The sequence below is a fragment of the Corynebacterium sp. MSK004 genome, assembly GCF_030232515.1.
Taxonomy (GTDB): Bacteria; Actinomycetota; Actinomycetes; order Mycobacteriales; family Mycobacteriaceae; genus Corynebacterium; species Corynebacterium hesseae.
Genome location: NZ_JASPKB010000003.1, coordinates 224,673 through 280,887, shown reverse-complemented (window position 1 = coordinate 280,887; position 56,215 = coordinate 224,673). Strand labels below are relative to the sequence as shown.

55 protein-coding genes, 4 tRNA genes and 2 pseudogenes (2 of these 61 only partly in view) are annotated in these 56,215 nt (G+C 60.4%); 28 read left to right on the top strand and 33 right to left on the bottom strand.

Features of this window, described 5'->3' with window-relative positions; genetic code table 11:
- The 3 genes from QP999_RS05520 to QP999_RS05510 form a co-directional block, all read right to left on the bottom strand.
- A protein-coding gene (locus QP999_RS05520; protein WP_070683141.1) for a tubulin-like doman-containing protein crosses the window boundary here: on the bottom strand, positions 1-3,389 show its 5' portion. It extends 277 nt beyond the left edge of the window; the window shows 3,389 of its 3,666 coding nt (coding positions 1-3,389); the start codon lies at positions 3,387-3,389; the stop codon falls past the left edge of the window.
- A gap of 70 nt (positions 3,390-3,459) precedes the next feature.
- Entirely contained in the window at positions 3,460-6,336 is a 2,877-nt protein-coding gene (locus tag QP999_RS05515; protein WP_284847838.1) for a VWA domain-containing protein, read from the bottom strand.
- On the bottom strand, positions 6,336-6,971 hold the full coding sequence (locus tag QP999_RS05510; protein WP_246816451.1) for a hypothetical protein: 636 nt from the start codon (positions 6,969-6,971) through the stop codon (positions 6,336-6,338). The genes QP999_RS05515 and QP999_RS05510 overlap by 1 nt, the downstream gene beginning before the upstream one ends.
- Positions 6,972-7,410: 439 nt before the next feature.
- Here QP999_RS05510 and QP999_RS05505 point away from each other — a divergent pair, with 439 nt between their 5' ends.
- The 3 genes from QP999_RS05505 (at position 7,411) to QP999_RS05495 (ending at position 9,146) form a co-directional block, all read left to right on the top strand.
- Positions 7,411-8,145 (top strand): queuosine precursor transporter, encoded by a 735-nt coding sequence (locus QP999_RS05505; RefSeq protein ID WP_070564234.1) that lies wholly within the window; start codon positions 7,411-7,413, stop codon positions 8,143-8,145.
- 115 nt (positions 8,146-8,260) lie between these two features.
- Complete coding sequence (locus tag QP999_RS05500) at positions 8,261-8,425, top strand: DUF6290 family protein (RefSeq protein ID WP_154762325.1); 165 nt, start codon at positions 8,261-8,263, stop codon at positions 8,423-8,425.
- The gene (locus QP999_RS05495; RefSeq protein ID WP_284847837.1) at positions 8,418-9,146 is read left to right on the top strand and encodes a sortase family protein; all 729 of its coding nucleotides are present in this window, start codon (positions 8,418-8,420) and stop codon (positions 9,144-9,146) included. Before QP999_RS05500 ends, QP999_RS05495 begins: the two co-directional genes overlap by 8 nt.
- Here QP999_RS05495 and tgt read toward each other — a convergent pair.
- The gene (gene tgt, locus QP999_RS05490; protein WP_070533844.1) at positions 9,134-10,417 is read right to left on the bottom strand and encodes a tRNA guanosine(34) transglycosylase Tgt; all 1,284 of its coding nucleotides are present in this window, start codon (positions 10,415-10,417) and stop codon (positions 9,134-9,136) included. The two genes, QP999_RS05495 and tgt, sit on opposite strands and share 13 nt — an antisense overlap.
- Positions 10,418-10,423: 6 nt before the next feature.
- Positions 10,424-12,856, bottom strand: coding sequence for an MMPL family transporter (locus QP999_RS05485; RefSeq protein ID WP_070683144.1), 2,433 nt, complete (start codon positions 12,854-12,856; stop codon positions 10,424-10,426).
- Between the two features lie 455 nt (positions 12,857-13,311).
- Between QP999_RS05485 and QP999_RS05480 the strand changes: the two genes are divergently transcribed.
- Complete coding sequence (locus QP999_RS05480; protein WP_070564224.1) at positions 13,312-13,647, top strand: hypothetical protein; 336 nt, start codon at positions 13,312-13,314, stop codon at positions 13,645-13,647.
- A gap of 45 nt (positions 13,648-13,692) precedes the next feature.
- On the opposite strand, the gene QP999_RS05475 is transcribed toward QP999_RS05480, so the two are convergent.
- Positions 13,693-14,943, bottom strand: coding sequence for an MFS transporter (locus QP999_RS05475; protein WP_070564221.1), 1,251 nt, complete (start codon positions 14,941-14,943; stop codon positions 13,693-13,695).
- A gap of 110 nt (positions 14,944-15,053) precedes the next feature.
- On the opposite strand from QP999_RS05475, the gene QP999_RS05470 reads away from it, so the two are divergent.
- Entirely contained in the window at positions 15,054-15,221 is a 168-nt protein-coding gene (locus QP999_RS05470; RefSeq protein ID WP_010188407.1) for a hypothetical protein, read from the top strand.
- Between the two features lie 47 nt (positions 15,222-15,268).
- Here the strand turns inward: QP999_RS05470 and QP999_RS05465 are convergent.
- From QP999_RS05465 to QP999_RS05450, 4 genes are all read right to left on the bottom strand, one after another.
- Positions 15,269-15,359: transfer RNA gene (locus tag QP999_RS05465), tRNA-Ser, on the bottom strand.
- Positions 15,360-15,451: 92 nt separating this feature from the next.
- Positions 15,452-15,649: a CsbD family protein gene (locus tag QP999_RS05460; RefSeq protein WP_070533853.1), complete on the bottom strand. Its 198-nt coding sequence runs from the start codon at positions 15,647-15,649 to the stop codon at positions 15,452-15,454.
- Between the two features lie 116 nt (positions 15,650-15,765).
- Complete coding sequence (locus QP999_RS05455) at positions 15,766-16,209, bottom strand: nucleoside deaminase (protein WP_070564338.1); 444 nt, start codon at positions 16,207-16,209, stop codon at positions 15,766-15,768.
- 34 nt (positions 16,210-16,243) lie between these two features.
- The gene (locus QP999_RS05450; protein WP_070524567.1) at positions 16,244-16,747 is read right to left on the bottom strand and encodes a tRNA adenosine deaminase-associated protein; all 504 of its coding nucleotides are present in this window, start codon (positions 16,745-16,747) and stop codon (positions 16,244-16,246) included.
- Positions 16,748-16,786: 39 nt separating this feature from the next.
- Here QP999_RS05450 and QP999_RS05445 point away from each other — a divergent pair, with 39 nt between their 5' ends.
- On the top strand, positions 16,787-17,815 hold the full coding sequence (locus tag QP999_RS05445) for a prephenate dehydrogenase (protein ID WP_284847836.1): 1,029 nt from the start codon (positions 16,787-16,789) through the stop codon (positions 17,813-17,815).
- Positions 17,816-18,323: 508 nt separating this feature from the next.
- Here the strand turns inward: QP999_RS05445 and QP999_RS05440 are convergent.
- The 5 genes from QP999_RS05440 to QP999_RS05420 all read right to left on the bottom strand — a co-directional run bounded on the left by QP999_RS05440 (position 18,324) and on the right by QP999_RS05420 (position 21,712).
- Positions 18,324-18,512 (bottom strand): hypothetical protein, encoded by a 189-nt coding sequence (locus tag QP999_RS05440; RefSeq protein WP_070533857.1) that lies wholly within the window; start codon positions 18,510-18,512, stop codon positions 18,324-18,326.
- Positions 18,513-18,523: 11 nt separating this feature from the next.
- Positions 18,524-19,642: a trypsin-like serine protease gene (locus QP999_RS05435; RefSeq protein WP_284847835.1), complete on the bottom strand. Its 1,119-nt coding sequence runs from the start codon at positions 19,640-19,642 to the stop codon at positions 18,524-18,526.
- Entirely contained in the window at positions 19,642-20,547 is a 906-nt protein-coding gene (locus QP999_RS05430; RefSeq protein WP_284847834.1) for a DUF418 domain-containing protein, read from the bottom strand. The genes QP999_RS05435 and QP999_RS05430 overlap by 1 nt, the downstream gene beginning before the upstream one ends.
- A 116-nt stretch (positions 20,548-20,663) precedes the next feature.
- Positions 20,664-21,143, bottom strand: coding sequence for a hypothetical protein (locus QP999_RS05425; RefSeq protein ID WP_284847833.1), 480 nt, complete (start codon positions 21,141-21,143; stop codon positions 20,664-20,666).
- Positions 21,144-21,247: 104 nt separating this feature from the next.
- Positions 21,248-21,712, bottom strand: a complete 465-nt coding sequence (locus tag QP999_RS05420) for a hypothetical protein (protein ID WP_284847832.1) — start codon at positions 21,710-21,712, stop codon at positions 21,248-21,250.
- Positions 21,713-21,956: 244 nt separating this feature from the next.
- On the opposite strand from QP999_RS05420, the pseudogene QP999_RS05415 reads away from it, so the two are divergent.
- Positions 21,957-22,142: pseudogene (locus QP999_RS05415) on the top strand (IS256-like element ISCau1 family transposase); the annotation flags it as partial.
- A gap of 110 nt (positions 22,143-22,252) precedes the next feature.
- On the opposite strand, the gene QP999_RS05410 reads toward QP999_RS05415, so the two are convergent.
- From QP999_RS05410 to QP999_RS05380, 7 genes and pseudogenes are all read right to left on the bottom strand, one after another.
- Positions 22,253-22,328: transfer RNA gene (locus tag QP999_RS05410), tRNA-Arg, on the bottom strand.
- A 166-nt stretch (positions 22,329-22,494) separates the two neighbouring features.
- A pseudogene (locus QP999_RS05405) lies at positions 22,495-23,562 on the bottom strand (GTP-binding protein).
- Positions 23,563-23,595: 33 nt separating this feature from the next.
- Positions 23,596-25,170, bottom strand: a complete 1,575-nt coding sequence (locus QP999_RS05400; RefSeq protein ID WP_070533391.1) for an SLC13 family permease — start codon at positions 25,168-25,170, stop codon at positions 23,596-23,598.
- A 318-nt stretch (positions 25,171-25,488) separates the two neighbouring features.
- Positions 25,489-25,788, bottom strand: coding sequence for a DUF202 domain-containing protein (locus QP999_RS05395; RefSeq protein ID WP_070533392.1), 300 nt, complete (start codon positions 25,786-25,788; stop codon positions 25,489-25,491).
- Positions 25,785-26,147: a YidH family protein gene (locus QP999_RS05390; RefSeq protein WP_070533393.1), complete on the bottom strand. Its 363-nt coding sequence runs from the start codon at positions 26,145-26,147 to the stop codon at positions 25,785-25,787. The genes QP999_RS05395 and QP999_RS05390 overlap by 4 nt, the downstream gene beginning before the upstream one ends.
- Positions 26,148-26,207: 60 nt before the next feature.
- The gene (locus tag QP999_RS05385; RefSeq protein ID WP_049157754.1) at positions 26,208-26,891 is read right to left on the bottom strand and encodes a potassium channel family protein; all 684 of its coding nucleotides are present in this window, start codon (positions 26,889-26,891) and stop codon (positions 26,208-26,210) included.
- A gap of 1 nt (position 26,892) precedes the next feature.
- Positions 26,893-28,257 carry a TrkH family potassium uptake protein gene (locus QP999_RS05380; protein WP_284847831.1) on the bottom strand — a complete coding sequence of 455 codons (1,365 nt, stop codon included), beginning with the start codon at positions 28,255-28,257 and terminating at the stop codon, positions 26,893-26,895.
- A gap of 180 nt (positions 28,258-28,437) precedes the next feature.
- Between QP999_RS05380 and QP999_RS05375 the strand changes: the two genes are divergently transcribed.
- Complete coding sequence (locus QP999_RS05375; protein WP_070524598.1) at positions 28,438-29,781, top strand: MFS transporter; 1,344 nt, start codon at positions 28,438-28,440, stop codon at positions 29,779-29,781.
- A gap of 3 nt (positions 29,782-29,784) precedes the next feature.
- On the opposite strand, the gene QP999_RS05370 is transcribed toward QP999_RS05375, so the two are convergent.
- Both QP999_RS05370 and QP999_RS05365 read right to left on the bottom strand, forming a co-directional pair.
- A complete protein-coding gene (locus QP999_RS05370; RefSeq protein ID WP_284847830.1) occupies positions 29,785-31,833 on the bottom strand; it encodes a YhgE/Pip domain-containing protein in 2,049 nt (682 codons plus the stop codon).
- A complete protein-coding gene (locus QP999_RS05365) occupies positions 31,833-34,373 on the bottom strand; it encodes a YhgE/Pip domain-containing protein (protein ID WP_284847829.1) in 2,541 nt (846 codons plus the stop codon). The genes QP999_RS05370 and QP999_RS05365 overlap by 1 nt, the downstream gene beginning before the upstream one ends.
- A 174-nt stretch (positions 34,374-34,547) precedes the next feature.
- On the opposite strand from QP999_RS05365, the gene QP999_RS05360 reads away from it, so the two are divergent.
- The 5 genes from QP999_RS05360 (at position 34,548) to QP999_RS05340 (ending at position 37,600) form a co-directional block, all read left to right on the top strand.
- Positions 34,548-35,732, top strand: coding sequence for an Nramp family divalent metal transporter (locus QP999_RS05360; protein ID WP_011272788.1), 1,185 nt, complete (start codon positions 34,548-34,550; stop codon positions 35,730-35,732).
- 20 nt (positions 35,733-35,752) lie between these two features.
- A complete protein-coding gene (locus QP999_RS05355) occupies positions 35,753-36,142 on the top strand; it encodes an NUDIX hydrolase (RefSeq protein ID WP_070516271.1) in 390 nt (129 codons plus the stop codon).
- 62 nt (positions 36,143-36,204) lie between these two features.
- Complete coding sequence (locus QP999_RS05350; RefSeq protein ID WP_005292598.1) at positions 36,205-36,780, top strand: TetR/AcrR family transcriptional regulator; 576 nt, start codon at positions 36,205-36,207, stop codon at positions 36,778-36,780.
- On the top strand, positions 36,777-37,139 hold the full coding sequence (locus QP999_RS05345) for a DoxX family protein (RefSeq protein WP_049157746.1): 363 nt from the start codon (positions 36,777-36,779) through the stop codon (positions 37,137-37,139). Before QP999_RS05350 ends, QP999_RS05345 begins: the two co-directional genes overlap by 4 nt.
- A gap of 179 nt (positions 37,140-37,318) precedes the next feature.
- Entirely contained in the window at positions 37,319-37,600 is a 282-nt protein-coding gene (locus tag QP999_RS05340; protein WP_070510735.1) for a PIN domain-containing protein, read from the top strand.
- Positions 37,601-38,096: 496 nt separating this feature from the next.
- Here QP999_RS05340 and QP999_RS05335 read toward each other — a convergent pair whose 3' ends face one another.
- The 4 genes from QP999_RS05335 to QP999_RS05320 form a co-directional block, all read right to left on the bottom strand.
- Positions 38,097-38,792, bottom strand: coding sequence for a chymotrypsin family serine protease (locus QP999_RS05335; protein WP_141745871.1), 696 nt, complete (start codon positions 38,790-38,792; stop codon positions 38,097-38,099).
- Between the two features lie 344 nt (positions 38,793-39,136).
- Positions 39,137-39,796 (bottom strand): hypothetical protein, encoded by a 660-nt coding sequence (locus QP999_RS05330; RefSeq protein WP_070510733.1) that lies wholly within the window; start codon positions 39,794-39,796, stop codon positions 39,137-39,139.
- An 817-nt stretch (positions 39,797-40,613) separates the two neighbouring features.
- Positions 40,614-40,702 (bottom strand) — tRNA-Ser (locus QP999_RS05325).
- A 78-nt stretch (positions 40,703-40,780) separates the two neighbouring features.
- A complete protein-coding gene (locus QP999_RS05320; protein WP_284847828.1) occupies positions 40,781-41,902 on the bottom strand; it encodes a PucR family transcriptional regulator in 1,122 nt (373 codons plus the stop codon).
- A 113-nt stretch (positions 41,903-42,015) separates the two neighbouring features.
- On the opposite strand from QP999_RS05320, the gene QP999_RS05315 reads away from it, so the two are divergent.
- The 4 genes from QP999_RS05315 to QP999_RS05300 are packed head-to-tail and all read left to right on the top strand — an operon-like array spanning position 42,016 to position 46,562.
- Positions 42,016-43,413, top strand: a complete 1,398-nt coding sequence (locus tag QP999_RS05315) for an amino acid permease (RefSeq protein WP_230310821.1) — start codon at positions 42,016-42,018, stop codon at positions 43,411-43,413.
- A 13-nt stretch (positions 43,414-43,426) separates the two neighbouring features.
- Positions 43,427-45,100, top strand: coding sequence for an alpha-keto acid decarboxylase family protein (locus QP999_RS05310; protein WP_144676372.1), 1,674 nt, complete (start codon positions 43,427-43,429; stop codon positions 45,098-45,100).
- Positions 45,101-45,110: 10 nt separating this feature from the next.
- Positions 45,111-46,169, top strand: coding sequence for a histidinol-phosphate transaminase (hisC, locus tag QP999_RS05305; RefSeq protein ID WP_144676370.1), 1,059 nt, complete (start codon positions 45,111-45,113; stop codon positions 46,167-46,169).
- Positions 46,170-46,190: 21 nt separating this feature from the next.
- The gene (locus QP999_RS05300) at positions 46,191-46,562 is read left to right on the top strand and encodes a phage holin family protein (protein WP_070524615.1); all 372 of its coding nucleotides are present in this window, start codon (positions 46,191-46,193) and stop codon (positions 46,560-46,562) included.
- On the opposite strand, the gene QP999_RS05295 is transcribed toward QP999_RS05300, so the two are convergent.
- Positions 46,559-46,813, bottom strand: a complete 255-nt coding sequence (locus tag QP999_RS05295) for a MoaD/ThiS family protein (protein ID WP_070524618.1) — start codon at positions 46,811-46,813, stop codon at positions 46,559-46,561. The genes QP999_RS05300 and QP999_RS05295 overlap by 4 nt on opposite strands.
- Positions 46,814-46,853: 40 nt before the next feature.
- Between QP999_RS05295 and QP999_RS05290 the strand changes: the two genes are divergently transcribed.
- From QP999_RS05290 to QP999_RS05275, 4 genes are read left to right on the top strand one after another with little or no spacing between them, the layout of a single operon-like run.
- Positions 46,854-48,005: a molybdopterin molybdotransferase MoeA gene (locus QP999_RS05290; protein ID WP_070596309.1), complete on the top strand. Its 1,152-nt coding sequence runs from the start codon at positions 46,854-46,856 to the stop codon at positions 48,003-48,005.
- On the top strand, positions 48,002-48,472 hold the full coding sequence (locus QP999_RS05285) for a MogA/MoaB family molybdenum cofactor biosynthesis protein (protein ID WP_284847827.1): 471 nt from the start codon (positions 48,002-48,004) through the stop codon (positions 48,470-48,472). The genes QP999_RS05290 and QP999_RS05285 overlap by 4 nt, the downstream gene beginning before the upstream one ends.
- Positions 48,462-48,881, top strand: coding sequence for a molybdenum cofactor biosynthesis protein MoaE (locus QP999_RS05280; RefSeq protein ID WP_284847826.1), 420 nt, complete (start codon positions 48,462-48,464; stop codon positions 48,879-48,881). The genes QP999_RS05285 and QP999_RS05280 overlap by 11 nt, the downstream gene beginning before the upstream one ends.
- On the top strand, positions 48,878-49,960 hold the full coding sequence (locus QP999_RS05275; protein ID WP_230310820.1) for a ThiF family adenylyltransferase: 1,083 nt from the start codon (positions 48,878-48,880) through the stop codon (positions 49,958-49,960). Before QP999_RS05280 ends, QP999_RS05275 begins: the two co-directional genes overlap by 4 nt.
- An 87-nt stretch (positions 49,961-50,047) precedes the next feature.
- Here the strand turns inward: QP999_RS05275 and QP999_RS05270 are convergent, their stop codons facing one another.
- On the bottom strand, positions 50,048-50,362 hold the full coding sequence (locus QP999_RS05270) for a DUF4288 domain-containing protein (protein WP_070596302.1): 315 nt from the start codon (positions 50,360-50,362) through the stop codon (positions 50,048-50,050).
- 397 nt (positions 50,363-50,759) lie between these two features.
- On the opposite strand from QP999_RS05270, the gene QP999_RS05265 reads away from it, so the two are divergent.
- The 4 genes from QP999_RS05265 to QP999_RS05250 all read left to right on the top strand — a co-directional run bounded on the left by QP999_RS05265 (position 50,760) and on the right by QP999_RS05250 (position 52,833).
- Complete coding sequence (locus tag QP999_RS05265; protein ID WP_284847825.1) at positions 50,760-51,461, top strand: DUF1648 domain-containing protein; 702 nt, start codon at positions 50,760-50,762, stop codon at positions 51,459-51,461.
- Positions 51,462-51,494: 33 nt separating this feature from the next.
- On the top strand, positions 51,495-52,238 hold the full coding sequence (locus QP999_RS05260) for an NAD-dependent deacylase (protein ID WP_154736216.1): 744 nt from the start codon (positions 51,495-51,497) through the stop codon (positions 52,236-52,238).
- A 70-nt stretch (positions 52,239-52,308) separates the two neighbouring features.
- A complete protein-coding gene (locus QP999_RS05255) occupies positions 52,309-52,554 on the top strand; it encodes a prevent-host-death family protein (RefSeq protein WP_284847824.1) in 246 nt (81 codons plus the stop codon).
- A gap of 9 nt (positions 52,555-52,563) precedes the next feature.
- On the top strand, positions 52,564-52,833 hold the full coding sequence (locus QP999_RS05250; RefSeq protein WP_154736215.1) for a type II toxin-antitoxin system RelE family toxin: 270 nt from the start codon (positions 52,564-52,566) through the stop codon (positions 52,831-52,833).
- A 79-nt stretch (positions 52,834-52,912) separates the two neighbouring features.
- Here the strand turns inward: QP999_RS05250 and QP999_RS05245 are convergent, their stop codons facing one another.
- On the bottom strand, positions 52,913-53,053 hold the full coding sequence (locus tag QP999_RS05245) for a type II toxin-antitoxin system Phd/YefM family antitoxin (protein ID WP_010188335.1): 141 nt from the start codon (positions 53,051-53,053) through the stop codon (positions 52,913-52,915).
- A gap of 54 nt (positions 53,054-53,107) precedes the next feature.
- Between QP999_RS05245 and QP999_RS05240 the strand changes: the two genes are divergently transcribed.
- Positions 53,108-53,392, top strand: a complete 285-nt coding sequence (locus QP999_RS05240) for a hypothetical protein (protein ID WP_070533431.1) — start codon at positions 53,108-53,110, stop codon at positions 53,390-53,392.
- Positions 53,393-53,406: 14 nt separating this feature from the next.
- On the opposite strand, the gene QP999_RS05235 is transcribed toward QP999_RS05240, so the two are convergent.
- Positions 53,407-53,494: transfer RNA gene (locus tag QP999_RS05235), tRNA-Ser, on the bottom strand.
- Between the two features lie 153 nt (positions 53,495-53,647).
- Here QP999_RS05235 and QP999_RS05230 point away from each other — a divergent pair.
- Positions 53,648-54,544 (top strand): NAD(P)/FAD-dependent oxidoreductase, encoded by an 897-nt coding sequence (locus QP999_RS05230; RefSeq protein WP_284847823.1) that lies wholly within the window; start codon positions 53,648-53,650, stop codon positions 54,542-54,544.
- 15 nt (positions 54,545-54,559) lie between these two features.
- Positions 54,560-55,516, top strand: a complete 957-nt coding sequence (locus QP999_RS05225) for an NAD(P)H-quinone oxidoreductase (protein ID WP_284847822.1) — start codon at positions 54,560-54,562, stop codon at positions 55,514-55,516.
- On the opposite strand, the gene QP999_RS05220 is transcribed toward QP999_RS05225, so the two are convergent.
- On the bottom strand, positions 55,513-56,215 hold the 3' portion of the coding sequence (locus tag QP999_RS05220) for an aminotransferase class V-fold PLP-dependent enzyme (RefSeq protein ID WP_284847821.1). The gene runs 509 nt beyond the window's last position; 703 of the gene's 1,212 nt are visible here — the last part of the coding sequence; its start codon lies off the right edge, out of view — the gene reads right to left on this strand; the stop codon is at positions 55,513-55,515. The two genes, QP999_RS05225 and QP999_RS05220, sit on opposite strands and share 4 nt — an antisense overlap.

Sequence of the window (56,215 nt, the reverse complement as noted above, 5' to 3'; positions counted from 1 at the left end):
GGCACGAAGTGATCTGCGCCGCGGGCGAACTTATCCAGCTCCTCCACGAAGGATTCGTAGCGGTCCTGGATGGAGGTACCCATAACACCACGGTTCGGGGCTTCACCGGATGCCAAGAACTGCGCGAGGCGGTGGACCACCGGGTGCGTGGACGCACCGGAGTGGGCGAAGTCTAGGCCGTCGTCGAAAAGCCCGCGCAACAGCTGGTATGGGTAGAGCGAAGAGGCAAAACCATAGTGTCCGGTTTCCTGCACCTTCGCGTAGGCGATGAAGATGGACTCCAGAACCGAAGGCATCCAGTCAGACTTCTTGATCATGCGGCGCGGCGAGATAAGCAGCGGGTCTGGGAAATCAACCCATCCATTCACGCCGCCATCCGTGTCATCGAAGATGTGGGCCGCTGCGTTGGCTGCATCGGCGTTGGAGATGTAAACGCGGCCGGTAATGCGTCCGATGATCCAGCCGGCCACCATGGCCTGGCGCTCCGTCTTCGTCAGCGGCAGGGCTGCTGGCAGCGGGCGGGTGCGGCGCTCCGACCACCAGGAACCGTCGAAATTGTCCTGCTTCTCGATGTCCTTGGCGATGTAGTTAAACATGGACGAGAAGACGATCGGCGAGTAGTTGGGGTAGGAACCGAAGATCTCGATGTGCTGAACGTGGTCTGACATGTTCAGCGAGTTGCGCAGAGCCACCGTGGAAGGCCCGTCAATCTCCGGGCGGCTAAGCACCGACTCCAGCTGGGAGGCAATGCCGGTCTCCGCAGAACCCAGCTCCGCAAACGGGATATCGGAGAAGGAGTAGGTGTACTGCACGGACTTGCCGTGGATACGCTGAACCATGTCATCGTTGACGGCAGCCAAGGGGCGGGCATAGCTCAGGGCCAGCTGGAAAGCCTCGACGAACCGGCGCTGACGCTGCGCGTGCTCGACCTCGTTGATATCCGGGGTAAGGGTGAGGTAGCGGCGCAGATCCACCGAGTTGAACTTCTGGAACTCATAATCACGGCGGTTAATCCACTGGCGCGAGCGCTCCAGCAAATCAGTTGGGCGAATCTTGGCGCGGTAGTGCGCGCGCTGGGATTCGCGGGATTCACCACTTTGCGGATGGCGCGAGAGGTACTTGGACACCCAGCCAGCACGGTTGGAGTAAGCATCATTGGTGCGCTTCTGCGGGGCCAGGGTGTCATTCGGCGCCTGGGCCGCATCGAGCGATTCCCATTCACCGCGGATGACCGCACGCACCGCGAAAGGATAAGCCTGCTCGTAGTTAGTGACATCCGAGGTGGACTGCTGGCCCTGGATGGTACGCAGCATCTGGTCACGGTAGTCCGAGATGAAGCTGTTGACGTCGGTCAGCATGATTTCGTTCTCGGCGCCCTTGAAGCGGGTTTCCACGACCTCATCGAGCTCCGTCGGCCACGAGTTGACCTCGTCAGTGCGGACGTCAGCCAACTTGTTGGTCTCCGGGCGCTTCGACACGGCCTTCTCAAGCACCGCGTGGGCATCTCCCAGCTCGCGCTTGAGGTGGAAGAGGTTCTCATCGGCGTAGTCCTGCAGGACATCCTTGAGCAGGTGAGCAATGGCCATGAGGGCGTAGCTGTAGAACTGGTTGAAGTACAGGCCCATCAGAGCATTGACCGTAGGAGTCGGGTCCGTCATCTGGCCCTTGCCGGTCAACGGGCTGAGGATAGGGTCCGCGCCTTCTGGCTTCGCCAGCACGCGGGTGTTTTGGTAGTAGCCGGAGTACTCAGCCAGGCGCGGCAGGAGGCGGTCGGAGTTGGTGAGCACGTCCGTGATCTTGGAGAGCATCTCGCGCACATAGGGCACGCCCACCGCAGCGAGCTCCGACTCCACGGTGGCGAGGACACCATCGCTGAAGAAGTTGGCGTAGCGGTAAACAATGTCATAGGCGGCATTGTTCAGAACAGATGCGATGGCCTGTTCATTGCGAGGATCGGCCATGTTGCCCTCGAACTCTTCACGCCATTCGTTGACGTTACGGCCCTGGCCCACCGGAATGAAGTTCTGCAGGTGCTTCGCAGCACTATCCGCGGCCTGCTGGGCCTGGCCACCAAAGACGCTGTTGAGCCAATTCCACACGGTGCCGCTATCAATCTGGCCGCCTTGTGCCCAGGAGGGATCAAGCGTCATAGAGCTAAAGGCATTGGGCAGACGCTCCTCCAGCTTCTTAGCAATCTGCATCTCGCCGGCCTCGGGGTTCTGCGGGTCGAGGTGCCCGTTGAAGAGGCGCTCGAAGGCGCTGCGGGCCAGACGCTGGGAAGAGTATTCGGCAAAGCGGTCGCGGCCCATCGAAACCTGGGCATAACCCAGCGAACCCCAGGGCAGGCGACCCCACGGCGTCCCGTCTGGGCGATCCCAGCCGAAAAAGCGGCGGCCGCCGTCACCGGCCGGAGTATTGGTCAGCGCGTAGGACACGAGGTTATCGCTGGCCTTGGTGGAAGCCATCAACCCCGCCAACGCGCGGCCCAGGCCGCGATAGATGGACATGGCGGAACCATCGCCGAAGCGAGCGCTGGTGGTGCCCATCTTGGAACCGATGGGGAAAATACGGCCGAAGGTCTGCCCCTCCGGCGGGGTGCCCATGTCGAAGGCCTCGAAGATGGCGCGGTCATGCTCGTAGGCATTACCCATTTGCGCGGCGACGACCTCACCGAACATGGCCAGCGAGTTCGGCCATGCACCGGCCATGTCATCCGCCTTGTTATCGGCGAAGATCTCCGGGGTGTACATGAAGATGAGGGTGCCCTGCGGGTTCACGTTCGGGATGGTAGTGAGCACGCGGCACACATCCAGGAACATCGAGGCGCCCGCGCCACCCGCCATGGAGGAGACAACGAGGACAACCGGCTGGGAATCACCGGTATCAGAATCCAGCTTGGTCTGTTTGTAGTTAAGACGGTTGAGCTCCTGGATCGCCTCCTGCGTGAACATCTCATCCACCGCTTCCTTAAGCGACTGGCGGATCTTCTTGAGATTCGGCAGCGTCAGCATGCGGCCAATCGCGCGATACTGGCCGGCACCATCAGCCAGCTTCACGTCGTTGGTGGAGGGGTTGCGCGTGGCCCACGTTGCAATCTCACCGAGCTTGCCGGCACGGCCCAGGGTGCTGGACACGCCTTCGTCGAAGGAGTTGTAGTTCTGGCGCGCACCAATGCCCACGTAGTGGCCACCGTTTTGGGTGACATTCGGCAGCTTCTGCGGTCCAGCCTCCTCTTCGAGCGGCACGTCGATGTTGACGAACTGCCATGCCTTGGGCAGCTCGGTCATGTCCGGGTCAATGCTTCGCAGCTCGGCCTTGAGCTGATCCATCATGAACGCCAGTGTCTTGGCGCCGGAGCCACCGCAACCGACGACGAGGAACTTCTTCATCTTTAACTACCTTTCGAAGGGGAGGTTCGCTTCTGTGCTGTTTATGGCTGTTGTGTACTGCTCTACCGGCTTAGCCCCGGGAGCCGAAACCCGGGCTTGGGGGCCAGCCGCCGTTGGTACCAGGGTTACCAGGATTACCCGGGCGCTGCTGGCCTGGTTGCCCAAAGCCAGAGCCCCCACCAAAGCCAGTGCCACCGCCAACCCCGGTGCCACCGCCAACGTTTGGCGTTCCGCCGAAGCCGGGGCTTCCCGGCCCGTTCGCACGCCCTTGCTGGCCGTGAGGTGACGGGCCGGAAGGCTGGGACTGGCCGAATCCACCAGGTTGCGGAGCACCCTGCTGCGGTCCACGTTGCGGCGGCGGACCGCTCGGCGGCTGGGAGCCAGGCTGGTTCTGCTGGACCGGCTGCCCCGGTTGGCCGGACTGCGGCGGTGTCTGTGCCTTGTCGGGCTTCTCGGCAGGGAATTCGACTTGGTCAAAGAGTTGCAGGGCCTGGCGGCTGATCTCCTTCGACATCTCGTCATACGCGCTGGCCTGGGCCAGCGTATCGATGGTCATGACAATCTCACCGGAATCGCGGTCCTTCTCGTTGCCCACGAAGAACCACGTGTTCTGCACCGCAAGCGGCAGAACTGCCCGGTAGCCGGACTTCTTACCCTTGCCGGAAATAGTGCCATCGCGCTGGACCTCCACGTAGGCGGCGGTAAACGGGCTCAGCCCCATCTTTACCTTGGCATCGTTGCTGCCCAAGCGAGCAGAGCGTCCGGTGGTCTCTACCGGAACAGCGCCCTGGAACTCTTCCTTGGACACCGCGAACGGGCGGCCATTGTCGGTGCGCACGAGGTTAGCGCCCTCGCGGCGTACCGGGATGGTCTTCGCAAACATTCGGGGCTTTTCCGGAATACGGCCGCTAACCCACTTCATGAGGTACAAGATGGCCAGCGGAATCAGCAGCGCAAGCAACACCGCGAGGACAAAGGAGAGGCCGAAAGCGGACTTGCTCAGTGGCGCAGTCATGGAACCCTGCAGCGTCAGCGGCAGCTCCATTTGCTGGTTATCCTCAGCAGACTGCAGGTTGATCACCGGATCCACGCGCAGCGGGCCATCCGCCATCTCTTCAACGCTCAACGTCACCGGGATGGTCGCCTTTTCGTCCTTGGAGAGCTCCAGCGCGGAATCCTCCGAGTTGTGCTTGGAACTCACCGCAACGGCAGGAACTCCCGAGGGGAGCATCCCGTCAGCGGAATCCACGGTCTGGTCTGCTACCCATACCTTGCCGGGGCCGGTCACCGGGACGTCGACAGTAACTTCTTTCTCCGTCATGGTGATCGTCTGCGCCGAGCCCACAGTCGGCATATTGACCGGGGTAACCGTCAGCGGCGTTTCCGCGTTGATGGGGTCCAGCTTCGAACCCGGGCGCTCACCTGTGTCCTTGGTGGTGATTTCCACGCGGGTCACGAGCTGACCGGATGCTGCGTTTTCCACCTTCTCCAGCGGAATGTCTACTGGCTGCCCATCGGTGATGGGGGCATTGTCCACGAGGGTAACCGGGGAACCATCCTCCGGCACGAACTCCGCATGAAGGGTTCCCTGGCCCTCCAGCGCACGGGGCTCGCCGTGGCCATCGACCAACTGTCCCTTCAAAACCTGGTCAGAGTTGATGCCGCCTTCTACCTTGGCGCCATCTTCCGTCTTGAGGTCCAGGTTAAGGCCCGGCACCATGACAACGGATGCGAGGTACTCGCCTTCGGTCCCCTCTGCCACCTTGTAGCCAAAAGTCCACGCGCCTGCCCAGGAATCGCCGTCCTTTTCCATCGCGATATCAACCATGCCCGGCAGCTTGTTGTTCTCCGTCACGGAGACCTTCGCACCAGCGACGCTTGTGGTATCCGGCTTGAGTTCCACGGTTTCGCCATCGGGGCCCGTCAGAGTTGGGATGAGATCGTCCTCACCCACCGAGTTCTTCGGTACTGCTGACAAACGCACAGGGGATACGGAGTCATCGAGGACGAAATCAAACTGGTCTTTGAAGTTGCCGTCCTTGGTTACACCACCCGAGGTGGGGATGAGGTTACGGAAGGCCGCGAACAGTGCTGCCGGGTCCTCACCCGCGTCGAAGAATGCACCATTCGGCGCACCCTGGCCGCAGTCTTCCCCCTCCGCCATGCGGGTGAGCTGGCGGACCTGGTCCTGGGCTTCCGCCGCCGGAACGAGTCCCACGTTAAAGAGGCGGATATTGGAGTTACGGAAGGCGGTGACAGAGGAATTGACCTCACACAGCTTGTCCTGTGCACCCTGGAGATCGTTGGCCTCGGCGTCGGTGTAGTACTTGCCATCGGTAAAGAACACGATGCCGCGGCAGCTACTTCCTTGGTGAGACGCCAGTTCCTTTAACGCGCCTTTATAAGCCGCGCCGTAGTTGGTTTCGAGGTCCGCTACGCGGTCCTCCTTGCGGAACTTGTCCAACTCCCCCTGCAGGGCATCACCGTTTCCGGAGACATTGGTCCACCCGCCGTACTCAGCCGGATCGCTGTAATAGTCAGAACCAAAGCCAGCGAGTTTCACGTTGATGTCTGCGCCGTTATCTTCCCCGAGGTGTGCCAGCTGCTTCACGATGTCCCCCGTGGCATCGACGCGGAAGGCATCGGCGTCCGTCGGCTGAGAGCCTTCATAGCCCACCAACGACGCTGATTGGTCAAGAACAAAAAGCAGGTCCGCAGACTTCTCGCTGGCAATACAGGAGCCGAAATCGGACAGGTTCTTTTGTGAAACCTCAGAGAGCGAGGATTCGGAACCGATTCCCTCAGGGCTTTCTTCCGGCTGGGCTTCAGGGGCCGCAGGGGCTTCCGGAGGCGGCGGAGCGTCCTGCGCTACCGCGCCTAAGCTGCCACCGAATCCAGCGATAGTCACCGCCGCGGATAGGGCAAGTGCACGAGTGAGTTTCTTCATTAGGCGCCAACCGCCTTTCCTACGTAGAAGGCGATTTCCACCGCAGCGACAATGACAAGGACAAAGCTTCCACCCATAATGACGCGGTAGAGCAAGGTTTGCGTCGTATCCTCAATATAAAAGGTCTCAGCCTGGCGCTGCGTGTTCTTCAGCGTGTACAGGCCCAAGAGGATGAAGGACACGATTCCAGCCAAGAGCCATCCCCCGATTGCCAGGCCGAAGAAAAGGCCTTCCGTCGGAGCGGCGAGCAGCGGCGCAAGAATCAACAGGATCAGCGCGATGACCGCGGATACGCCAGCGGCAATGAGCAGCGGCCACGGCCCCTTCGTTGGGCTCGTCGGTGTTGCCACCTGACGGCGGTAATCCGGCGCGGGCGAGGAATCACCGAAACCATCCGGCGAGCCCGGCGCGCCAAAGGAGCCGCCCGCGCCCGAACCGGAGTTAAAACCCAGAGAGGGCTTCTGCGCAGGATTCTGGGAAGGATTCGGGGCGCCAAAACCGCCGAAGCCCCCAGCCCCAGTGGGCGAGCCAAACCCGGAGCCAGAACCAGGCGCGGATCCTGTACCTGGCCGGTTAGCACCTTGGGGCGGGCGCCCGCCAAACTGTGGTGAGGAGCCTGGGGAACCAAACGTCATATCGATGACCTTCCCTTGTACGAAGTTGGGCCACCGGCAAACCTGGTGCCTCCCCCATCTAGCGACGCAGAAGGTAGAAGATCAGCCGGAAAGCTCTAAGGACTAGAAACCAAGGTAGCCGCACCCCCTGACACGACATGCCCGTCACGAACCTCGGACTTCGAACGCCCCGAATCTCTTCGAGCACGCACCGCGGCACAATAGACAGGAAACGTTCAGGGAACACGAAAACACTGCAAGCAAAAGAATGCCATACTACGTGCATTTTTTCTGCCCAGTTTGCAGATTTTGATGGGCGAAACGCTGGAACCACGGCAAAGAAACAACCCGTTCCGCTGCCTTTTCCCAAGGAACCGCCGGGCAAGGGAGTGCTCCCCACGTGAACCGAATGAAACTCCCTATTTCTAGTTCCCCTAGATTCGTGGAAAAATGCTGTGCCATGACAACTCAATCGGCAACCGCAACCACCACAAACGGTGGCGAGAGCATCCGATTCATCCCGGTACATTCCACTTTGTACCCGTGGCTGGTCTCGGTGTTCGTCGTTACCTTCCTCATCTCGAACATCAACGCCACGAAGGGCGTCCAACTCGGCCCACTCATCACCGATGGCGCCTTCTTCCTCTTCCCCCTCGCCTACATCGTGGGCGATGTCCTCTCCGAGTGCTACGGCTTCAAGTCCACCCGCCGCGCCGTTTATATCGGTTTTGCCATGGCTCTTTTGGCCGCGGTTTCCTTCTACATTGCAATCTGGCTGCCCGCGGCTGATTTCTACGAAGGCCAAGAAGCTTTCGAAGCAACCCTCGGCCTCGTGCCGCAGATTCTCGCCGCCTCCCTAGCCGGATACCTCGTGGGCCAGCTGCTCAATTCCTTCACCTTGGTGAAGATGAAGGCCCGCACCGGCGAAAAGGGCCTCATTGGCCGCCTTGTTGCTTCCACCGTCGTCGGCGAATTCGGCGACACCCTGCTGTTCTGCGCCATCGCAGCACCCGTCATCGGCATCGATTCCTTCAGTGGCTTCCTGAACTACGTCATCGTGGGCTTCCTCTGGAAGACCGCCTGCGAGGTCATCATGCTTCCGCTGACCACGCTGGTTATCTCCTGGGTTAAGCGCCGCGAGGATTACGCACCTATCGCCGAGGCCGACACCCCTACGACAGCGCCGTCTAAGTAGCAGCGACCCGTCCCGAATTCCCCCTTGGCACGCACTGTGCTGAGGGGGTCTATTTCTCTCTTCCCTTCACCCAACTTGCGTAATACGATGCATTCACAGGAGCAAAGGAGAATAAATGGCTGCATGTGAAGGCCGTCCGAAATCTGCTTCAGCCCGTGCAGCACTTTTGGAACGGGTCGAAGACTACTACGACCTTCAGGAACTGCGCACAGCAATGGCAGAGGATTCTGGCGAGCGGTTTAATCTTGATGAGGTCTTAAAGGACATCGACGATGCATAAGCATCTACAAACTTCCCTCCTCCCCATCCTTGGCCTGGCCACGGCCCTAAGTCTTGTGGCGTGCTCGGGTACAGAGGAAGTCACCACGTCGTCCGCAACGACGAGCCACGCGGCACCGGAAACGACGACGGTGAGCAGTAAGGCGTCGCCAAGCGCAGCGCCCACCCCTCCCCCGCTCAATGAGGGCCCAGCACCCGCACTGACCGGCACGTTTGAGATGGATGGCCCGGCCACCATCACGGGCGCGACCTATGACTCGATGCCCTTCGTCCTGCCCCTCAACCCCGCTGGGCCACAGGAGACCATGGTGCGCTGGGTGCAAGACTGGGGTGAGTCACCCGCCACAGCAGAACAGGGCACCACCTACGTCTTGGGCCATGCCTGGGGCCAGCAGAAACTGGTGTTCAACCCCTTCTCCGAGGTGGTCACCGCCGACGTGGACCTGAGCAACCCCACCACTGTGGAGGGCCTCGACGGGGCGCACGTGCAGCGCTTTGCGACGCCCATCCTCAACGGCTCCCACATCCGCATGACCTCTGAGGGTGGTGCCGGGCGCGAATGGGTTGTCGATAACGCTTTCCTGGTGGGCAAGGAACAGCTAGGAAGCGACGCGGACCTGATGAATACCGAGGTTCCCGGGCGCATCGTACTCATTGCCTGCGCTGTCGACGGCGCTACTGACTTGGAGTACAACGTCATCGTCACCGGTCACTTGGCGTAATAGCGCCCCAGGAATTCATCGCGGTAGGCCTCGTAATAGCCGCCGTCGATCGACGCCCGGATGTTATCCACCAAGCGGATCATGAACTCCAGGTTGTGGATGGTGCACAGCGTGCCCGCTAGGAATTCCTTGGCCTTGAGCAGGTGGTGGATGTAGGCACGGGAATAGTTCTCCGAGACGTAACCGCCGAATTCCTCGTCCACGCCAGCAAAGTCGCGCTTGAAACGCGCATTAGTGAGGTTGAGGCGTCCATCGAGGGTGTAGACGCCACCGCGGCGCGCCAGGCGGGTCGGCGCCACGCAGTCGAAGGTATCCGCACCCGCCTCCACCGCGGTGAACAAGTCATCCGGCTCGGAAATGCCCAGCAGGTGCCGGGGCTTATCGACGGGCAGCTCATCGCACACCCAGCCCACAATCGTTCCCAGATTCTCCTTCTCCAACGCGCCACCGATGCCGAAGCCTCCGAAGCCGCGACGGCCATTCGCCTCGGCGCGATCGGAAAGCTCCACCAGCCCGCGCGCGGCCTGGCGTCGCAGGTCCTCGTATTGCGCACCCTGCACCACGCCCCACAGGGACTGGCGCGGCTTCTGCGGACCGCGAGCAAGCGTCAAGCGGTCGTGCTCATCCAGGCAGCGCTGCGCCCAGCGGCGCGTGCGCTCCACGGATTCCTCCTGGTACGTGCGGGTATCCACCAGGGTGGTGAGCTCATCGAAGGCAAACATGATGTCCGCGCCCAGGCCATGCTGAATCTGCATGGAGACCTCCGGGGTAAAGCGGTGGGAGGAGCCGTCGATGACGGACTTAAAGTCCACACCGTCCTCATCCACTTGTGCCATGCGTTCCTTCTTCGCCGCACGGATATCAGAATCCGTCAGCTCCGCCACGTCCATGGCCAGGACCTTCTTGAACCCCACGCCCAGGGACATGACCTGGAATCCGCCCGAGTCGGTATAGGTCGGCCCGTGCCAGTTCTCGAAGGTAGCCACGCCACCGGCCTCATCCACGATGTCGTGGCCCGGCTGCAGGTAAAGGTGATAGGCGTTGGACAGGATGGCTTGGGCGCCGGTGGCCCGGATCTGTTCCGGGGTCAGCGTTTTCACCGTGGCCTTGGTGGCCACCGGGATGAAGGCCGGGGTTTGGATATCACCGTGCGGGGTATGGATAACGCCGGTGCGGCCGTGCTTTCCCGGTTGTGCTGGACCGCTCAAGTCCAGCTCCTTCTTCACGTCGAAGGAAAGATCGGTCTCAAGCTGCGGCTTAGGGTGAGTCATAGGGAACTATTCTACGGGCTGCGCTGCCTTATCCTCTGCTTCACGGGATGCTGCCGCGTGTTTGCGCTCCCATTCTTCCTCGAGTGCGGTGCCCTCGATATCCAGCTGCGGGATCAGCTTGTCCAGCCACTTCGGCATCCACCAGGTGGTGTGACCCATGAGGAACATCGTGGCGGGGACAAGCGACATGCGGACTAAGAAGGCATCGAAAAGCACGCCCGCCGCCAGCGCGAAGCCGAAAATCTGGATGAAGGGCAGGGGCTGGCTGATAAACGCCACGAAGACGGAAATCATGATGATGGCCGCGGCGGTGACCACGCGGGCACCGGCGGTAAAGCCGGCGATGGTGGCCTCGTCGTTGGCGTTGTACTTGCTGTACTGCCCGCCGCTGCCCTGCGGGAAGCGGGAGAAATGCTCGCGCATGCGGGTGACCAGGAAGACCTGATAGTCCATGGCCAGGCCGAAGGTCACGCCGATGAGGAAGATGGGCATGAAGGAAATCAGCGGGCCCGGCGCGGGCACCAGGCCGGTGAGGCCGTCCTGCCACACAAGCACGGTCAGGCCGAAAGCGCCGCCGACGGAAAGCAGGAAGCCCAGGCCCGCGACCAACGGGACCAAGATGGAGCGGAACACCGCCAAGAGCAAGATAATGGCCAGGCCCACCACGATGGCGAGGTATGGCCCCATGGCCCCTTCAAGGCGCTCGGTGATATCGAGCTGCACCGCGGTCAGGCCCGTCATGCCGATCTCGGCGCCGGTGGCATCCTCCAGCTCCGCGCTAGCCGTGCGCAAGGCGGAGGCGGTGCCAATCGTGGCCTCATCCGTCGGCGCTGTGGTGGGGCTGACCATGATCTGCGCGGACTTCATGTCTTTGCTCACGCCCACCAGCTGGGCGTGCTTAACGCCGCCCACCTGGTTGAGGCGCTGTACGGAATAGATGAAGGAGGAAAGCGCGGCCTTCTTCTGCTCATCTTCTTCGCCTTCTTGGCCCTGGATATAGGGCTGTAGCGCCGCGGATTCCGGGTTGGCATTGGCGCCATCCACGATCACCAGGAAGGGGCCGTTGATGCCGGGACCAAAGCCTTCGGAGAGCAGGTCCGCCGCCTTGCGCTGGGTGGTATCCGGGTTGGAGGTGGTATCCGCCGGCAGGGCCAGCTCCATGTGCAGGACCGGGGCGGTCAACGCTCCGAGGCCGAGCACCACCAAGGCCATGACGATGCCAGGGGCGCGCTGAACCGTGCGCACCCAACGGTTGCCCATCGTTGCTTTCGTGCGGCGCGGGCGGCGCTTCGTGGGGTTGCCGGCCACGCCAGGGATCCGCCCGGCGAAGGCCTTATCACCGAGCAGGCCCAGCATCGCGGGCACCAAGGTCAGCGCCACGAGCACGGCCATGAAGACCGTGCCCGCAGCGGCCAGGCCCATGGCGGTGAGGAAGCTAATGCGCGCTACGAGCAGCGCGAAGAGCGCGATGAAGACCGTCGCGCCGGCAAAGACAACCGAGGAACCCGCTGTGCCAACGGCCATGCCGGCGGCATCCGGCCCATCCATGCGGGAGCGCTCCTGCCGGTAGCGCGACATGATGAACAGCGCGTAGTCGATGCCCACGGCCAGGCCAATCATGACGGCCAGCACCGGGGTGAGGTTGTTGAGCTCAATCCAGTGGGTAGCGATCATGACACCCATCGCGCCCAGGCCCACGCCCACGACAGCGGAGATGAGCGGCATGCCCGCGGAGGCCAGCGAACCGAAGGTAATAATGAGGACGATAAACGCTACGGCCAGGCCGATGACCTCAGAAATCGAGTTGACCTGGATTTCATCACCGAAGCCCGCGCCGCCGGCCTCTACTTCCAGACCCGCCGCACGGCCGATGTCCATGGCCTCATGGACCACGTCTTTATCCGCGGGGTCTACCGAATAGGGGCTTTCCGCATCGAAGTCGAAGGTGGTGTAGGCGATGGTCTCATCAGCATTGACCATGGCGAGGTTATCGGCATCTGCCCGTGCGGTCTCTTCCGGCAAGCCCATGGAGGTGAACTGTTCGATGACCTGCTGCTGAAGTGCTGGCGATACGTCGAGCGGGTTACCCCAGCGCTGCTGGCTGCCCTCTGGGATATCAAGGCCTTCAGCAATGTGGTGCACCACATCCTCGACAGCTTCTTTGTTCTGCGGATCGCTGAGCTTCTGCCCTTCCGGGGCCTTGAAGACGAGGTTGACCGACGGCGCATTGGCCGGGTTACCGTTCTCCGGGAAGAGCTCCACCGCGCGGCGGGTGGCATCAATAGCGGGCGTGCCGCTGATGGAGTACTCCGTGGTCATCGGTTTCATCAAGCTCAAGGTCGCTCCGCCTGCAGCCGCCACGATGAAGATCCAGGCGATGATGACCTTCCATCGGTTGATGTAAGACCAGCGGCCTAGGTGGTAAAGCAGCTTTGCCACGGAAATTCCCCTTCACATGCGCGATTATTGCTCGCGGAAGCTTTGGTGGTGGACATGAATGTGCACCAGTTTAACCAGTTGGGCTGTGAAGCCCTAACGGTATCGCACGCCCAGCTGGGCACCAGGATGAGATGAAAGCGCCGCGAAAAGAATCATTCCAAGCGGGGGTACCGGCAGTAAAGACCAGCAGATCCTTCGCAGCGAACTGGTGTACTAAACCATCATCCCCCCAAAGTCTTTCCTAGGAAATCCCAAGCAATACTAACTACAGTCCCAAGACCAAGGGCTTTCCGTCCGCTTAGATGAAGACATCGCATGAGCAAACGACAAGCCGCTTAAGCCAGTTCAACGGGAGTAGGTATATCTTGACCTCATTAGAGGACCCCCACCTTCGGTTTGATCCTGTCATCTCCAGAACCCTAAGTTTGACGGGCGATTCATCGAAATTGGAAGTGATGGCTAAGACATTCCTCGCGGTGTCTGCTCCATTCCTCGAAGAGATTCCTCCGGAAATCATTAATCGACTTAGAGAATCCGAGTTCTCCAAAAATCTCGAGAGCGCGGAGCGATGGCTCAAGGCGAGTGATGAGAGAACCCATCAAGCACAAATAGACCAAGAACCAGATGAATTGATTATCCACTATGGCAAGGTATCTGCCCTTGCAGAGGCTGCTTGCTGCATTGACCCATCCAATGTGGACAAACAAAATTTGTTCTACTTCTTGATGAGCCTGAGCTCGGTGGTCGTCGATCCACAAGTAATCATGGCTAGACAATTCAATGAGGCCTAAGCTCGCACATAGCCAATTGCACACCTGCGATGTGTACCTACTTCATTACAAAGGAACAGCACCCTCAGCCATATCTGCAGTACGTGGCGAACGCGCCACGGGCAAGAACGACGCAACGGCTGCGACTACCAACGCAGCTGCCAAGGCAACCGCCGCAACACCAGGCTGAGAAGAAAGTGCCGCGAAAAGAATCATTCCAAGCGGGGTACCGGCGGTAAAGACCAGCTGATCCTTTGTAGCGAACTGGTGCACCAGACCATCATCTCCCAAAGACTGCCCGAGAGAATCCCACGCAATGCCTGCAGCAGTCATCAACAAGGACGCAGCGGCACCAACTGCGGCGATGAGCACGAAGACAGAGGAGAATGCCAAAGCCAGGATCTGCCCGGCCAGAAGAATCAGCATCAGGATTTGCAGGGTACTAAAACGAACCCGATCTAATGCCTTCAGAATTGTTGCGGCTGAGCCAATCAGCGAACCGACCGCAAGCGCAGTTGCCATAAACCCCCAGGACTTTTCGTCGAAATTATTCATAATCCATGTAGGTCCAGCGCTTCCCAGGAAGCCGTTGACAATTGCCGCGACCAGCCAAGTGCCGAGCCCTACCCGCACCCAGCTCGGGAGCGTTGGGGACGTAAGAGGCCTGTTCGGACTCGATGAACCTGCGCTGTCCGGTCCTGGTTCAGCCGCTGCGACATTAGAGCTTTCGCCTGCTGGTTCTCTGCGTACTGAGAGAAACGGAAGAACAAAGAGCATGGCCACGAGGAAAGTGGCGCCGTCGATAAGCAATACCGTGTTAAACCCCAAGGTGAGCACTGCCGCTGTACCGATGAGGGGGCCGGCGATAAACAGCACATCACCGAGCATCGACAGGGTTCCGTTGACGCGGGTGCGCTGCTCATCGGAAAACAGCTGCGACAAGAGGCTAAACCTTGCTGGCCCAAAGAATGACGAGGCACAACCGTACACGCAGCTTGAGAGCGCGAACGCAGCAATGGAATCGCCGCGAGCAACCACCCACGCCACGAGTCCCCACTGCGCCAACATCCGAACGACATCACTACCCAGCATCCAGGTCACTGGCCGGTGAGGTGGCGGCAGCTTTCGGACCACTAAAGAACTGACGAAGCGGCCCGCCCACAGCGCGATAAGCACCACCGTCAAGCCGCGCCCCGACGGATCTACTCGGTGCGCCTGAAGCGCAAAAGCAATCGGGATGAGGCCGTCACCTAACCCAGAGACGACAGCGGCTACGAAGACGAGCGAGAACGAAGTTTTAAAAGAAAGACTATGCATCAATCCCAACATCTTATAGTGTTCTGAATCATAGTATTTAACTATAGAGAGTCAGGGCACACCTCTCGCCCAGTCAAAGCTCTAACCGCTGAAGTGCTTTAGGAGACCCTATGTCCACTTTCGTCATCGTTGCCGTCGCGGCCATCCTTCTCATTGCCATCCCAGCAGGCATGATGAGCCGACGGATCCACAAACGCACGGAAGACCACGACCCCGAGGCACGCCAAGCCGCGCTGGATTTCCAAAGAGATGTTGATAGAGGGCGGGCTGGCTTCTAAAAATAAAAAGACCGGCACCCCAGAGCTAAGAACTGGAGTGCCGGATGTGGCGGTGGCGGCGGGATTTGAACCCGCGGTTGGGGGTTACCCAACATTCGCTTTCGAGGCGAACACCTTCGGCCGCTCGGACACGCCACCGCGTTCCAGATTACGTCGAGTAACCCCGAGCGACAAAATCGCTGCCCACACCACGCGGCGCGGACAGCGATTCAGCTATTTGAGGCTAGGAATTAGTCCTTGAGGTTACCGATAACCTCGGTGGCCTTATCCTTGACGCCCTCAACGGCGTCGGAAGCCTTCTGCTTAGCCTCGGAGGTGACCTGGTCGGCCTTGCCCTCGTTCTCCAGCTTCTCGTTATCGGTCAGGCCGCCAGCGGCTTCCTTAGCCTTGCCAACGAACTCGTCCTTCTTGTTCTCGAAATCACCCATGGTTTTCTCCTTACTCTCTACTTCTCTCACGTGGGACTCTCTACTTCTCTCACGTGGACCACCCAGCCTACACCCAAATTGCCAGGCGGCTGCGGGGCCACTAACCAGTTCAGGGGCTAAGCGCCGCTTCTACGAAGACCCCCGAAGAAGCCCGTGAGCAGCTCCGCGCACTCCTCCTCCAGCACACCGCCGCGTACCTCGGGAACGTGGAGGGCGCCGGGGGCACGGAGGACGTCGACAAGCGATCCACACGCCCCCGTCTTCGGTTCATAAGCACCAAAGACCACCGAGGACACCCGGGAAGCCTGAATCGCGCCCGCGCACATCGCGCAGGGCTCCAAGGTGACAACCAGCTCGCAGCCTTCCAGCCGCCAGCCATCGCCGTGCACGCGCACCGCCTGGCGGATTGCTTCCACCTCTGCGTGTGCGGTGGGGTCATTTAGCTGCTCGCGGCGGTTAACGCCGGTGGCGAGTTCGTTGCCAGAGGCGTCGTAAAGCACGGCACCCACAGGGATATCCCCCGCCGGCGTCGTGCGCGCGACCTCTAAGGCGCGGCGCATGCGGGCCTCCGCGCGCACCAGCCCCTCCGCTGGTTTAAGAATCATCCGAGTCGAGGCCGTCGATGAAATCCTCTAGCTCATCGCCAAAGCCCAGCTCGCCGGCGATGCGCAGGAGCATGTCAGAAGGCCAGTCCTCATCGTTATCGATGATGTAGCCCAACTGGTTCTCATCGAGGCCGAGGTCAGCGAAGATATCGAAATCGCCGTCACCGTAGGGGTCGGCGTCCTCCCACTCGTCCTCGTCCAAATCCGGGATATCGATATCGCGCAAGTCCAGGAAATCCGCGGCGAAGTCGTCTTCGGAGGCGTAGGTGGCGTCGGAAAGCAGCATGCGCACATCCCCCGGAACCGGGCGCACGACGACGAAATAATCATCTTCCACGCACAGCAGCGCGAATGCCGCCCCCTCGGAACGCAGGTTGCGCACCGCTTTGATGGAGGTGTTGACGTCGGTGAAGTCATCCTTGAAAGGGCGAATCACCCAGCCGCCTTCGGCACTGGCGACGGTGATGGCAAAGGACAGATCGTCGTGGCTCATACCTCGTCAGATTAGTCGGGTTGTGCCACAATTGTCACCGTGAGTTCTCAAGATGTTCAACGCCCCGTCTGCATTATCGGCCTCGGTCTCATTGGAGGTTCCCTCCTGCGTGACCTAGCTGCTGCACGCCATTCCGTGTACGGCTACAACCACTCCACCTCTGGTGCCCGAACGGCCATTAAGCAGGGCTACGACGTCACCGATGATCTGCCGGCCATCCTGCACCGGGCCGAGGAAGACAACGCGCTTATCGTCGTCGCGGTGCCCATGGATGCGGTTGCCTCGGTCCTCGATTCCATTCAGGAACACGCCCCGAGCTGCGGTTTGACGGACGTGGTCTCGGTCAAGACCGAGGTGCGCCAGCTCATTGTGCAGCGCAACATGGAGTCGCGCTATGTGGGCGGCCACCCCATGGCCGGGACCTCCAAGTCCGGCTGGGAGAACTCCCACACCGGGCTGTTCAACCGCGCTGCCTGGGTTATCACCTATGACTATGCCGCCGAGTGCGAGGCGCGCGGCGAGCGCATCCCCGCCGAGTGGGAGAACATTTTTGCGGACGTGGTCCGCATGACCCAGATGGTTCACGCGGAGGCGGTTCCGGTGCGCGTGGCTAACCACGATGCCGCGGTCGCCCGCATTTCGCACCTGCCACACGTGTTGGCGGAAACCCTCGCGGTGGTCGGCGATAATGGCGGCATCCTGGCGCAGTCCTTGGCGGCTGGCTCCTTCAAGGACGGCACGCGCGTGGCGGGTACTCGCCCGGACCTGGTGCGCCAGATGTGCGAGACCAACTCGACTGCGCTGGTCCAGGCCCTCGACGAGGCCCTTGAGTTGCTGCAGGATGCGCGCGAATCGCTGGCCTCGGATGAGCCTTCCATCGCCGCGCTTGCCGACGCTGGCTTCCGCGCCCGCACCCGCATCGAAGCCCGCTCCGGTGCTCGCAAGGAATCGGTCTCCCCGGTGAAGATCTCCTCCCGCCCGGTCTTGCGGCTGCACCCGGGTGCGCCGAACTGGGTGGCGCAGCTGCGCCAGACGGAGTCTTTGGGCGGGCGCATCGAGATTTTCTAACCCGCCGGTGGGCTGCTAGGCCCACTTTCTAAGCCCAGAAGGGCTCCTGCTCTGGAATCCTTTCAAACCGCTGAGCACATTCCTGTCCTTGGTCGGCGGTTTCACCGCGCCCAAACCGCTGCGGCAAAAGGTCTCTTTAGTACGGTCCCCTTGCTCTGGTCCCTTTGCACCGCAAAGGGACCATTTACAGGCAGTTTTCATTATTCAGATGGTCCCTTTAATCAGCGAAAGGACCAAACTAAAGGGACCAATATAAAAGGACCATCTGCAACGGCCTTCCTCGCCCGCTCTGACAGCGAACATCAGCCAGAAGGCGGTTCTGTCCATAAGGCAGTTGGCAAAAGGCATCTTGCAGATGGCATCTGTCAGAAGGCGTTTTCTCGCCTGAAAACGCCTTCTGGGGCGTGCAGATGGCGTTTTTGGCCCCAAAGATGCCTTCTAGCGGATGCCTTTTGTGGGGCGCCATTTGGTGACGGGCTGTGAAGCGGCGTGGGGCTACGTGGGGCGCTTAGTCGCGGAAGGTGTCGTCACGGCGCTTGCGGGCTTGGGACTCATCGCGCGTGATGCCGAGCAGCGGGTAACCCGCTAGGCCCACCACGAGGCCCACCGGCAACAACCACAGCATGCCGGAGGCCAGCCACAGCACCACACCAAGGATGGCGCCGGCAATCAGACACGGAACGAGTTTCTCCTTCATGGAGAAACAGCCTAGTTGGTCCGCTTCCCAGCACCAGACTTGCGACTAATCACCCGCGAGAAGATGGCTATCGCGATGAGGCCCACTACCGCAGCAATGCCTGCTGGCCACGCGACGGGCGCGCTGACCTGCATCGTTGCCGGCGGTTTCGGGGAATTGTGGGCGGTGAGGACGCCGTCGGTATCGCGGCCGCTGGTGACGTCCTCGATCCAATCGCGGACCTCGACCACCGACGTGATGGCAGCGCTCGGCGAAGGCAGATCCGGATCCGCGTTCGACGTACCAGCCGTGGCCACACCGACGAGGCGACCGTTAACAAAGAATGGTCCGCCCGAGTCGCCGCCCTGCATGCCCTCACCATTGAGGGACTTCACGTCCATGATGGCAGCCGCAATCATCGGGCCCACTCCCCCAAGCTCACCGGCCGGAATGCTTTCCGCGCCGTCGGGTCCAACAGCGATCTCTGGCATGTCGCCGCCCTCCATCACCTGGGGCGCGTTGGACGAACCAGGGGCGGGAGCGACCATTCCACCGGGAGCAGGCACTGCCATGTCACCAGGAGCCATAGCCTCGGTATCCCCCGGCGCCACCGGCGTCATCTTCTGGCCGGATTCGTCTGGGCTTGCCGGCGGGGTGCCGCCGGATAGCAATTCGCCGACTTCCATCTCGGCCATCGGCAGCTGGCCTTTGCGGGCCATGCGGGAGCTACTACTCCAGCCGTAAAAGTGACCTTTCTCGCCGGCGGTGGGGACCGCATCCGCGAGCTTAGCTGGCTTAATGCCCTCGACGGGCTCGGTCAGGTGCATGAGGCCGGCGTCGATAGTCGGCGAAACAGCCCAGGAGTCCACGTCATAGACGCGAGTGTCCTTGCCCTGGCCAAAGCGGGCCTGCGAGCCCTCGTTGTTGACGGACTCCAAGCAGTGGCGGGCGGTCAGCACCCACTGCTCAGCCACCAGCGTGCCCGTGCAATCGCCGAAGTTTCCGATCTTGCCCATGCGCAGCGCAGCCACGGCAGCGCTTTCCTCCGAGTGAGGTGCGGGCTGGGCGAATTCCAAGGCCATGGCCGGCGCAGCGCCTAGCCCCACGACCAGAGAGCTGGCCACGACAGCAGTTATCTTTCGTGCCACCATTACGCGGCCACCTCCTTGATTGCCCAAGCCACGGCCCTCTCGGCCGGGCCCTTTCCACAGAACTTCTTCCACAGCGCGCTCAGCAGCAGGAACGCGAGCACAAAGCCCAGTGCCGCCATGGTGTTGTGTAGGGAGACGTGTGCCTGCCAGTAGCGTGCGGTGAGAATGTGCAGGATATAGATGGTCAACGACATCGAGCCCAATGCCGCGAAGGGGAAGGTCAAGCGCGGCAGGTGACGGCCAATGATCAGGCACAGGTGCAGCACCACCGCGGTGACCGCCACGGAGAGAAGGATTTCACCAAGCACGCCCGTATGCCCGGTAAAGCGCAGCCAGCCGGCGATATCCGGGTTAAAGCGCTGCCACAGGCCGATGCCAGTAACGACGACGGCCACCGCGGTCGTGACGATCTGGGTGCGGGTGGGGCGGGTGAGGTAGACGTCGTAAAGCAGCATGCCCGCCACCATGTACGCCAGGAATGCCACGAGGGGGTAGACCTGTGGGAGTGTGTACGGCGCGTAGAGCACCGTGGCGCCCGCGGTGGCCAGCGCGAAGAGCAGGACCTTCCAGACGGTGGCCAGCGGCGGCACCCAAGCGGTGAGAGCCATGGCCGCGCCCATGACCACGAGCACCACCTGAATCTCACCGCCCACGGGCAGCAAGGCCACGCCGATGAGCATGACTATCAGGCCGCGCGCGACCAGCTTGAGGAAGACCCGCAGCGAGTAGTCGCGGGCAAGAATCATCATCGTGGTACCTGCAATGATGGCGAACCCCGCCGCCGGCAACCCGGAGAGCACCACTTTGGTGCTCCACACCAGGTTGGCCATGTGCAGAATAATCATCCCGATGATGGCCAAGGAACGAGCAATATCGAGGCCCACTATTCGGGCGCGCGCTGACACCTATTCATCTCCTTGCAGTTGAAAACGTTTAAAGACCGACCAGTGGCTCTGGCCGGTCTTCTTATTTGTGTGCGTTTTCAGCTCTGCATTTCACCCAGCGCTGCGTGATATACGTCTCAGCGGCTAAGGACGATGGCTTTCTGATCGCGCAGAAGGTAAATGCGCTCAGGTGTTGCGGATGCATCGGGGTCCACCTTCACCGTTACTGGTCTTTGAAGAAAGTCTATGAGGGCCCCGTCCGATTGCGGGCCAAAGCAGATGTTGTCCGACATCAAATCCCACGTGATATCTATTTCACTAGCCTCGTTGCTCTCAAAGTGGAAACCGGCGTTATCGCAGGAGAACTCCAAGTACTGATCCCAAAAGTCCACTTGAAAGGAATCCGGCTGCTCCGCAGACTTCCACTCGGAGTTCAAAACAAACTCCATCTGCTGTGGATTGGCGGTGACCAAGCCTGCGGGGGTGCTGGTAATAGTGTTGTGCTGTGAGGATTCGGCTTCCGCTATGCCCGAGCTCCCCGGCAGCTCCGAGGAGCCTGCAAAAGAGAAGAGGGAGGAAATGAAAAGCAGGATAGCGGAGAGAATCGCTTGAATCATGGGCATCATTGTATCCCTCCCAATCGACCAGTGGCTCTGGTCGGCCTTCTCATTTCTGCCTGTTGTCAGCTCTGCGTTTCACTCAGCTCTGCGCGATATGCGTCTCAGTGGCTAAGGGCGATGGCTTTCTCATCGCGCACGAGGTAAATGCGCTCAGGTGTTGCGGATGCATCCGAATCCACCATTACCTTCGCCGGTTCAGACAGGAACATGATGAAGGGAAGGTCGACTTTTCCTCTAGGGCAGGCCTTATCCGTCAGCATGCTGAGCTCCACGCCGCCATCAACCAAGGTAAAGTCGCCGCCGTTACAGGGCAACCACACCGTCTGGTCCTGGAAATCCAAGGAGAAATCCTCTGGGCTCGCCGCAGACTCCCACCTTAAAGCAGTGATATGTTCCATCTGCTCATCGTTTGCCTCGACCAAACCTGCAGGGGTGTTCGTAATGATGCCGTGCTGGGCGACGTTTAGCCCCCACGCCTCCGAGCTCCCCGCCAGCTCCGAGGAGCCTGCGTTAGAAAACAGCGAGGAGATGAATAGCAGAATGGCGGTGAGAATCGCTTTGATCATATTTCAGAACACTACCGGGTTTGCCCAACCCAGGCTTAAGGGACATTTCGTGTGGATAAACCGATACGGATTCTCGGGGCAGCCTGGGATAATTCCTTGATCTTGATTTTGAATCGGTTCCAACGGCCCGATCTGTGAAATCAACAACGGATAACACTAGGTCTGTGGTAGGTAAGCCGCAGCTGGTGCGATTAGGCCAATTCCTATGGCGACGTCCGCACCGAAGCCCCCTGTATATCCACATCCACTGGACCTAGCCAGGCCTCAAGACTTCGGACGCAATGGGAAAGCGGCATACGCGCCCTAGACGAAAGAAGAACTCACACGACGTGGCCACCCAGACGGGTGACCAGCCACATTCGACACCCACATCGACAACGAATGGAACCCCAGCTTAGGCATAAGAAAAGGCTGGGCCGGACGCTCCTAAATCCACACGAAATGTCCCTTAAGCCCTTTGATCATATTTCAGAACACTACCGGGTTTGCCCAACCCACGGAGTAGAAAATGAGAAAAGCCGCCCGAAGGCGGCTAAGTTTTGGTGCGCCCGGAGGGATTCGAACCCCCAACCTTCTGATCCGTAGTCAGATGCTCTATCCGTTGAGCTACGGGCGCAGTCCGTTGGTTTGCAGTGCTTGACGCCGGAGCGTGTGCGCTCTGCTGTGCAACGAGGAATAACTATACCCACACGCTAGAAATCTGACAAATCCCGATGTCAATGCATGTTTTCTACCCAAGAAATGGGCATAGCAATTCACCCCGTGTTCACCTTAAGGAGGGACTAGACGAGGGTGGCCACTTCGGCGTCGGAAAACACGGCGTCACGAAAAGCCTGCAGAGTGGACTCGTGGTCGAAGTCGACGCCGATGAGCACGAGCTCGGTGCCGGGCGTAACCCCATTGGCCGCCCACAGGGAGGCCGGCATGATCTGTAAGTTAGGGCCGGCCTGCTGCCAGGCGTGGGCCACGCGCAGATCGGTATCAACCCAGCAATAGCCCTTCGAACGCACCAGTCCGGTGCTGGCACGAAGGGCCTTCAGCAGACGCTCGCGGTTGAAGGGACGGTCAGCGCGGAAGACCACGGAGGAGATGCCATATTCCTCGGTTTCCGGCGTGTGTGGGTTGGCCAGCTCCTCCGCTTAGCCGTGGTAGGTCGCGGCGGTGGCGGTGTCATAGAGGTGGGCGTCAAGAACCAGCGTGGGATCAATAACACCGTTAGTGACAGGCACGACGCGGGCGCGGGGGTTCATGGCACGCACGGTGGCGATGACGCGCTCAGTTTCGGCGGCCTCCACCAGGTCGGTCTTGGTGATGAGGATGAGATCGGCGAACTCGACTTGGTCCACGAGCAAATCGGCAATGGTCCGGTCATCCTCAGGCGTGGCCTCAATGTTCTCGGAGACCAAGCTGCGGCCGCGGCGAAGATTAGTCAGGAATGTAGAGGCGTCCACGAGGGAGACCATGGTGTCGATAGGGGCGACGTCGGCAAGCGTGGTGCCGTCCCCGAACTCCCACTCGAAAGTGGCGGCAACGGGCATGGGCTCAGAAATGCCGGTGGACTCGATGACAATCTGGTCGAAGCGGCCGGAACGAGCCAGCTTGCCGACGGACTCAATCAAGTCCTCGCGCAACGTGCAACAAATGCAGCCGTTGGAGAGTTCAACGAAGCGGTCTTCGCCGCGTTCAAGATGGCCCTCGCCGGCGACGAGGGCGGCATCGATGTTGACTTCGGAGAAGTCATTAACAACAACCGCCAGCTTGCGCCCCTCACGGTTAGCAAGCAGGTGGTTGAGAAGGGTGGTCTTTCCGCTGCCTAAGAATCCGGACAGCACGGTAACGGGTGTAGCCATCCCGTAATGATAACGTTTTTCATTAATTGAGGGCTACAGGACCAACCCAAAGACCGGAACGGCAAGCAGGTAGACGGTGATGGTGATGAGCACGCAGCCAATCAGGTTGAGGCCGATACCGCCCTTGATCATGTCGCCGATCTTGACGTAGCCGGAGCCGTAGGCAATCGCGTTCGGCGGGGTCGCCACCGGCAGCATGAAGGCACAGGTTGCGGCCAGCGCCACCGGGATGGTGAGCAGCAGGACGTTGATGTCGCCATTCTGGGTAAGGCCGATACCCACGGCCACGCCGCCCATAATCGGCAGGAAGGTCGCCGCAGTTGCGGTGTTCGAGGTGATCTCCGTCAGGAAGAGCACGAGCAGGGCCACCGAAGCGATGAGCAGGATGATGGGCAGGCTGCCCAACCCCTTGGCCATCTCACCAATCCACAGAGACAAACCGGACTTGTTGAACATCGAAGACAGGGACAGGCCACCACCGAAGAGCAGGAGCACATCCCACGGCATTTCGCTCGCAGTCTTCCAATCCAGCAGACGCACGCCAGTCTTCGTGTCGGCCGGGATGGTAAACAGCAGCAAACCAGCGGCAATGCCCACGATTGCGTCGTCGTAGTTGGATTCCTTGCTCACAAAGAAGGGAATGATCACCCAGGCCAAGGCGGCACCGAGGAAGATGATGCCCGTCATGACCTGCGGGCCGGTCCATGGGCCAAGCTTTTCAATCTCGGAATCAATGAGCTCGCGGCCGCCTGGAATCTTGTCCATCTCCGGCTTGAACACGGTAATCAGCATGAACCAGGCAATGAACAGGAAGATGAATGCCAGCGGCATGCCCACCATCATCCACTTGCCAAAGCCGAGGACGATGCCGTGAGTTTCCTTCATGTAGCCCATCAGCAGGGTATTCGGCGGGGTGCCGATGAGGGTGCCGAGCGAGCCAATCGACGCCGCGTACGCAATACCCAGCATGAGCGCGGTGGCGAACTTCTTCTGGTTAGCCATGCCACCGACGGCGTCGGCAGTCAGCGAAAGCACGGAAATACCAATCGGCAGCATGACCACTGCGGTAGCGGTGTTGGACACCCACATGGACAAAAAGCCGGTGGCCAGCATGAAGCCGAGGATCAGCTGCTTGGGCGAGGTACCGACGACCTTGACCACGAATAGCGCCATGCGGCGGTGCAAGTTCCAGCGCTGCAGGGCCAGGGCGATGAGGAAGCCGCCCATGAACAAGAAAATGGTGGACGAGGCATAGGGCGCACCAACATCCTTGATGCTGCCCACACCTGCCAGCGGGAAGATGACCAGCGGCAAAAGCGCGGTGGCGGCCAGCGGGATGGCCTCCGTCATCCACCACACACCCATGAGAATGGTCACGGCCGCTACGGCGCGCAGCGCGCTCTGAGTGTATTCCGTGTCATCCTTAGCACCGGGTGATTGCAGCACGGTATCGACGGCGTTGCTCGGGAAAATAAACCACACGAGAGCAGCCAAAACGAGCCCGAGGATAAGGCCAATAGCCATGCGACGCCATTCGCGCGTATCAACGCCGTGGTCGTCTTCGCCCTCCGTGTGCGATGTTGAGACGTGAGTGTGCGGGGTAGTCATCTGCCCCCTCCTTTTCCTGGTTAACCAGCCCCCCATTCAGCCGCGAGAGAGTTATTAGGATCGCCGAATGGGCCTACAGCTTCAGGTTATCGAGGTCACAGACCGCCAACAAACACTTTCCGGTTATTACCCCCACTCAGGCCGCAGATTCACCCCTGTTCGCAAAATCTTCTGCAGATTAGCTGCAAAGAATGCTCACCAATGTGTGGGCAGTCTTCACTCAGTTCCCTTCCTCCGCAGATCCCCAGACCTCGATCCCGCAACCTGCCCACCAGGGAGTTTCGGGATCGAGGTCTGGGGGTTTGCGATAGAAACGCGTTACCAGATAGCGACGAAGGCAACCGCCCCGAGAAGCATCGTTCCCAGCGCGACGGCGGCAAGCACCGAAGCTCCGGGCAGGGCGGGTGATTCGGCCCGGGCGAGGATCTCATCGGCGTCGCGAAGCTTGGCGGTAGCCAACCACAACACCACAGCCACCACTACTCCAACAATCACGGCGGCCCATGGCGCAACGGAACGCACGACGAGCAAACCCGCGATGAGGCCGGCTAGACCCGTGCGCTGCCAGGCTAAGCGGGTGCGCTCGGGTTGGAGGCCAGGATCAAAAAGCTCGCTCACGCTAGCAGCTCGCCCACCAGAATCATCAGGCCAATAAGGATCACCACGCCAACAATCAACGCCAACGCCGGGCTTGCCGGGAGCGGACGCGCATGGCGCATCGCGCGCTCGGAGGCACCCCAGTGAAACCACGCCACCGCCGGCAGGACGATGGCCACGATCAGCATGATGACGGAGACGACGCGAGTCAGCGTGGTGTTCAGCGGCAACTCGAAGGTCTCCAGCGCCACGCCACCGGCGATAAAGGCCAAGGACGTGCGGATCCAGGCCAAGAACGTGCGCTCATTAGCCATGCTGAAGCGCGGATCAGGTTCCTCCCCTGTTCCATACACCGAGCCCGGGAAACGTGCCTTCGTCATAGGCGCTACTGTAGCGCCCCGCTCCTAACTCCACAGCGCGAGGCACCCCGAGCGCGCCCCCTAAGACTGCGAGAAGGCCTCCAGATCCGCAGGGCTACCGGCGACGACGATGAGGTCGCGGTGGGTGAGCTCGGTGCCGTCGTCAAGCGGGCGCCACTGCCCCGGCCCCTGACAGCGGGAGATGAGCTGGACGTTGTGCTCTTCCCATACCTGATGGAGGTTGAGAGGGCCCTTGCTTATCGACGCCGGCGGGGTCATCGCCGTCACGCCATAATCGGTGGCGATCTCCGCGAAATCCTCAAAACGCCCGCCCAGCAGGTGTGCCACGCGGCGGCCCGTATCGCGCTCTGGGCGAATCACGTGGTGCACTCCGAGTTGGCGCAGGATGCGGGCATGAGCATCTGAATCTGCCTTGGCCCAGATATCGCTCACCCCGAGCTCCACGAGGTTGGAGGCGGTAAGGATGGAATCCTCCAGATCCGAACCGATGGCCACGACCACTCGCTCTACCTCATCGACGCCGAGCTGGCGAAGCGCCTCAGCGTCCGTGGTATCCGCGGTCACCGCTTCAGTGAGGAACGCGGCGTGCTCGCGCACGTGCTTCTCCTCAGCATCGATGCCGAGGACCTCCACGCCATGCTCCATCAGCTCGCGGGCCAGGGAAGAACCAAACCGACCCATGCCAATGACGACGACCGGCGGGATATTAATGGAAGACTTTTCACGCCGCAGGGCGCTGAACATGTTAGCCAATGAACGGCCTTTCTTCTGGGTAGCGGTAGCGCAGGGTAATGGTCCGGGCGGCCAGTGCCGCCACGAAGGTGGTGGGTCCTACGCGGCCAACGTACATGATGAGACACAGCATGAGCTGCGATGGTGCGGACAAACTTGCGGTAATACCCGTGGACAAACCCACGGTGGCGAAGGCGGACATCACCTCAAAGGTGACCTGGTCCGCGGTGAACTCGGGGTCCCAGATGCGCAGCGTCGCCACGCCGAGGGCCACGACCACCATTCCGGCGGCCGTGAGCGCGAGGGCTTGGCGGAAGGTGGACAGCGGCAGACGCCGGTGCCCGATGGAGGTGTCCTCCCGGCCCAAGAATTCCGAGATCATCGCGGCGCCCAGAACGCATGTGGTGGTGACCTTGATGCCGCCCGCAGTACCGGCGGAGCCACCGCCGATAAACATCAAGATGTCCGTCACCATCAACGTCAACGGGTGCGCCTCACCGTAATCAATAGCGTTAAAACCTGCCGTCCGGGGCGAAGCGCTCATGAAGAAGGCGTTGATGAGCTTCTGGCCCAACGGCATCCCGTTCAGCACACCGGAGCCCTCAGAGAGGAAGAAGATCACGGTGCCACCCAGCAACAAGAACGCGGTGGCGCCCAGCGTCATCCGGGCGGTCATGGACATGCGGTGAATGCGGGGCGTGCCGCCGCGCCAGCGCGTTAGCCGTGCGCGGGCCCGTCGCACGAACTCCGCCAGCATGGGATAGCCCAAGCCACCGATGATCAGGGCGAAGGCAAGGGGAAGAAGAATCCAGCCATCAGCAGCGAAGGAGATAACGCTGTCTGAATAGGTACTAAACCCTGCGTTATTGAAGGCCGAAATGGCGTGGAATACTCCTTCCCACGCTGCGCGCCCAGGTGCTACACCATGCTCGGTGGCTAGGCGCACGCCGATGAACACAGCGACGATGGCCTCGCAGATCAGGGTCATGACCACGGTAAGCAAGAGCGCGCGGCGAATGCCGCCGGAGGCCACGGCGCGGCCCTCCGCAGCCATGGTCCGGCGGGCTTTGAAGCTGATACGGCCGGTCAACAGCATGCCCGACAGCGACGCCAAACTCATGATGCCCAGCCCTCCCAGCTGGATGAGCGCGATGATGACCGCTTGGCCGAAGGAGGTCCAATAGGTCCCGGTGTCCTCCACCACCAGACCCGTCAAAGAGACCGCCGAGGTCGCCGTAAAAAGCGCTGGCAGGAACGGGGTCCACTGCGGAACATTGGCGGAAATCGGCAGCATCAGCAGCAGCGTTCCCACGAGGATGAGCAAGATAAAGCCCACGGCGGTGAGCCGAGCCGGGCCCAGGAAATGACCGCGTTTCACAGCGCTTCACACTACGCTTCGCGCCCTCTTAAATCACCCCCATCCCCTGTGAATTTGCCGGCAATTTTATAGTTATATCTTTTGTAATAACTGCCCGAAAGGTAGTTTCCCATTAGACAATCGAACGACAGATATTAGGAACGAATCGGCCCTTTACCCGGATATGAAAGCGAGGCCACCATGGATCATAAAGCGACCACGCACACGGCGGACGGCGCTGAAGCTGCCAAACCAAGAATCGAATGGCCAACCATCAAGGCTATTCTCGCCGCATCCAGCGGCAACCTTGTGGAATGGTTTGATTTTTATATCTACGCCTTCTTCAGCGTCTATTTTGCAGACCAGTTCTTCAGCGGCACTGGTGAAACCGGTGCGCTCATGAAGTCTGCGGGCGTCTTCTTTGTCGGGTTCCTCATGCGCCCTATCGGCGGTTACGTCTTCGGGCGCATCGCCGACCGCTATGGTCGCAAGCGCTCAATGCTGATCGCCATCATCATGATGTGCGCCGGCTCCCTCCTCTTTGCGGCCTTGCCCACCGCGGCGACCGTTGGCGCCTGGGCTCCAGTGCTGATGCTCATCGTGCGCTGCATCCAGGGACTCTCCGTGGGTGGTGAGTACGGAGCAACGGCCACCTACATGTCTGAGATTGCTTCCTCAGGACGCCGCGGCTTCTACTCCTCCTTCCAATACGTCACGCTCATCGGCGGGCAATTGCTGGCCAGCCTCCTCGCCGTCATCATGACCTCCACGCTGGGAGAAGAAGCAATCACAAATGGGTGGTGGCGCCTGCCTTTCGTAATCGGTGCACTCGCCGCTGTGGTGAGCCTCTGGCTACGAAACGGCCTTGAAGAAACGACGTCGAGCACTGAGCGCAGTGAGGAGGGAGCCGGAACACTTCGCCAACTCATGCAGCACCCGCGCTCGTTCTGGGTTGTCCTTGGTATTACCGCAATCGGCTCGCTGACCTTTTACACCTACACCACGTACATGCAGAAGTTCCTCATCAATACGGGTGGTTTTGCCAAAGGCGACGTTGCCCGGACGATGACAGTATGCCTCTTCGTCTTTATGATTCTGCAGCCGCTGACAGGCTTGCTTTCTGACAAGATCGGCCGCAAGAACACCATCCTCATTTTCGGTGTGGCATCCACGGTCGGCACCATCCCCGCCTTCATGCTCCTGGAAGCCCAATCCACTCTGATCGGCGCCGGGGCAGTCATCATTCTCATCTTCGTCTTCGAAAGCGGCTACACCTCGATTTCCGGAATTCTCAAGGCCGAGATGTTCCCCACCTACATCCGCGGCCTCGGCGTGGGATTCACCTACGCCGTGGGCAACTCGCTTTTCGGCGGCTCCGCGGAATACGTCGCTCTAGGGCTGAAGAATGCCGGCCACGCCAACGCCTTCCCCATCTACGTCACCGTCATGGCGGCGCTGGGTGTGGTTGCCATGCTCTTCCTGCACGACAGCCGCACTCACTCCACAATCGACAACCCCGAAAGCAGCGCCTACGCCAAGAAATAGGCGCTACATCAGCTTGGTCTTGTCCAAGGTCTCCACCCAGCCGTTGGTGAATTTCTCCAACGGCTTGTGGAAGACCACGCCCAGAATCAGCATCGGTACGGCAAAGAGCAAGAGCGCGAACAGGGAGAGCCAGTAATCACCGTGGTAAGTTCCGGCGATGGCCGCGCGGAAGGCACGGATGGTGTAGGTCGCCGGCAGCCACGGGCTAATGTTCTGGAACCAGTCCGGGAGCACCTGCAAGGGGTAGGCGCCGCCCGACGACGATACTTGGACCACCAGCATGAGCACCGCTAGGGCCTTGCCCGCGTTGGCGAAGGACACCACGAAGGTGTAGCAAATCAGCATAAAGATGAGCGAGCTAACCCAGCCCGCCAACAGCATGAGAATCGGGTGCGCGGGCTCAATGCCCACGAAGAAGATGAGGCCCAGAATCAGCATCGTCGACTGCACGAGGCCAACCGCGGCAAACATTCCGAAGCGGCCGAAGAAGCGCTGCATCGGCGAATATGTATCCTTATCCACCACATCCGTGCGCACGCTCACCGCAGTCAGCAGCGCACCAACCCACAGCGCCAGCGCCGTGTACATCGGCGTCATGCCGGCGCCGAAGCTCTTGACCGGGTAGACCGCTTGCCTGTCGACGTCCACCGGCGCCGCAATCGCATGCGCCAAGGCATCCGGATCGGAACCGATGATGTCCGCCAACTTCTTCAAGTCACCGGACGCCGCAGCGGAGTCAATGTCTTTCTTCAGGTCAGCGAACTTGTTTGCCTTGTCCTGCAGGCCAGAGGCGAGCTTCTGTACCGCATCCCGAGCATCCGTCAGCGATGAAGAATCAATGGTGACGGGGGCCTTAGCGGTATCCAGATCCGCGCTCACCTGGCCCAAAGAGTCCTGCAGTGCGCGCAGGGATTCACGCAGACCAGAGGTGGAGATTCCCTCCACTGATTTCTTCGCGTTGTCGATGCTGGAGAGATCCGGCTTCGTGGGTTCGGGAGCGTTAGCGGCTGCTGTAAGGCGCGCATGGAGAGTGCGCTGCGCGTCGATGGCCTCCTCAATACGGCTCAGCGCCTTTTCCTTATCCCCGGCCGGAAGTGGCAAGGCCTCGATGTGTCCGTGCAGGTTCTGATACTGAGCGATGGTGCCTTCTACCTGGCCGGCCAAGGTATTGAGCGTGGCGACACGGTCGGCGCGGGAGGCGGAGGCGTCGTCGTAAAGCGCATCAATGCGTTGGCGTACCACGTCATAACTGGCGCTGGTGGCATCGAGGGATTGCTGCAGGGCGTCCGTGGAAATGTTGAGCGAGGAGGACTGAACCTCCGGCAGCTCTAGGTCCGCCGAGTCCGCAATGCGCTGGGCGCTTTCCATGAGCGGAACCGCGGTATCCACGAGTCCAGCCAGGGAGCGCGCGGTACGGGCGGCCATATCGAGCTGGGTCTGCACGCCATCCGCGCGCGCCTGCATCCGGTCCAACACAGCCTTGGTATCACCCTGGCTCAAGAAATCGGAGAGTGAGGTGACCAGATCGAAGGAGACGTCACCGACCGTCGTGGTGAAAGCTTCAGCCACTTGAGCCGACACGCCCTCTGCGCCTTGACCGGTGATCTTCGGCGCCAGCGCGTTCTTCTTCTCATTCATATAGAAGGACAAATCCGCGGGCTGGGAACCATCCGTGTAGAAGTTCATCATGTCGGTACTGAAGTCTTCCGGGAGCACGATGGCTGCGTAATACTCACCGGACTTGGTACCTTCAATCGCCTCATCAGAGGTGGTTACAACCCAATCCAGCTGCTCGTTCGCGCGCAGCTCATTGAGTACTTGGTCGCCAACGTTGATGGGCACCGGCAACAGATCGCTCTCATAGCCGGTGTCCTTGCTAGCCACCGCCACCTTGAGCTGGCTGGTGTTATCAAAGGGATCCCAGCTAGCCAACACGTTAAACCACGTGAACAGCATCGGAATGACGACGAGACCCACGAGCATCACCGCGCTCATCACGTTGCGGCATGCGGTGCGGATATCGTTGAGGAAAAGATCGAGTGTTCCACGCATTAGTTATCCCCCTCCGTGGACTCCGCGCCGATGCTGGACGGATAAATAAGGTCATCTTCATCCAACGTCACGAGCTCCGCGGACTGTTTCAAGCTGATGCGCAGGTACTCCAGGGTGACCGCGGCGACAATAATAAGGAAGCACCACGCCGTCCAAATGCCCAAGAGCAACGGCTTCTGGTCGGGCAAGAGGCCCGAGACAACAATGAGGATGACCACGCCGATAACGCCCGCGATGGCCACCATCTTGAGCCAATAGCCCCAGTTATGAGCGCGGCGGTCCAAATCCCTCTTGAGGCCACTGCGGCTATCCAACGCCTGGATGACGTCCGCGATGCGGTAGCCGGAGCCCACAACCTGCACGTTTTCATAGTCGAAGAGTTCGGTGTCCTTCAGCTCGCGGTTGAAAATGACGTTGAAGTGCGCCAACGCCTTGCGCAGTAGAAGGCCGAAGACGAAGAAGAGAATGAACATGAAGGCGAGCACGCCCATCTTCTTGAAGTAATGGTCGCCGTAGAACCCGCCGATGGTTTCGCGCATGGCGTCAATGCCGTACGTGAACGGAAGCAGCGGGTAGATGCTGTGGAAGAAGCTGGGCAGCAGCTCAATCGGGTACAGGCCCGACGCACCTGGAATCTGAATGATGGCAAAGACCACGCAGAGGCCGCGGCCGAGGTGACCCAGGGACGTCGACAACCCATAGATAATGCTCAAGTAGGCCAATCCCACGAGCACGCCCGTCAGGATGAAGGCAGGCGCGTTCACGGTCTGCACGCCGATGAGCAGATCACCCACGGTCACCGTGACGGCCTGGATGATGACCATCAGGGCCATGAGGAGGAAGCGGCCCAAGTAGGCCTGGCCCACCGTGATGCGGTCGAAGCCCTCCTTATCGACCTCAACCCGGAAGATCACCATGAGGACGAAGGCACCAATCCACAGAGAGAGGTTAGTAAACAGCGCCGCCATGGCGGAGCCGTAGCTGTCCACCGGGTACACGGTTTCGGTCTTCAGCTCGATGGGCTCCGCAAAGAATTTACCGATTTCTTCCGCGTCCAGCCCGGTGACATTTTGAACGACTTTGGAGTTCATCGCGGCACGCAGCGAGCCTACATCGCCCTGCATAGCGCGCAGGCTGTCCTGGAGGGCCAGAAGGTTGGTATCGAAATCGGACAAGGTGTCCTTCGTGGCGCGCAGCTGCTGGGCCACGCCGTCCAAGAGACCATTGGCCTCCTGCATGGTTCCCTTCTGTGCTTCCAGGGTGGAGCTCAAAGCGCTCGCCGTGGAGCTCAGGCTGCTCATGGCACGGTTGATCTCCGGCACGGCCGTCGTCACGGTATCGCGCAGCGTTTGCGAGGTGGCCTTAGTATCGGCCGCTGCCTGGTTGATGGCCTCCGCACTAGCCTGCACATTGTCCGCTGCGGTTTGGGTATCCTTGCTCAGCGCATTGAGGTTCCCCACCAGCTGGCGGTTGGATTCATTGCCCTCATCGAGGCGCTGGATGGCGTCATCAATTTCCTTGGCTACCTGCGGTGAAAGCGTTGCGGAATCGCGCAGGGCTTTAAGCTGCGCAATCGATTCTGCGCTCGCATCAATGGCGATGTTGGCCCGCTGCGTGGCGTAATCGAAGCGGTCTCCGGCCTGGTTCAGACCCGCGGTGACGTCCGCGATGGATTCCTGCGCTTGGGCGGTTCCGTCTGCCACCGCACTGGCACCGCTAACAAAGGCGCCGGTGGTCTGGTCGGTGAAGTCACCGATGCCTCCTTGAGCCTGCTCGACTAGGAAGGAGACCTCGGCGAGGGCTGTTTGGGCGTCGCCCAGCGCGGTGCTCACATCAGCCACCGTGGACTTGGCTCCCAACGTGGAATCAGCAGCGGCGTCAAGCTTTCCCTGAATGCGCGCGAGGTTCTCGCGGTTGCCGTCAATCTCCTGCGCGGTCTCCCCGAACGCGGAGCTGGTGTTGTTCATCGCGCGCGTGACTTTTCGCTCGAAGTCAGTACCGGTGTCCTTGACGTTCTCCGCCGCGACGGTGGCCACCTGCTCCTTGAAGGCCGCCGTGATCTGCTTGTCCAGACCTTTGGCACCGGTATCCGTGATCTTCACGGCGATGGCGTTGTTCTTCTCGTTGACGCGGTAAACCAGCTGCGGCTGCGTGAACTTCCCGTCGAGCATGCTCACGAGGTTCTCGCTAAAGTCCTCCGGAATCGTCACCGAGGCATACACGTCTCCTTCTAAAAGGGCTTTCTCGGCTTCGTCGCGCTCGAGGAATTGCCAGCCTAGCTGGTCATTCTTTTTGAGTTTCTCAATGACCTCACTGCCGACATCTATCTTCCCCGTCAGCTCATTGTTAGCACCCTTATCCTCGTTGACCACGGCCACCTTGATGTTGTTGGTATGGCCATAAGGGTCACGAAAAGCCGCGATGTTCACCCATGAATACAACGCGGGGGTGATGACGAGCCCGATGAGAATGATCCACGCCCTGGGGACGCGGCCAAGCCTGGCTACATCTCTGATAAAAATCTTCCAACTTTGGCGCACTGAAGGCAGTGTACCCGTTGCACCTCCCTGTCTCTAACCAGCCAAAATACATAAAGTAATTTAAATAATTAACAAATAAACTTTAACATGGTTTGCCGGATCAAACCCCTGGCTTGAACATATGGCGATGAAAACTAGACTTCAAGTAGTTGAACTTTTGGTATGGAGATGCCTATGCGTAAGACCTTAATCAGCCTCACCGGCCCCGCCTTCGTTGCTGCAGTGGCTTACGTCGACCCCGGCAACGTAGCCGCCAACATCAGCGCCGGCTCCCACTACGGCTACCTCCTGGTGTGGGTACTCGTCGTGGCCAACCTCATGGCCATGTTCATCCAGTACCACTCCGCCAAACTGGGCCTAGTCACCCACCGCTCCCTGCCGGAAATCATGGGCGAGCGTCTCTCCCGCCGCGCGCGCCTAGGCATGTGGGCCCAGGCCGAGCTCATCGCCGCGGCCACCGACCTCGCCGAAGTCATCGGCGGCGCCATTGCCCTGCAACTCCTCTTCAACCTCCCCCTGTTCGCGGGCGCGCTCATCATCGGCGCGGTCTCCATCATTCTCCTCATCTTCCAGAAGAAGAACCAGTGGTTCGAGGGGCTTGTCATCGGCCTGCTCCTGGTCATCTGCATCGGCTTCCTTGCCGGCCTCGCCATCGCCCCGCCCGACCCCGCCGACGTGGCCGGCGGCCTCATCCCCCGCCTAGAGGGCAAGGACAGCATCCTGCTGGCCGCCTCCATGTTGGGCGCCACCGTCATGCCGCACGCCATTTACCTACACTCCTCCCTGACCAAGCAGCGCTACCCCGACCTGGAAATCCCCCACGTGCTGGCCGGCACCCGCGCGGACATCGCCGTGGCGCTGTCCATCGCCGGGCTCGTCAACGTGGGCCTGCTGGTCCTGGCGGGCTCGGCCCTCTACGGCGTGGACGGCACAGAGACCATCTCCGGGGCCCACACGGCGATTGCCAGCCACCTCGGCCCGCTGGCCGGCGTTCTCTTCGCCATCGGCCTGCTGGCCAGCGGCCTCGCCTCGACGTCAGTGGGCGCCTACGCCGGCTCCGAAATCATGGACGGCCTGCTTCACATCAAGGTCCCCCTACTAGTCCGCCGCCTGGTCACGCTCATCCCGGCGCTGGTCATCATCGGCTGCGGGGTCGACCCCACTATGGCACTGGTGGTCAGCCAGGCACTTCTTTCCCTGGGCATCCCCTTCGCCATCATCCCGCTTTTCCGCTATGCCGGCTCCCGGGACGTCATGGGTGAGTTCGCCGCGAAACCCTGGTCTATGGCCGTGGGCTGGACGCTTGCCGCGCTGGTCATCGCACTCAATCTCGCCCTCGTGCTCCTGCCGCTGCTCTAGGCCGCCTACAATCAGCAGCCATGATTGAAGTAGCAGCCGTCGTCATCCGCAACCCACAAGGCCACGTGCTTACCGTGCGCAAGAAGTCCTCCACCAAGTACCAACTGCCCGGCGGCAAGCCCGAGGCGGGCGAGGCGCTTGTCGACGCCGCCCTGCGCGAAGTTGCCGAAGAAGTAGGCCTCACCCTCGACGCCGAGAGCCTCAACAAACTCGGCACCTTCGACGCTCCCGCCGCCAACGAACCGGGCGAGGTCGTCGTCGGCACCATCTTCACCTACACCCGCACCGTCACCACCGACGAACCCCACGCCGCCGCCGAAATCGGGGACACCGCCTGGGTCAACCCAACAGCACCCGACCGCGAGCTTGCACACCTGCTGCGCGACCGCGTCTTCCCCACGCTGGCCTAGCGCCAACTGTCAACACTTCGGCGTCATTGACCTCGAAACCATCAAGAGCTACCCTTTTGAACATGTTCACTGAACACGTTCACTCATCGCGCTCGGCCGCCAAAGCTGGCACCGTCAGCAAGGTCCTAGCCACCGCCTACGAACTCTTCCTCACTCAGGGCTACGCCACCACCAGCATCCGGACTATCGCATCCGAAGCTGGCGTTAGCGTGGGAACCGTCATGGGAGTCGGCGACAAACAAACGCTGCTCATCCGCACCATTGGCCAACACATTTCAGAACTCCACGATGACATCCGGGGACAATCCGATAGCCTTCTCGATGTCCTGAGACCTTTCCTCCAGATGTTTACCGGCCACGAAGAGCTCTCCCGCGCCTTTGGCGCAGCACTCATCCAACAAGGCAATCAAGGCGAAGCGCTCACCGCACTCAAAACGCTCCTGACCGATGAAATCACCCTGCGACTCGGCACCAGGCTCAGCAGCGCCGATGCGGCCGAGTACGCCGACCTGCTGTACAACGTCTACCTCGGCTTACTCATCGGCTGGGCCGCCGGAATCTACGACACCGAGCACCTCACATCCCAAGCCGCCTCATCGATCGAACGCCTCAACACCGCATTCGGAGTAACCCAATGATCCTAGAATCTTCCCCAGCCTGGCCCTCCCTTCTACTAGCAGCCATTCTGCTTGGCGACGCCGCCCTCTCCCTCAAACCAGTCCCCTTCATCGAAGCCTGCCTCAGCGGCGTCAAACTCCCCAAGGACTGGTGGTGGGCGCTCATTGTCATCAAGTGCCTCGCCGCCGTAGGACTCATTGCCGGCCTCTGGTTCCCCGGCGTAGGAATCACAGCCATGATTGGAGTCATCGCCTATTTCTGCGCGGCCGCAGCAGCCCATGTCCGCGCCCACTTCCTCGGTAGCGCATTCTGGATCAACTGCTTAGGCATGCTCGCATTCTCCATCGGAGTACCGATCCTGACGCTCGCACTGACTTAAGACACCAGTCAACCATTCACGGCTTCCAGAAGGAAGATGCATCATCGCACCTATTGATTGATGACTTGATGCTTTCTACCCTAAAGGTATGCACACCAGGATAAACCTCCCCTCCTTCGATTGCGGCGGACCAGCTCTAGTTGATCTCAGCGACAAAGAAGCCGTATGGGCGGTGCTCGATGATCATTCCTGATGTCAACATTCTCGTTTATACCTTCCACTCCGCAGCACCACAACATAAACCCGCTCAGCAGTGGTTAAGTGGTGCGCTGAATCGGCATGAAACAATTGGGCTCCTGGATGTTGTGGCAACGGGCCTTGTTCGAGTTATGACCAACCACAAGCTATTCCACAAACCACTAACCGCCCAGCAAGCACTGACTGCACTCAATACCATTTTAGCGGCCCCAAACGGGCACTCTTTTGAGCTCCAGCCCAGGGACCTGGACAACCTTCACTGAACTGGTGCGCTTGCACAAGCTTAAAGCCAGCGACATCCCTGATGCCTGGATAGCCGCGTCCGTAATAGAAGAAGAAGCAACCTTACTGAGCCAAGAACAGGGCTTTGCCCGCTTCCGAGAGCTGCGCTGGCACCCGCTTCTAGAATGACAACAACAAACGCAGATCCCGAGCCACCGGTGAACGATGACTAGGGTTCTATAAGTTGAAGCAGCGAAATCAAGCAATCAATAAACCGACAAGCCCTCGACTAAAGCGACAAAATTAACGCACTCTAAAACTTCTCGATGTTAGGACAAGGACTAGTATTGAGGCATCTGCCGATGGCGCTACGTCCGCCGACTAACAAAATACACTCGGCAACAACCAACACCGTCCAAATCCGACTCGTCGCTAGCGCAGGAAGTCGTTGAGCAGATTCCGCCTCCTCTTTTGCGTAGCAGCTGCAACTAGTCGTTAGATAAAGCGGAAAATCTCCTAGCAAACAGGCTGTGTAATTTAACCATTTCCTTTACACTCATTAGAAGAAGAGTCTTCAGAGAGTTTTTCCTCCAGGAAAGAAAGCGGCGTGATAGTAGTATCCCCTTTCCCATTGCCGCCTTCAATGAGGGCCACCAATTCTCCTGCAGGATTATAGACAGGGGCGCCTGAATCCCCAGGTTTTGAAGTCATTTGAGCCTTTAGAGTTCGCGCCTGATATTCTCTCCCATTGATGGAAAATGCCTCACAATATAAGTTCTTGTCGTTGACAACCCCATCAATTCTCCCTCCGAGAAAGGTTTTTGCAAAAATAGCTGAAGGTATTTCGATACTTTTATCACTAATTTTATCAGCCCGAAGAACGTAATCTACCGGAGGATCAAGAAGTATTTCTGAAACATCTATCCCTTGGTTACTCCACAAGTAGTTTTCACCAATACTTCCAATACGCCTACCTTTCGAATACACTTCATCCGCACTTTCACCACAATGACCGGCAGTCAAGGCCCGCTGCTGGGAAATGATAGTCACAGAACACGTCACCGCCCCTCGGGGAGGACCCACCTGCACCTCATCTCCACTTTCAATATATGAAAGAGGATCGAAATTCCTCTGTTGAGCAGTAGATATTGATGAAGCCGTGGCCCCAAAAGATACGCTAGCCAGAAAGAAAAGAGCTAGCCTGCCTACTATAGAAATAGTATTTTGTTTCATAACTTAATAAATAATCAATCTAAAACAGAGGCAGGCCCGCTAAAATACCCACCTCTGCTCAGATATTTACTTCTTCCCAGATGGAACAAACACAAGGAAAATGACCAAAATTGCTAGAGCAATCGTGACCCCATACGGCCACTGAAGTTGAGCGGAAAGCATCATCAATAAAACGCCCACAGTGGCCAATATCTTTTTCCACATATTTTACTCTCCAGAACCATTTCTATTCTTGCCAGGCGGCAGATTCTCTTGGACTGTTATCTGAACAATGCAGAAACATCCATATGGCAAAATTCCAATTACCTTTCCCTAAACCCCTTTCTGTTTAGAGGAAGGATAATTTATTGAAAACCAACCCGCTGAGGATATGCATTATGTGTGAAAGCGCCAGCCACAATCGAACCAATGCCATAGTCTGCATACATACCACCGGGCGCAAGACCAGCAATAGCCCCTCCAGTAGCTAGGATTTTGGAAAGAACTGGCTCGGGAATCCAGACTCCAGCGATTGTGACACCGCCACCCACCCGGTTAATCGTCGTTTTAGACAGTAGCACCCTCACATAAGTCCCATGGAATTCAATTCCATTCCGACCCTCTTGAAAGTATGGATCAATGTCATCATCATCAGCGCTCGAAATCTTCGGCCCTTTTTCCCAGAAAGTTATCGAGTCTCCCGCCACCTTCATCTCAAGGTTACTATCAGCCTTGGCCTCGCTGATCCTTTCGTTCTGAGTCTCTACTTCATTTTTGATTTCTTGCAGTTCCTTTTGCGAAAGAGCGCTTTCTGCCTCTCTAGCAATCGCGAATTGGTCTCCCTGAAGGAAAACATAGGAATCTGCTTTTTCCGCAACTTCTGAGGAAACAGAAGACTGAGAGGCATTATTCTGAGTCGACTCAGCGAGGTCAGTCTCAGTACCGGCACTAGCATTGACTGGTGCAAAAACTGTTGCTGCCGCAACCAGCACCACTAAACGCGTAGATTTCTTGAGACGATACATGTCCATAATCCTTTCTAGAAAAGATGGCTGAAAATCGGACACCCCTAGAGTTACATCCAGTAGGGATAATTGGAAGCAAAAGATGTAAAATGTAGACTATTGTATAAACTTCCTCAAGATTTGTTGCGAGGGCGCACAAGAAGGCATATAATCCCTCCCCTTCCCCGCAAACCCTAGTCTTTTGAGACTCGGGTTAACCAGCGCCCCAAAGACTGGTGGTGGGCGCTCATTGTCATCAAGTGCCGCGCAGCCACAGGAGTCATCGACGGACTCTGGTTCCCAAGCGTAGGAATCGCATCCATGTTTTGAGTCATCGCATATTTCTGCGCAGCCTCAGCAGCCCGTGTCCGCGCCCACTTCCTCGACAGTGAATTCTGGATCAACTGCTTAGGCATGCTCGCGCTCTCAACCGGTGTATTGGTCCTGCCGCTAGTGCTGAATTAGGCGACCAAAAATTCTTCGGAACCACCCCTGCCCCATTTCGCCATCAAGCACATTCGCCCGATATTTACTTCTTTTTCATCCCCCACCTCACTATGCCGTTCGTTGCTTTGGGAAGTGGCTGAGGGGAATAGCACTCATGAATTTTGGAAAGAACAAAATATTCGGACAAAGTTCTCATCGGGATCGATGTTCGCGTTACTTTCCACATCCCAAATTGGCTCTTTTAGTAACTCCATGACGCTCCCAGCCAGCACAGATTAAGGTCAGCGCCTTCATTCTAAGCTCTCTGCTCACGGGCTGCCGACATACGAAGCGACTGAAAACGTAAAATCCCGAGCCACCGGTAAAACGATGACTCGGGTTCTGTAGTTTGCGGAGACGAGAGGATTTGAACCTCCGGACCTACGCAAGTAAGTCAACTCCTTAGCAGGGAGCCCCATTCGGCCGCTCTGGCACGTCTCCAGCGATTCGCAATGAATCGTCCATCACTCTACCTGAGCGCTTCCCCTAGGGACAAAATGGGGCTTCCCTATTCTTTCCCTAAAGGGCCGCATGCAGCTTGAGGGCAACGTAGAGAGCCGCGCAACGCCAGCCATCATCCAGCACGCCGGGCCCGAGAATCTCGCGGACGCGGTCTAGGCGGTAGTGCAGCGTGGCGCGGTGAATGTAGAGTGCAGCGGCGGTCGCAGAGACGTTGCGGGAATGCTCAAAGTAGGTCAGCAGGGTGTGCCAGTAGGAGTTGCGGGGGTCGTCGAGAAGCACGGCGGCATCCGGGCTCATCTCCACCACCGTTGCTTGGGTCAGCTCCCACCCGCGCAGCAGCCGCCACGCACCGGCCTCCTCCCAGCGCAGCGAATCCTGGCCGCAGAGTTTGGCCACGTCCGCCATGAGTCGCGCCTGCGGGGCCGTCGGTGCCGAACCGCGGGCTACCACCGCGGCGCCGGCGACGAGCGCAGCACTCTGTAGCTCCTCCATGAGGGCCTCGGTGTCCTTGTCATCGCGGCGGCACTCAACGAGTACAAGGGAATCGTGAGAGTCCGCGACCAAGAAAGGACGGCGCACCAGCGGGCGGGCAAGCTCCACAGCCACCGCGCGCTGATCGCCTTCCACCAGCACGCGATGCACGGTCAGCTCACCATCGGAGGGCAGGAGATCGCGCTCCCGGGCACCCGCCAGCGCGGCCGGATCACCGGTGAGCACCTCGCGGGCCAACTCGCCGAGCTGTTGGGCGCGGGCGGCGAGAGGAGCATCGCGTTCGTCGATAAGCCTGGCTAGCGGAGCCGTTAAAGAACCGAGGCGAACCAGGGAAGAATCGCCCAGCGCGGGCTCATCAATAATCCACAGGTAGCCCACGAGCCGATCCTCATGACGGAGGGGGATGACCACACGGGGCAGCATGTCATAGCCCGGGTTGGCGGGCAGGCGAACCGGCAGAACCGCCTCTTGAATACCGAAACTCAGCATCCACGGGATCGGCTCCGGGGGTGGGGTGCGGTTCAGAATAGAGGCGGCACGGTTCTTATCGATGGCACCAATCTGGGCACTGGCGGCAATCACCGCGATGGCGGGGGTGGTCACCTCGACGGAGCGCTGCAGGATCTGGGCGCATTCGTCGACGATATCCTGGATGCTCGTCAGCTGCGGGGGTGTCACTTTTGACATATGTCAAAGATACTTCCGAATATTGTCTAGTGACAAACAAAACTGTGCTGCGCAATAATCTCCTACAGCTAAATGACCCACGTCACACATATACGTTCATGAAGGGCGTCTACATGACCACAACCAACAATTCCGTCAGGGCACAGGACGTTGTCGCCAGCGATAACACCAGTGCAGACGACGGCCTGCAGCGCGGCATGAAATCGCGCCACCTGCAAATGATCGCCTTCGGCTCATGCATCGGCACGGGCCTCTTCTTGGGCTCCGGTGCCTCCATCCAGGAGGCTGGTCCCGGCGTTATCGCCGCCTACGCCATCGGCGGCTTCATCATCTTCCTCATCATGCGCATGCTCGGTGAGATGGCCGTGGAGCACCCCGTCGCCGGCTCCTTCAGCGCCTACGCCCGCGAGTACATCGGCCCTATTGCCGGCTTTGTCACCGGCTGGAACTGGTGGTTTACCACCATCGTCGTCGGCATGGTGGAGCTCACCGCCGCGGGCACCATCATGGACTTCTGGTTCCCTGGCATCCCGCACTGGCTCACCGCCCTCGTCGCGCTCGTCATCGTCACCGCCATCAACCTGGTGCACGTCGGGGCCTTCGCCGAGGCGGAGTTCTGGCTCTCCCTCATCAAGGTCGTCGCACTCATCCTCATGATCGTCGTCGGCGCGGCCATCGTCTTCGGCCTTACCCCGGAGCCCGCCCTCGGCTTGAGCAATATCACCGAGCACGGCGGTTTCTTCCCCAACGGTGCCGCCGGTGTGCTCTTCTCCCTCGTCGCGGTGATTTTCTCCTTCGGTGGCATCATCTCCATCGGTACCGCCGCGGGCGAGGCGCAGGATCCCGCCAAGAGCCTGCCCAAGGCCATCAACAACGTGATCTGGCGCATCCTCATCTTCTACGTCGGCGGCATCGGCATCATCGTGCTGCTCGCTCCGTGGAACGAACTTGATACCTCCACCTCGCCCTTCGTGCGCGCGCTGAGCACCTTGGGCATTAGTGCCGCGGCCACGGGCCTTAACCTCATCGTGCTCGTTGCCGCCGTCTCCGTGTTCAACACCATGACCTTCTCCGGCGCGCGCATGTTGCGGGATCTTTCCCGCGGCGGCCAAGCCCCGCCCTTCTTCAATTCCGTCAGCGCCAAGGGCGTGCCGGTTCGCGCTCTGCTTTTCAACGCCCTACTCATGGGCTCGGCTGTGCTGCTTAACTTCCTCTTCGAGGGCAAGATCCTGATTGTTCTCCTCGCCATCATTGTTGGCGCGGAGCTCATCTCCTGGTCCGCCATTGCCGTAGCACACCTGAACTTCCGCAAGCGCTGCCCGAACGCCGCCTTCCGCGCACCCCTCTACCCCATCGCCAACTACCTGTGCTTGGCCTTCTTCGCTCTCGTCATCGTTTTGATGTTCATGTTGCCCGACTACCGCACCGGCGCCATTGTCCTACCCTGTTGGATTGTGACCTTGGCCCTCATCTGGCTGGGCAAGAAGCGCCACGACGCCCGAAACAAATAGAAAGGACCCTCTCATGCAGACCACCATTGGTGATTTCATCCTGGACCGCCTCAAGGCCATCGGCATTACTGAAATCATCGGCGTGCCCGGTGACTTCAACCTGAGCTTCCTCGAGCAGATCGAGGCCTCCGAGGGCATCCGCTTCGTCGGCGCCTGCAACGAGCTCAACGCCGCCTATGCCGCCGACGGCTATGCCCGCCAGAAAGGCGTCGGCTGCCTGCTCACCACCTATGGCGTGGGCGAGCTTTCCGCCCTCAACGGCATCGCCGGTGCCCGCGCCGAGCACGTCCCGCTGGTGTCGCTGGCGGGCGCGCCGCCGCAGTATGCGACCGAATTCCGCTGGAACCTGCACCACTCGCTTGCCGACGGCGACTTTGCCAACATGCTGGATTCTTTTGCACCCTTCACCGAGGTGGCCACGCGTGTGTCCCCCATGAACGTGGTCGAGGAATTCGACCGCGCCCTGCACACCTGCCTGCGCGAGAAGCGCCCGGTCCACATCCAGATTCCTTCCGATATCACGCACCTGAGCATCGAGGTCCCCGACGAGCCTTTCTCCACCGAGCTCGCCCCCTCCGATCCGGAGCGCCTGAACGCCGCTGCGGATTACGTGCTGGAGCACCTCGCGAAGGCCAAGGACCCGATCATCCTCATCGACCAGGACACCAACCGCCACGGTTTCACTGAGAAATTCCGCGCCATCATCGACAAGGCCCAGCTGCCCTACTCCCAGCTCTCTTCTGGCAAGGCCATCTTGTCTGAGCGCCACCCGCTCTTCATCGGCACATACAACGGCGCGGCGTCGGCACCGGGCGTGCAGGAGCGCATCGAAAAGTCCGACTTCCTGGTCACCACAAACCCGCGCTTCATCGAGGTCAACTCCGGCTCCTTCACCCACAACCTGGCCGATGCCCGCGTCTATAACTTCGGCGACCAGCACCTCAACGCTGACGGCGAGTACTTCGTGGGCATCAATACGCTGGAGCTTCTCGACGTCCTCCTCGACCGCATCCCGGAAGCTGGGGCATCGACAAGCGCGGCTTTCGAGCCCGAGCCCTTCGAGCCGAACCCGGATGCCCCGCTGACCCAGGAGCGCATCTGGCCGCAGATGCTCGGCTTCATCCAGGAAGATGACGTGGTCATCGCCGAGGCCGGCACCTCCAATATCGGTCTGGGCCAGCAGCGCATGCCCGAGGGCGTGCAGTACATTAACTCCACCATCTGGGGTTCCATCGGCTTTACCCTGCCGTGCGTCCTCGGTTCGCAGCTGGCTAACCCGGAGCGCCGCCACGTCCTCTTCATCGGTGATGGCTCCTTCCAGCTCACTGCCCAGGAGCTCTCCACCATCGTGCGTCAGGACCTCAAGCCCATCATCGTGCTGGTCAATAACGATGGCTACACCATCGAGCGCTACATCTTGGGCATGGAGCGCGAGTACAACGAGATCCAAATGTGGGATTACACGGCTCTGCCGAAGGTGTTCATGAAGGACACCACGATGGAGTCCTACGTGGCCTCGACCGAAGGCGAATTAGCGAAGGCCCTAGAGGACATCGCCGCCCACCCGGAGCGCGGCGCCTTCCTTGAGGTGCGCCTCGACGCTTTCGACGCGCCGAAGGGACTTCAGGCCTTCGGCCCGCAAACTGCAGAATTCGACTTCGGTCCCCGCGGCCCCCGCAACGCCTAAGGTGGAGAACATGATTCGACCAGACCTTTCCTCCCTACCCGTCTACGTCCCCGGCAAGAATGCCGAGCACGCCTTGAAGCTCTCCTCCAACGAGGCAACCCAGGAGCCGCTGCCCGGCGCGCTGAAGGCCATGGAGACTGCCGTCGCGCACGTCAACCGCTACCCGGATATGGGCGCGGTGGAAATCCGCAAGGTACTCGCCGAAAACCTTGGCGTTAGCCCTGAGCAGGTCACCACCGGCGCGGGTTCCTCCGCGATTTGCCAGCAGCTGGTGCAGATCACCTCGGTGCCCGGTGATGAGATTGTCTTCCCCTGGCGCTCCTTTGAGGCTTATCCCATCTTCGCGCAGGTCGTGGGCGCCACCCCGGTCAAGGTTCCGCTCACCGCGGATCACCGCGTGGACTTGGAGGCCATGGCGGCTGCCATCACGGATAAGACCCGCCTGATCTTCGTATGCAACCCGAATAACCCCACCGGTTCCATCATCACCAAGGAGGAGTTCGACGCCTTCTTGGCCAAGGTTCCGAAGGACGTCATCGTGGCGCTCGATGAGGCCTACATCGAGTACAACCGCAACGAGGCCGTCCCGCTGGCCACGGACTATGTCCACACCCACGACAACGTCATTGGCCTGCGCACCTTCTCCAAGGCTTATGGCCTGGCCGGCATCCGTTTGGGCTATGCCTTCGGCAACGCCGAGATCATCGAGGCGCTGAGCAAGGTGGCCATCCCCTTCTCCGTGAACTCGGTGGCGCAGGTTGGTGCAGCGGCCTCGCTGGCCGCTCAGAAGGAGCTGCGTGAGCGCACCGATGAGACCGTTAAGCAGCGCGACCACCTGGTGGAGCACTTCGCGGACTTTGGCGTTCCGGAGTCCCAGGCCAACCACATCTGGTTCGCCGCCGACTCCATTGCGAAGCTGGGCTCCCCGCAGGATGTCGCGGCCAAGCTCGCCGACAATGACGTCTTGGTCCGTGCCTTCCCTGAGGGCGTGCGCATCACCGTCACCACGGCGGAGGAAACTGAAACGCTGCTCAAGGCCTGGGACGCGGCCTTCGGTGCAGAGGGCTAGTTTCCGCGTTAGAGTGCAGTTGTGAAGACATTTATCAATTTTGCACTCAACGTCATTGCCGTCGCGGTGGCCTTCTGGGCCGTGGTAGCGATTGTCCCCGGAATCGACATCGTTCCTGCGACCACCCAGAATTTCCTGCTCATCGCGGCGGTCTTCATCATCGTCAACGAGGTCGTCACCCCAGTGCTCCGCTTCCTCGGCGCACCGCTGACCTGCCTGACACTGGGCCTCTTCGCGCTCGTCATCAACGGCGCGGTCCTGCTCCTCGTCAGCGCGCTCATGGACTCACTCGTCATCGACGGCTGGGGTGCTGCCATCATCGGCGCGATTGTGCTTGCGATTGTCTCCAGCGTGGTGAACTTCTTCACCAGCCCTCTGCGGGTCCGCAACTAACCGCCAGCAAAAGGCGGGAGGACATCGACGCGGGAGGCGTCGGCAAGCACGGCGTCTTCCTTTGCGCTCGCGCCATCCACCAGGAAGGTGCAGCGCTCCAGCACCTCCGCAAAGCTCATGCCGGCCTCGGTGCTGCCGGTATGACGAGCACGCAACACGTCCAACAGCTCCCCCAAGGTCGCCGCCTGCGCCGTGTCTTGCGCGCGCCCTGCGGCGGCGCGGGCTGCGGCAAAGTAGTGTATATCAACCATGGTTGCCACTATGCCAGCCTCCGTGACAGGAAGGAACTCGATGCGCACCTATGAGGAACACCTCGCCGCCGTTCGCGCGGCCCTTCCGCAGCCCCGGGTGGTGTCCACTCCCCTGGCCAACGCCTTCGGGCGCCGTGCCGCCGCGACGTACCGCGCGGAGCACAACCTTCCGCCTTTCGATAATTCGCAGATGGATGGCTATGCGCTTTCCACATGTGACGGCGGCACCTTCACCGTCGGCCGCACCATTGCGGCGGGTGATCCCCCGGGCTCACTCGAGCAAGGCACCGCCCTCCCCATCATGACCGGCGCGAAGGTCCCTGAGGGCACCGCCACCATCGTTCCCGTCGAGCACTGCGAGCCCCCGCACTTCACGGAAGAGGGCGCCACGGTCACCGTGCCGGCAACCCCTGAGCAGTTCATCCGCCGTGCGGGCTCCGACGTCACGGTCGGCACAACCCTCATCAATGAGCACGCGCTTCTCGACGCCCCCTCCATCGCCACCCTCGCCTCCCAAGGCCTGGCCGAGGTCCTCACCTTCGCGCCCGCCCGCATCCTCATCTGCACCGGTGGTGCGGAAATCGGTGGCGCGGGCGAGGCCACCATCCCCGATTCCAATGCGCCCATGCTCGCGGCCTTGGCCGCGCAATATGGCATCGAGGTGGCCGGCTTCGTGCGCACGAATGACGATCCTTCTGCCCTGCGCGCGGACCTCGCCGAGGCCGTCATTACCCACCGCCCCGATGTCATCGTCACCTCAGGCGGTATCTCCCACGGAAAGTTTGAGGTCATCCGCCAAATCTTTGAAGAGGACGGCTGGTTCGGCCACGTGGCGCAGCAGCCCGGTGGCCCGCAGGGCCTGTCGCGTTTGGGCGAGGTGCCCGTTGTCTGCTTCCCCGGCAACCCCATCTCCACGCTGGTAAGCTTCCGCCTCTACTTGGCACCCGTTATCGGCCGCGCTCCCGCTCCATTTTGCGCACGCCTTACTGAGCACGCCGAAGGCTTGGAGGGCCGCGAGCAGTTCCGCCGTGGCACCCTAGCTATCTCCGACGGCACCGCCCAAGCCTCCTTTCTCGGCGGTACTAGCTCCCATCTGATGTCCCAGGCCATCGGCGCCACTGCCCTTATTCGTATCCCCGCCGGCGCACAGCTTTCAGCCGGCGACCTCGTGGAGGTGTTCCCACTCTCATGACCCGACGCGCACTCGTTATCGTTGCCTCGACCCGCGCCGCCGCCGGCGAATACGAGGACCGCTCCGGCCCTATCTTGGTGAACTTCCTCCGTGAGCAGGGCTTCGATACCCCGGAGCCCGTCGTCGTCGCGGACGCCGACATCGACTCAGCCCTCGCCACCGCCTTCGCCGATGCACCCTCCGTCATCCTCACCTCCGGCGGCACCGGCATCACACCAGATGACCGCACAGTCGAAGCGCTCACCCCGCACCTGGAGCGCGAACTGCCCGGCCTGGCCCATGCCTTCTACGCGCACTCGGCCGCCATCCCCACCGCAGCACTCTCGCGTACCGTTGCGGGCGTTTCTGGTCGGACTTTCGCCATGGCCCTGCCCGGCTCCACGGGTGCGGCCAAGGACGGCTGCGCGGTCCTCGAACCAGTTCTTCACCACATCATCAACCAGCTGGAAGGCATCAATGAGCACTAACTACGGCCTTCTCGGCGCGCACATCAGCGCTGAGCCCATCACGGCCCCCGACATCGCCACTGCGGAAACGGGTGCTGTCGTTTTATTCGACGGCATCGTGCGCGACCACGATTCCGGCCGCGGGGTCAAGCTCCTGACCTACACCGCGCATCCCTCCGCCCAGCAGGAGATCGAGCGTGTCGCCGGCGAGGTCGCCGCCGCCTTCCCTGTCGTCCGCCTCTGGTGCGCGCACCGCACTGGAGCACTAGAAATCGGCGAGTCCGCCTTCATCGTCGCCGCCGCCTCCGCGCACCGCAAGGACGCCTTCGAAGCAGCGTCGACCTGCGCCGACCGCGTCAAGGCGGAAGTCCCCATCTGGAAGGAACAGCTGCATACCGATGACACCACCACCTGGGTAGGCCTGGAATGAGTTCCCGCTACGCACGCCAGGAAACCCTGTGGGGAACCTCCACACAGGAACGGCTTCGCGCCTCTACCGTCGCCGTCATCGGCGCCGGCGGCTTGGGCTCGCCTGCCCTGCTTTACCTTGCCGGCGCGGGCGTGGGACGCATCCTGCTTTTCGACGACGACACCGTCTCCCTCTCCAACCTGCACCGCCAGGTCATCCACACCACGGCGACCGTAGGCCAGCCCAAAACCGAATCCGCCGCCGAAGCCTTAAACGCCCTCAACCCGGAGTGCACCGTCGAGCAGTTCTCGCGCCTGACACCTGATACCGCCCTGGACCAGCTGCGCGGCGCTGACCTCATCATCGACGGCACCGATAACTTCTACTCCCGTCACCTTGCCTCCTGGGCCGCCCACGAGCTGGGCATTCCGCACGTGTGGGCCTCGCTTCTGGGCTACGACGCGCAGCTCACCGTCTTCCATTCCGGCCACGGCCCGGTCTACGAAGACCTCTTCCCCACCGATCCGCAGGTGCCCTCCTGCTCGCAGGCCGGCGTGATGGGACCGGTCGTCGGCGTGGCCGGCTCCGCCCTGGCCGTCGAAGCGCTCAAGCTCCTCACGGGCATCGGCACCCCGCTCATCGGCACGCTGGGCTACTACGATTCCCTCGCCGGGACCTGGGAGTACATCCCCGTGCGCGCAAACGGCGCCACCCCGGCGCGCCCCGACAACCCCACCGACATCCGCGACATCCCAGAGGACGCCACGCTTATCGACGTCCGCACCTCCCCCGAGCGCGCCGCCTCCCTCATCCCCGGCTCGCAGCACCTCCCGCTCGATGACATCCTCGCCGGCCACAACCCGCCCCTAGACCCCGCCGACCTCGCCGTCCTCTACTGCGCCAGCGGCCTGCGCTCCGCACAGGCCGTCGAGGCCCTGCGCGCCCGCGGCTTCAGCAACGTCTACTCGCTGCGCGGCGGCATCGACGCCTGGCAAGAGCACATCTCCGAGCTCGAGGCCGAAGCCGACGCCGCCCACCGAGGCGATCTAGAGACCATTTCTCTTGAAAAACTAGAGGCTGAATGTGGCGTGGAAGATTAGCTTCACGCCACGCGGTGCGAAAGCCTTCCGAAAGCTAGCCAGGCCAACACAGAAGAGAGTCAGCAGGTTTCTTCGCGAAGTCTACGATTAATCAGCCAGCGGGTCAGTTCCGCCGAGCTTCATTTCGAAACGCTCGTAGTCTTCTAGGTTCGCAAAGTGCCGCGAGTAAAGATCGCAATCGCGGTCTACATAACCATAGAGGGCTGGCGCGACATCCACGATGTGCCGTACCTTCACATCCTCACCATCGGCCTGCTCGTTCGCCATCGCTTCAACGCGTTCTCGAGCCTTCTCGTCCGACTCCGCATACACAATATAAAAGTCCTCGCGGAAGAAGCTTTGGGGAGATGAACTGGACTTTTTAGCAAGTTCCATCACGACAATTCCAACATAAGGTTCCATTGCCAGCTACTGTCCTTTCCGGTTCTTGGTCAGCTTGGGCTCGACCCTACCTGCTCACCCAGACCATGTAACGCGGAAAACTCAGCCGGTCGCCCTTTAAGCACATCTCCAATGAAGACCCATTCCGCGCCCGTGGCTTCAGCAACGGTCTACTCGCTGCGCGGCGGCATCGACGCCTGGCAAGAGCACAACGACACATAGCCCGCACTCTTGCTCAGTCTCCTCTGCCCACATGGCATCTTGTAAAAGGCGTCAACCAGAAGGCGTTTTCAGAGCCAAAACGCCTTTTATCCCGAGCAAATGGCGTTTTTGATCCCAGAGATGCCTTTTGACAGATGCCATTTGCCAGACGCCTTTCGCAGAGGTCCTCGGCCGGTCGCCTTGTAAACTCACTGGCATGAGAAGCCGCCAGTATTACGTCGCTACCGCTGTGGTGTGTGCTCTCACGCTGGTGTACATGCTGCTGCGTTGGGACTCGGTGCCCGATCCCATCCCGGTCCACTTCGATGGCTCGGGCAATCCGGACCGCTTCGAACCGAAGTCCTTCCTCAACGCAACGGTCCTCGTGTGGATCGGCGTTGTGTTCGCCATTGCGCTGCCACTGTGTGTGCCGCCGATCTCGCTGGCTCGAAAAACAATGGATGTTCCGGCAGAGTCAGCTCTTCCGTTCTCCGAGGCCACCGCCCAGCGCGCGGAGCTGCTCACTGGAAAGACCTCCACGTTCATTGCCCAGACAGTCCTCACCATGACGGCCTGCGTGTGCCTCACTGCGGTCTGCACCGTCATTCCGGATATCCCCTTCTCGGGCTTTCTCCTCGTGGCCGCGTGGATAGCCTTCACCGTGTTCGTCATGATTCAGGGCGTCCGGTTAACGCTGACATCTGCGAAGGCTGTGAAAGCCATACCCACCGACCATGAAGAACAAGTTCGCAACGAAGCACTTCGTTTGCCGGCAACATGGGCATCTACAACGAGCCCACCGACCCCATGTGCATGGCAGTCTTTTCCACGAATTCTTCGAAGCTGCAGATCAACACCGCGCACGAACCTGGCCGGCGCTACCTGTGGCGCATGGGCATCGCTCTCGCCGCATCCATAGCGTTCTGCGTGCTCATCACCGTACGCTAGATGCATGGAGCACCTGTTTGAGCGCGCACAGTCAATTCTTTCTGATGCCACCCACGTCGAGGTTTTTACCGGCGCGGGTATGAGTGCGGACAGCGGCATCGCCACGTACCGCGATGCACAGACGGGCATCTGGGAGAACGTGGATCCGGTGGCGATGGCGTCGATAAGCGCGTGGCGTAGCGAGCCTGAGCCCATGTTCGCCTGGTACTTGTGGCGCGCACAGCTTGCGCAGCGGGCCGAGCCCAACGCCGGGCACCGCGCAATTGCCGCCGCACGCGGCATGACGGTGACCACGCAAAATATCGATAACCTGCACGAGCGCGCCGGAAGCCAAGACGTGGTTCACCTGCATGGCTCCTTGTTCGCATTCCGCTGCACCGACTGCGATACGCCGTATGACGAGGACATTGCACTGCCGAACGAACCGGTCGAGAGCATCACTCCACCCGAGTGCCCCGTGTGCGGCGGGCTCGTGCGCCCGGGCGTGGTGTGGTTCGGCGAGGCCCTGCCCGACGACGAATGGGCTGAGGCCGAGCGCCGCATGTCCACCGCGGACGCGCTGCTCATCGTTGGAACCTCCGGCGTGGTCTACCCCGCCGCCGGCCTGCCACAGATTGCCCATGCGCGCGGCATCCCCATCGTGGAAGTCACCCCACAGCCCACGGACCTCTCGCCGCTTGCCAGCGTGGTGGTCACCGCCACCGCAGCGGAGGCGCTGCCTCGCATCCTGGCGGGGCGGATCGGATAAACAGCAACCCGATATCCCGCGGCCCTTGCCCACCGAAATGTACAAGATGTACATTTGCAGTATGAAAACGATGTCAGTGGCATCCAGCCAATTCCGCCAATCCCAAAGCCAAATTCTTGAAGAGGCACAGCACACACCCGTCGCCATCACTAATCGTGGAAGCCGGATTCGCGCTTTTGTCGTCTCTCCTTCATTTTTCGCCCGCGCAGTCGAAGCACTGGAAGATCGTGAGGATGTTCAGACCGCAGAGATTGCCCGAGGAGAAGCCGTAGAGATTTCACACGAAGACCTCAAAAAAGAACTCGGACTCACCTAATCGCCTTCTATGGCTAACTCCACTTATCGCATCACCTATAAGGCATCCGCAGCCAAGGAGCTACGCAAGCTCGACAGGCCGACACAGAGGCGACTACTTGCTGCAATCGAAGACTTGGCCATTACCCCTCGCCCGGATGGAGTAAAGAAGTTAAAAGCCTCGGACGACCTGTATAGAATTCGAGTCGGACACTATCGCGTGGTTTACGAGATCTTAGACGGAAAGCTCGTGGTGCTCGTGCTACGCGTTGCTCACCGACGAGATGTTTACCGGAAATAGGCAAAATTCCTCTCAGATAAACAAAACCGGTTCCACCCTGCCAGAAGGTGAATACTCCACTTCGATCAGAAGATAGTTCTTACACATCTAGATCGATGTCGTGCTCCTTAGCCTTTCCGTCCAGCACTTGCTCGTAAGACTCCAATAGCCGGCGAGCATTGACTGGGGAGCCGAAAAGATAATCAGTCTCTACCCACGCCGAATAGTTATCCTCTGACATCACGAAACCGCCTTCCTTACCACAACCATTATTCCCCCGAGAGGAGATGAATCCATGCTCTACCTTGTTCCAGGGGCCTTAGCGGGAATCACCTTTTACGCCATTCTCACAGCAGTGAGCTGGGCCATCGGGAAAGCCTGGCCACAACGACGTCTAAGCACACATAGCCGGTTGACCATCCACTGCCTTGCCGCAGTTGCATTTTCGATTTTTCTCGCCGTCGCTGGCGGCGGAGGAAACTGGGCCACCCACCTGCAAATTAGCGGATTCCTACTGGCAGGATGCGTTCTGAGCTTCGTTACAGCCGCGCAGGACAAGAAGCAGAGCCTGAACAAATGACCCCCAGAAACAGTTGGCGGAGGCGGCGGGATTTGAACCCGCGGTGAGTTTCCCCACGCTGGTTTTCAAGACCAGTGCATTCGGCCGCTCTGCCACGCCTCCTCGTCACGCGTCAGCATGCACCGCGCGCAACACGTTCAGAGTACTAGACTCCGCGGCGGGAGAAGAATTCGCCTCATCACGTTGTGCAAAGCGCCCAACACAACCTACGGAAAGCCATTGCCGCACGCACCTTGCTCTGGTTTACTCGGGCCCATGCAGACAGTCGATTCCCTCATCATCGGCGGTGGCGCGGCCGGCCTTCAGGCAGCGCTGGTCATGGTCCGCGCCCGCCGCAGCGTCCTTGTAGTTGATTCCGCCACTCCCCGCAACCGCTTCGCCCACGAAATCCACGGTGTCATCGCCCTCGAGGGCACGCCACCCCTTGAATTCCAGGAGCGCGGCAAAGAGCAGCTGCGCAGCTACGGCGTAACAATCGCGAACGCCACCGTAGATTCCGTTACGGATAATGACCGCACGCTCACCGCCACGTTGAGCAACGGTGAGACCGTCGCGGCCCGCTCCATCATCGTCGCCAGCGGCGTGGACGACGTACACCCAGCCATCCCGGGCCTCGAAGAAAACTGGGGAAATACAGTCCTCCACTGCCCTTATTGCCACGGGTTCGAGGTGGCGGACAAGAAGCTCGGCGTTCTCTGCATCGGCGAGTTCTCCCTGCACCATGCGGCACTCCTGCGCCAGTGGTCCAAGGACATCAGCTTCTTCACCAACGGCATGGAGCTCACCGAGGAGCAGCGCGCGGACCTGACTCGGCGCGGCATTGCGCTTGTCGACGGCCCCGTCACCTCCTTCCAAGATGGAAAGGTCCTGGTTGGAGACAGCGAACATGCCGTCGACGCCCTGTTCTACATGCCTGTTCCTCACCCGCACGATGAGTTCCTCACTGACCTCAACCTTGAGCGCCACAGCCCGCCGGCTGCGATGGGCGGAAGCCTCATCAAGGTGGGCCCAGCCGGTGTCACCAGCCACCCGCGCATCTGGGCCGTGGGCAACGTGGTTAACCCGCCGGCACAGGTGGCGGTAGCGATGGGCGAGGCCAACGCCGCAGCCATCGCGGTCAACGCGTTTCTCGTCGAGGATGATTGGACTTAAGTACGGTGGTGTGGCATGAAAGCCATCATTCAGACCAACCTGGAAGACCCACACTCGCTGGAGTTGGGGGAAACCGATAAGCCACAGCTCCAAGACGGCGAAGTCCTCGTTAAAGTCAAAGCCGCCGGCGTAAACCGCGCCGACCTGCTCCAGGCCCGCGGGCACTACCCACCGCCGCCGGGCGCTTCAGAGATTATTGGTCTCGAAGTCGCAGGCGAAGTCGTCGATGCAGGCGACACCGACGTCGAGGTTGGCTCCAAGGTCGGCGCACTACTGGCCGGCGGCGGCTACGCCGAATACGTCGCCGTACCGCAAGGCCAGCTGCTGCCCATCCCCAGCGGCTATTCCTTTGCCGAGGCCGCATCCGTCATCGAGGTGGCCTGCACCGTGTGGTCCAACATCGCGATGGAGGCGAAACTAAACAAGGGCCAGACCATCCTCATCCACGGCGGCGCGGGCGGCATCGGCACCTTTGCCATCCAGGTGGCGAAAAACCTCGGCGCCACCGTCGCGGTGACGGCTGGCTCGGACGAAAAGCTCGAGACCTGCAAGGCACTCGGCGCGGACGTCCTCATCAACTACAACGAGCAGGACTTCGCCGAGGAACTGAAGAACCAGTGCGATGTCATCCTCGACATCATGGGCGCGAAGTATCTCAAGAAGAACCTCATCGCGCTAGCTAAGGGCGGCCACATGGTCACCATCGGCATGCAGGGCGGAACAAAAGCCGAGCTCAACATGGGCATCCTCCTCAACAAGCGCCTGACCCTGCAGGGCACCACGCTGCGCTCCCGCTCGCTGGAGGGCAAGGCCGCCATCGTTGCGGATACCGTTAAGAACGTCTGGCCTTGGCTGGAGAACGGCAGCGTCAAGCACCATTTGCACGCTACCTACGCGCTTGCCGACGCCTCCGAAGCCCACCAAGCCCTCGACTCCGGCGAGGTCACGGGCAAGCTTGTCCTCGAGGTCTAAGCCAGGGACGCGACCACGCGGGTCAAGTGCTCAACGTCGTGGTACGTGCTAAACGGACTCAACGAGACCGTGACGGCACCGCCGACCTCTTCCACGCCCATCTCCGTGAGCAGCGGGGTGTGCGGGGCGATGGTAGTAACCAAGCCATTGTCGAAGAGCCGGCGGTGGATCACATCCGCAGGCACGTCGCGCACGGCGAAGGTCAGGCGCGGGAGGCGATCATCGGAGGCGTCGGCAGCCGCCTCCCCCGTCACGCCAAGGATGTGAACGGCCGGCAGCGTGCCCAACAAGCTATAGAGATCCCCCGTGAGATCCTCCATGTAACCCGCGAGGGTTTCCATCGAACGCGTCAGGCGCACGCGGCGCGAACCGCGCTCCCCGCCGGCAAGTTCCGCTAGATGATCCACCAAGGGTCCAACGCCGCCCGCCAAGCCCGCGGAGACCGGGCCAACGACAATCTCATCGAGGCGGCGGAACATCGCGGTATCGCGGAAGACTAGCGCCGCCATCTGCGGGCCACCCAGCGCGCCCACATCCACACCAAGAATGTCTGCCCCAATCGCATCAAAGTCGAGGAGACGGTAGGGGGCGATCGATGAGACGTCGACAAGCGCCCATGCGCGCGAACGCTCATGGACCGCATCAACTATGTCCGAGGCCGACGTGACCGTGCCCAGCAGCTCGTGCGCGGCGGAAAAA

Bases quoted from the DNA above. Each gene is read 5' to 3' on its own strand.
- QP999_RS05515 (WP_284847838.1), bottom strand. From the start codon at position 6,336: ATGAAGAAACTCACTCGTGCACTTGCCCTATCCGCGGCGGTGACTATC.
- QP999_RS05510 (WP_246816451.1), bottom strand. From the start codon at position 6,971: ATGACGTTTGGTTCCCCAGGCTCCTCACCACAGTTTGGCGGGCGCCCG.
- QP999_RS05505 (WP_070564234.1), top strand. From the start codon at position 7,411: ATGACAACTCAATCGGCAACCGCAACCACCACAAACGGTGGCGAGAGC.
- QP999_RS05500 (WP_154762325.1), top strand. From the start codon at position 8,261: ATGGCTGCATGTGAAGGCCGTCCGAAATCTGCTTCAGCCCGTGCAGCA.
- QP999_RS05495 (WP_284847837.1), top strand. From the start codon at position 8,418: ATGCATAAGCATCTACAAACTTCCCTCCTCCCCATCCTTGGCCTGGCC.
- tgt (WP_070533844.1), bottom strand. From the start codon at position 10,417: ATGACTCACCCTAAGCCGCAGCTTGAGACCGATCTTTCCTTCGACGTG.
- QP999_RS05480 (WP_070564224.1), top strand. From the start codon at position 13,312: ATGGCTAAGACATTCCTCGCGGTGTCTGCTCCATTCCTCGAAGAGATT.
- QP999_RS05475 (WP_070564221.1), bottom strand. From the start codon at position 14,943: ATGCATAGTCTTTCTTTTAAAACTTCGTTCTCGCTCGTCTTCGTAGCC.
- QP999_RS05470 (WP_010188407.1), top strand. From the start codon at position 15,054: ATGTCCACTTTCGTCATCGTTGCCGTCGCGGCCATCCTTCTCATTGCC.
- QP999_RS05460 (WP_070533853.1), bottom strand. From the start codon at position 15,649: ATGGGTGATTTCGAGAACAAGAAGGACGAGTTCGTTGGCAAGGCTAAG.
- QP999_RS05455 (WP_070564338.1), bottom strand. From the start codon at position 16,209: ATGCGCCGCGCCTTAGAGGTCGCGCGCACGACGCCGGCGGGGGATATC.
- QP999_RS05450 (WP_070524567.1), bottom strand. From the start codon at position 16,747: ATGAGCCACGACGATCTGTCCTTTGCCATCACCGTCGCCAGTGCCGAA.
- QP999_RS05440 (WP_070533857.1), bottom strand. From the start codon at position 18,512: ATGAAGGAGAAACTCGTTCCGTGTCTGATTGCCGGCGCCATCCTTGGT.
- QP999_RS05435 (WP_284847835.1), bottom strand. From the start codon at position 19,642: ATGGTGGCACGAAAGATAACTGCTGTCGTGGCCAGCTCTCTGGTCGTG.
- QP999_RS05425 (WP_284847833.1), bottom strand. From the start codon at position 21,143: ATGATTCAAGCGATTCTCTCCGCTATCCTGCTTTTCATTTCCTCCCTC.
- QP999_RS05420 (WP_284847832.1), bottom strand. From the start codon at position 21,712: ATGATCAAAGCGATTCTCACCGCCATTCTGCTATTCATCTCCTCGCTG.
- QP999_RS05400 (WP_070533391.1), bottom strand. From the start codon at position 25,170: ATGACTACCCCGCACACTCACGTCTCAACATCGCACACGGAGGGCGAA.
- QP999_RS05390 (WP_070533393.1), bottom strand. From the start codon at position 26,147: ATGACGAAGGCACGTTTCCCGGGCTCGGTGTATGGAACAGGGGAGGAA.
- QP999_RS05385 (WP_049157754.1), bottom strand. From the start codon at position 26,891: ATGTTCAGCGCCCTGCGGCGTGAAAAGTCTTCCATTAATATCCCGCCG.
- QP999_RS05375 (WP_070524598.1), top strand. From the start codon at position 28,438: ATGGATCATAAAGCGACCACGCACACGGCGGACGGCGCTGAAGCTGCC.
- QP999_RS05370 (WP_284847830.1), bottom strand. From the start codon at position 31,833: ATGCGTGGAACACTCGATCTTTTCCTCAACGATATCCGCACCGCATGC.
- QP999_RS05360 (WP_011272788.1), top strand. From the start codon at position 34,548: ATGCGTAAGACCTTAATCAGCCTCACCGGCCCCGCCTTCGTTGCTGCA.
- QP999_RS05355 (WP_070516271.1), top strand. From the start codon at position 35,753: ATGATTGAAGTAGCAGCCGTCGTCATCCGCAACCCACAAGGCCACGTG.
- QP999_RS05350 (WP_005292598.1), top strand. From the start codon at position 36,205: ATGTTCACTGAACACGTTCACTCATCGCGCTCGGCCGCCAAAGCTGGC.
- QP999_RS05345 (WP_049157746.1), top strand. From the start codon at position 36,777: ATGATCCTAGAATCTTCCCCAGCCTGGCCCTCCCTTCTACTAGCAGCC.
- QP999_RS05340 (WP_070510735.1), top strand. From the start codon at position 37,319: ATGATCATTCCTGATGTCAACATTCTCGTTTATACCTTCCACTCCGCA.
- QP999_RS05335 (WP_141745871.1), bottom strand. From the start codon at position 38,792: ATGAAACAAAATACTATTTCTATAGTAGGCAGGCTAGCTCTTTTCTTT.
- QP999_RS05330 (WP_070510733.1), bottom strand. From the start codon at position 39,796: ATGTATCGTCTCAAGAAATCTACGCGTTTAGTGGTGCTGGTTGCGGCA.
- QP999_RS05320 (WP_284847828.1), bottom strand. From the start codon at position 41,902: ATGTCAAAAGTGACACCCCCGCAGCTGACGAGCATCCAGGATATCGTC.
- QP999_RS05315 (WP_230310821.1), top strand. From the start codon at position 42,016: ATGACCACAACCAACAATTCCGTCAGGGCACAGGACGTTGTCGCCAGC.
- QP999_RS05310 (WP_144676372.1), top strand. From the start codon at position 43,427: ATGCAGACCACCATTGGTGATTTCATCCTGGACCGCCTCAAGGCCATC.
- hisC (WP_144676370.1), top strand. From the start codon at position 45,111: ATGATTCGACCAGACCTTTCCTCCCTACCCGTCTACGTCCCCGGCAAG.
- QP999_RS05295 (WP_070524618.1), bottom strand. From the start codon at position 46,813: ATGGTTGATATACACTACTTTGCCGCAGCCCGCGCCGCCGCAGGGCGC.
- QP999_RS05290 (WP_070596309.1), top strand. From the start codon at position 46,854: ATGCGCACCTATGAGGAACACCTCGCCGCCGTTCGCGCGGCCCTTCCG.
- QP999_RS05285 (WP_284847827.1), top strand. From the start codon at position 48,002: ATGACCCGACGCGCACTCGTTATCGTTGCCTCGACCCGCGCCGCCGCC.
- QP999_RS05280 (WP_284847826.1), top strand. From the start codon at position 48,462: ATGAGCACTAACTACGGCCTTCTCGGCGCGCACATCAGCGCTGAGCCC.
- QP999_RS05275 (WP_230310820.1), top strand. From the start codon at position 48,878: ATGAGTTCCCGCTACGCACGCCAGGAAACCCTGTGGGGAACCTCCACA.
- QP999_RS05270 (WP_070596302.1), bottom strand. From the start codon at position 50,362: ATGGAACCTTATGTTGGAATTGTCGTGATGGAACTTGCTAAAAAGTCC.
- QP999_RS05265 (WP_284847825.1), top strand. From the start codon at position 50,760: ATGAGAAGCCGCCAGTATTACGTCGCTACCGCTGTGGTGTGTGCTCTC.
- QP999_RS05260 (WP_154736216.1), top strand. From the start codon at position 51,495: ATGGAGCACCTGTTTGAGCGCGCACAGTCAATTCTTTCTGATGCCACC.
- QP999_RS05255 (WP_284847824.1), top strand. From the start codon at position 52,309: ATGTCAGTGGCATCCAGCCAATTCCGCCAATCCCAAAGCCAAATTCTT.
- QP999_RS05250 (WP_154736215.1), top strand. From the start codon at position 52,564: ATGGCTAACTCCACTTATCGCATCACCTATAAGGCATCCGCAGCCAAG.
- QP999_RS05245 (WP_010188335.1), bottom strand. From the start codon at position 53,053: ATGTCAGAGGATAACTATTCGGCGTGGGTAGAGACTGATTATCTTTTC.
- QP999_RS05240 (WP_070533431.1), top strand. From the start codon at position 53,108: ATGCTCTACCTTGTTCCAGGGGCCTTAGCGGGAATCACCTTTTACGCC.
- QP999_RS05230 (WP_284847823.1), top strand. From the start codon at position 53,648: ATGCAGACAGTCGATTCCCTCATCATCGGCGGTGGCGCGGCCGGCCTT.
- QP999_RS05225 (WP_284847822.1), top strand. From the start codon at position 54,560: ATGAAAGCCATCATTCAGACCAACCTGGAAGACCCACACTCGCTGGAG.